Raw genomic sequence first — 57,671 nt, 5'->3', positions numbered from 1 at the left:
GATGTTTATACACCAAGCATAATCGGTGTCGTAGATGCTCAAAGATTTTCACAAAAAAATACTTATAGTACATCGACAAACCATTTATTAGAAGAACAACTAGCTTATAGCGATACAATTATTCTCAATAAAACAGATTTAGTTGATGAAACGACACGTCATGATATTGAACTACAATTAAAAAAATTGAACCCGGATGCTTTAATGATTGTTACGACTTATAGTCAATTTGATTATAAGCAATTAAGATTTCCTACAAAAAATCAAACTTCTCAGATAAATGAGTATGCACATAAACACCATCATCATGGCATACAATCAATGAAATATACATTTAAATCACCAATTGATCGTCAATTATTTTATCAATTTATTATGCGATTACCAGATAATGTCCTACGTTTGAAAGGCTTTGTGACATTTAGAGATATGCCTGAAGCAATTTATGAATTTCAATATGCAATGGGACTGCCTGATTATGGCATTATTAATAAAGACCTGCCATTAACGATTGTGCTTATCGGTGAAGGATTAGATGTGAATCGCTTGCATAATCAATTAGATATGATTCAATTTACTTAACCTAATAAGTGTTGATACATTTTTGAAATAATGGTACAAAACAAACTGGGAATTAAGTTTGTCACAGATATGACACAGGACATTGACATGTTATGTTTTATAATGAAAATAGGAGGGTTCATGCATGAATAATGAAGATAAACGTACGAAACAAATTCGTTTTGAATTTAAGTGTATTACAATACCTTATATGGTTTTTGCAGTTATCGTGCTACTACTTAATATTTTTTATTCAAATATTAAAGTTACAATGACTTTGTTTGGTCTCTTTTTTGCATATAATTTAGGTATTTTATTTATAGCGTTTATTAATCGATATAAACGTACGTTAATTTTAACTTTAATCTTAACAATTTTAAGTGCAGCTATATTCTTTATATTGTTGTATGTTTTTGGACTTAATCGTGAAATTTTCGGTTAATCAATAAAATGAATAATGATTGGTAATGGCTTTGTAATAGTAGCAGTTCGTTACTATTGCAAAGTTTTTTATTTTGAAGAAGTATAAAAATTTAAAAAAGTGAAAATTTTGTGTAAAATTATAAGCTATCCAATTCAGTAAACGCTTTCTTGTTATACTAAAAGTGTATAACAAAGGGGAGTGGATTCTATGCAAAAAGAAGCTGAATTAAATAATAAGCATTCTAAAAAGAAAGAAAAAAGTTATAAGCCATTATGGATTATTATTAGCTTTGTCGTTTTATTTGCTATTTTAATTTTACCAACACCAGCTGGTTTACCAATTATGGCTAAAGGTGCTTTAGCCATCTTAGCATTCGCAGTTATTATGTGGGTTACTGAAGCAGTCACTTATCCTGTATCAGCTACTATGATATTGGGTTTAATTATATTAATCTGTGGTTTTAGTCCAGTACAAAAATTATCGGAAAGCTTGGGTAACCCAAAGGCAGGCGATAAAGTTTTATCTGGTGCAGACTTATTAGGCACAGGTAACGCTTTAACACATGCTTTCAGTGGATTTTCAACTTCGGCTGTAGCCCTTGTTGCTGCTGCATTGTTTTTAGCTGCAGCAATGCAAGAAACGAATTTACATAAACGTTTAGCGTTATTAGTGTTGTCAATTGCAGGTAACAAGACGCGTAACATTGTGATTGGTGCAATTTTAGTGTCAATTGTACTTGCGTTCTTTGTGCCTTCAGCAACGGCTAGAGCAGGTGCTGTTGTACCTATATTATTAGGTATGATTGCAGCATTTAAAGTATCTAAAGAAAGCAAACTTGCCTCTCTCTTAATTATCACAGCAGTACAAGCCGTTTCAATTTGGAATATAGGTATTAAAACTGCCGCTGCACAAAATATTGTAGCGACTAATTTTATCAATCAAAAATTTGGGCAAGATGTGTCTTGGGGTGAGTGGTTTTTATATGCTGCTCCTTGGTCAATACTCATGTCTGTCGCATTATTCTTTATTATGATGAAAGTCATGCCACCTGAACGTAAATCCATAGAAGGTGGGAAAGAATTAATTAAAGCCGAATTAGATAAACTTGGGTCAGTAACAGCAAGAGAATGGCGTCTTATTGTTATATCTGTCCTATTGCTTATTTTTTGGTCTACAGAAAAAGTGCTACATCCAATTGATTCAGCATCAATTACTTTAATCGCATTGGCAATAATGTTAACACCAAAAATTGGTGTAATTACATGGAAAGAAGTTGAAAAGACGATACCATGGGGAACAATTATTGTCTTTGGTGTAGGTATTTCGCTTGGTAATGTGCTATTAAAAACGGGTGCAGCACAATGGTTAAGTGATCAAACATTTGGATTAATGGGGCTTCAACATATGCCACTTATTGCTACGATTGCATTGATTACGTTATTTAATATATTGATTCATCTAGGATTTGCAAGTGCAACTAGCTTATCATCTGCCTTAATACCAGTCTTTATTTCACTAACAGCTACGTTACATTTAGGTGATCAATCTATTGGTTTTATCTTAATTCAACAATTTGTGATTAGTTTTGGTTTCTTACTTCCAGTGAGTGCACCTCAGAACATGCTTGCTTATGGTACAGGTACTTTTACAGTTAAAGATTTCTTAAAGACAGGTATACCTTTAACTATCATTGCTTATATTTTGGTCATTATTTTCAGCCTTACGTATTGGAAATGGCTTGGTTTAGTTTAAGATGATTGATTTCATTAGGATGTGCATTCACTAACCGTACTATTAATTTTTTCGAAAATGGGTAAAAAGTAAGAAGATTAAATACGGGAGTGAAACGATGAATATAGGTGTTATTCTCAATAGAGTGTTTCGAATAAATCATAATCCACTTTTTGAATATATCAATCAACAACGAGATGATATTGAACAATGTTTTCTAATTGTTCCTCAGGAAATATTTGATGAGGAAGGTACTGAAAAGAAAAAGAATTTTTATTATGGCGTATTACAATCATTTTTAAAAGAATTAAAAAAATACGATATTGAACCATTTTTAATAGAATACAGTGAACTAGGTGACTTCTGTTCAAATAATGATATAAACGAAATTGTCGTTGCTGGCGATATTATGAGTTATCATTTGGAAACGTATGATATTCGGCATTTAAAAAAAGCTTTTGAAAAATACGATATTAATGTTACGACTATAAGAGCAAATCATTATTTTAAACCAAGTGCCACAATGAATAAGCAAGGTGAACCCTACAAAGTCTTTACGAGTTTTTATAAAGCACACCGTTCTAGTTTAAGACAACATGATGGGTATCATTATAAATTGAAAGCGTTAGCTGAGATTTGTGTGAAGTCACAACAACAATTAAAAAAGGATTATGCCAAATATGGTCTGTCAGAACAGCAGGCCGTAACTTCATGGAACACGTTTTTAGACCAGGATATCCAACAATATGAGGAAAATCGCGAATATTTACCTGAAGTATTAACGAGTCAATTAAGCATTGTTTTAGCATACGGTTTGATTGATATTAAACAAATTATGACGCAATTATTAAATAGTTACGATGAAGATGAAAATAATACGGAACAATTTATTAGAGAGCTCATGTTTCGCGAATTTTATTATGTACTTATGACACAATATCCAAACACAGCTCATGAAGCTTTCAATGATAAATACAAATCAATAAAATGGCGTTATGATAATGATGATTTTAAACATTGGAGTGAAGGCGCAACTGGATATCCTCTAGTTGATGCCGCAATGGCCGAGTTAAATCAAACTGGGTTTATGCATAATAGAATGCGCATGGTTGTATCACAGTTTTTAACAAAGGATTTATTTATCGATTGGACTTGGGGTGAAGATTACTTTAGAAGAAAATTGATTGATTTTGATTCAGCTTCTAACGTACATGGTTGGCAATGGTCTGCCTCAACTGGGACAGATGCGGTTCCATATTTTAGAATGTTTAACCCAATAAGACAAAGTGAGCGTTTTGATAAAGATGCATTATATATCAAGAAATTTATTCCTCAATTTGATCATGTTCCGGCCAAATTGATTCACAATCCACTTAAAAATCAAGATAAACTTAAACAAGAAGGTATCACATTGGATGAGGATTATCCTAAACCAATAGTTGACCATAAAAGTGCTAGAGATTTTGTTATGACGACATTTAAAAATATTTAATAAAAACACCCTATTACATCGAAGTTGGGACAGGATTCAATACGAATTCGTCGACCAAGATTCGTCAATAGGGTGTTTATTTATAAATTATTTCAATACGAAAATACATAGATATACGGCTACGTATTCTAAGAATGTAATTAAGTACATGTATTTCAATCGAAGTTTAACATTTAATGGTACTCCCCAATTAGGATAGTGACGTTCATAATAAAATACTTGTACAAGAAATAAGCCTATCCCTAAAGGAAGAAACATAAGTAATATACTATGATTCATACTAAATCCTATCTTATGAAAGAAATGACCAATGACGAGTTGCAAAGCGATGATAACAATCAGTAAAAGTAAAATATTAAATATCATTTTGCGAGTCTAACTCCTTTCACAAAGATAAGAATAACCGTTTGAAGTAATACCATTAATAGAATAAAAGTAATGGTTTGCGTATTTAGAGATGAGACCACTTGATGAACGATGGTGAAACGCTTGGTAATTAAATGAACGGTATGAAATCTTAAAAAGCGGCCCATGTAGATGCCTAAGCCGTTTAACAACATTAATAGGATAATTAATGCACGGTTAAGCCACATTTTAGATGTAAAGTGCATTAAATTAATGAAAATAAGAACCATACAGTAAATCGCTAAAAATACACCTAATAATAAATAAGTGAAGTATAACCATTCGGTTAAATTAAGTTCTACATAAAAGTCAAATGTAAATTGATTTAAATGGATTAAATCCGTAAGCATATAAAATGTATTAGGTACGAGTAATACGAATATTAATCCGAATATAATAAACAGAGGCCATTCAAATTTTTTGTGAGGTTTAAATAATCGTAAGAGCAAACATAATTCAAAAGGGATATAAGCTAGAAATAAATTTAAACTCATAAAATTAAAAACGCGTGTTTCAAATAAAGAGATTGTGAATAGAATAATAAAATATACTCTTGCAATATAACGTGCAGTCATGTCATACACTACTTTCTTCAATAAATAATCATTTTTTAGTTAGTTAAGTTTTAATGATAAAGGTTCATTACATGGTACGCAAATAATTAAACCGATAGATTAAGTCACATACTGGAATAAAGTTTTATAAGTTAAAAGGAATATAATATAGATAGAGCTTAGAACAATCTTACTTGGTAGTTGAATAGAGTCCATTAATGAGTAAAGTGTTCTGTGAAACGTTGAGCCTGAGACATAAATAATATAATAATGTTATTTTGCAAATTCGCAGTAGCAGACTGAACTGAGAAGGCGTTTAAATTAAGCATTTCTCAGTTCTAGTCATGGGGCCCCAGCAAAGAGAATTTCACAAAGAAATTCTACAAGCTAAGCAGGTTGGGGTTCGGGGCCCTCAACACAAAAAATCACGAAAGTGATTCTACAAGCTAAGCAGGTTGGGGTTCGGGGCCCTCAACACAAAAAATCACGAAAGTGATTCTACAAGCTAAGCAGGTTGGGGTTCGGGGCCCTCAACACAAAAAATCACGAAAGTGATTTTACAAGCTAAGCAGGTTGGGGTTCGGGGCCCTCAACACAAAAAATCACGAAAGTGATTTTACAAGCTAAGCAGGTTGGGGGTTACGACGAATTTAAAAAGAATTCTGTCCCACTCCCGAGAAGTGTTTTAAAAAAGCTATGAACTAGAAATATATTAATAAACTGCCAACAATGTTGAAAACGTTGTCGACAGTTTCAATGTATATGAGATTAGGGTCTTAATAAATTAAGTCCAGTTTCATCATCGTGTGTACGGTTAATGTCTAAGTTTGTCATCGTTATCACTATTTCTGCTGTTGCAGAAACAACCGCTTTAGTTAAATGACCACTTAAAGTTTGAAAATCACGTGTTCCAAATGTTCCGTGTAAATGCGCAAATGGCACGTCATCAATATGAGAAATATTGCCTAATAGGCTGGTTAATTCTAGCGGTTCATAAATTTCACGTGCCTCATATTTTTGAGTGTCTAAATTATAAAAGTTGAGGGTTACCTTATCACATGCACCTATACCACTAATAGAACCGAATTTCATATTTTGCTCAACAGCGAATTGAGTAAGTACTTCTACAATATCCTCGCCTTTGTCTAAAACTAAAAGAAAGGTATGTTCGTCTTTTTGAAATTTCATAAATTTCACCTCAAATTGTTTTGTTAATTTCATTATACTAAGGAATAAGTTTAATTGCTTAGAATTTAAAATTCACTATTGTAATATAGAAGAGGAATAGTATACAATGTCACAATATTATGCAATTTTCAACTTTATAAAGTAGGTTTTTATGTATTAGTGAACTATTATAAAACATCTTTATTTTGAAAATATTTCGCATTTAAAATTTATTAAATTTTTGAAAAGAGGTGGCAACATGAGAAAACAATTATTCACATTATACTTTAATATCTTTTTAATTTTTGTTGGAATCGGTCTGGTGATTCCGGTACTGCCTGTGTATTTAAAAGATTTAGGATTAAAAGGTAGTGATTTAGGCGTATTAGTAGCGGTTTTTGCCTTATCTCAAATGATTATTTCACCGTTTGGTGGGACCTTAGCAGACAAATTAGGTAAAAAATTAATCATCTGCATCGGCTTAGTCTTATTTGCTATTTCTGAATTTTTATTCGCTGTAGGCCATCAATTTTCAATACTTATCGTTTCAAGAATTTTAGGTGGTTTCAGTGCAGGTATGGTTATGCCAGGTGTAACGGGAATGATTGCAGACATTTCGCCCGCTAAAGACAAAGCGAAGAATTTCGGCTATATGTCAGCTATTATTAATTCAGGGTTTATACTCGGCCCAGGCATTGGAGGATTTCTTGCGGAGTTCTCACATCGCGTTCCATTCTATTTTGCAGGAACATTAGGTGTGCTAGCATTTATTATGTCTTTAATATTAATTCATAACCCACGTAAGGAAACAACGGAAGGCTTCCATTCGCTTGAACCAGAAGTATTGACTAAAATTAATTGGAAAATCTTTATAACACCAATCATCTTAACACTAGTGTTAGCATTTGGGTTATCAGCATTTGAAACACTCTTTTCACTTTATACTTCTGAGAAAGCGAATTACACACCACGTGATATTTCAATTGCGATTGTTGGTGGTGGTGTAGCGGGTGCCGTATTCCAAGTATTCTTCTTTGATAAATTTATGAAATATATGACCGAATTAACATTTATTATATGGTCTTTACTATATTCAGCAATTGTTCTAGGCCTATTAATTTTGTCACATAGTTATTGGACAATTATGCTTATTAGTTTTATTGTTTTTATCGGTTTTGATCTTATTCGACCAGCACTTACGAATTATTATTCGAATATAGCAGGTAATCGTCAAGGTTTTGCCGGAGGATTAAACTCCACCTTTACTAGTATGGGTAACTTTGTCGGACCGCTAGTAGCTGGGGCTTTATTTGACGTGAATGTAGAATTTCCATTGTATATGGCTATTGTTGTGATGCTATTTGGTATTTTAATTATTTTTGTTGAAAAGGCACTGCAAATCAACCGACGTCGCAAGCGTTCTACAAAATAGAATAAAAATTAATGTTAAGCAATAGTAAAAATAAAATTATTAAGATAATTAAATAACATATTAAGGTAAGGCTACGAAATTTTTATGGAAAAAACGATTTCGTAAACTTACTTTTTTTACATTTAAGTTGTCACTATGTAACAATATAAAGACGTTCAGTAATATAACTGTTACAAAGATTACAATTATTTTAAATTGTAGTCTACCTAATTATTTTTACTCTATTTGTATGTTAAGATAAATAAAAATTTAGAGAGAAATGTGGGTAAGGAGATGAACTTTAAAAACATACTTTTAGGTATGGTAGCTGTAATTTTATCTATTTGTTTAGCATTTTTATTATTTATTGCAACTAATCAAAATGCATTAGCCAAAGTACACCAAACGATTTCTACATTTTCAAAAATGAACAATGTATCATCAATTGAAAAAACGTTAAATATTACTATAAATAATACAGCTAAAGCCTCTGAAAAAGACGCAAGTGAACGTAAAGCAGAAGTTCGATACAATAAAGTTGATATCAATAAAAATAGTCAAACTAAATCACAATATTCATCAGAAGAATGTAAAATCATCGCACAGAATTATGCCGAAAGCAAATACGGTAAAAGAACAAATATCAATCCAACAAATGAAACAAATCAAAATATAACTTATATGATTGAACCGAATAGCGGTTATCATAACAATGAAATTTCCGTTGATAAAACAGGTAAAATTGAAACAATGGTAAATAGCGGAAAATGATTGCGCCTTTTCTTATAATAGAGAAGAGCGCTTTTTTTAGTGATAAATGATTTAAGTTATTGAATGAGGTGAACGACAATGAAACATAAAAAAACTAACGCAATGCGTATGTTAGATAGAGCTAAAATCAAATATGAAGTGAATACTTATGAAGTTGGCGATGAACATATGGATGGTGAAACAGTTGCTAAAATGGTCGGCGCCAATGTAAACGATGTATACAAGACATTAGTGTTAGAGAATAGTAATCATGAGCACTTTGTTTTTGTCATTCCAGTAAGTGCGTCGCTTGATATGAAAGCTGCTGCACATGTAGTTCATGAAAAGAAACTTCAACTTATGCCTTTAGATTATTTGAAACAAGTTACTGGTTACGTTCGTGGTGGATGTTCACCAGTTGGAATGAAACACTTGTTTACAACTACGATTGACCAAACTGCTTTATCAAGAGATAAGATTATCGTTAGTGGCGGGCAACGTGGTATGCAAATTGTCTTGCAATTAGATGATTTGCTTACAATTACAAAAGGTCAAACAGCAGATATTATTCAAAAATAACAATTTATTGACAGATATTACATTAATCGTGACAGTGCGTGTAATATCTGTTAATTTTTAGATGAAATGAATGTTTTTGATTGTTTTTGACAATTTGTGATTGAAAAATGTAAGCGTACACATTATAATGTGAATTGAAGTGGGGTGGTCAAAATGATTTCTGAAAAAAGGCATGATTTGATACTTCAGGAATTAAAAAGCAAAGATTTTTTAACACTCCAAGAATTAATAGAGCGAACAGGTTGTAGCGCTTCAACAATTAGAAGAGATTTATCAAAATTGCAACAACTAGGTCGACTTCAACGTGTTCACGGAGGGGCAACTTTAAACAGTAACAGAAATAATGAACCTATTTTATCTGATAAATTATCTCAAAATTTGAAAGAAAAAAGGAAAATCGGTCAAATAGCAGCAAGATTAATTCAAGATAATGATTGTATTTTTATGGATGCTGGATCATCAACATTTGAAATGATTCCATACATAAAAGCACAAAATATCGTTGTTGTAACTAATGGACTAACGCATGTTGAGAAATTACTAAACCAAGGCATTAAGACATTGATGATTGGTGGACAAGTAAAGGAAACAACATTCGCTACTGTCGGAGCAAGTGCACTTGAAACATTAAGCCGCTATTGTTTTGATAAGGCCTTTTTAGGAATGAACGGTCTAGATTTAAAATATGGATTAACCACTCCAGATGAAAAGGAAGCTTTAATCAAAGAAAAAGCAATGCAACAGGCTAATCAATCGTATGTGTTACTTGATCATTCAAAATTAAATGAAGTTTACTTCGCACATGTACCGATCAATGGTCATCAAGTAGAAATGATTGTGACCGAGAAAGTAATGGCGCATAAACGTTTTAATCAATATAAAGAGAAATATCAATTTCTAGGAGGTTAGTCATGATTTATACAGTGACTTTCAATCCATCAATCGATTACATCATGTTTACTGATGGATTTGAATTAAAAGGGTTAAATAGAGCTACATCAACATATAAATTTGCAGGTGGTAAAGGCATCAATGTATCACGTGTCTTAAAAACATTAGGTGTACAATCGACTGCGCTAGGGTTTGCGGGTGGATTCCCAGGTGATTTTATAGCTAATGCTTTAGAACAAAGCGACATAAAAACAAATTTCATCAAAGTAGATGAAGATACTAGAATTAACGTCAAACTTAAATCAGGTGAGGAAACGGAAATTAATGCGCCAGGACCAAGCGTGACAGCAGCACAGTTCCAAGCATTATTAAATCAACTTAGAGAGACAACAAATAGCGATACAGTGATTGTTGCAGGTAGCGTTCCTAAAAGCATTCCGAGTGATGCATATGCACAAATTGCACAAATCACGCAACAAACAGGTGCTAAATTAGTTGTCGATGCAGAAAAAGATTTAGTTAATACCGTATTAGAGTACCAACCATTATTTATCAAACCTAATAAAGATGAGTTAGAAGAAATGTTTAATATGACGGTTCAAAGCGATCAAGATGTAGTTAAATATGGTCGTGAAATTTTAAAAGATGGTGCGCAGTCCGTCATCATCTCTTTAGGTGGCGACGGTGCGATATACATTGATAGCGAACGTAGTATTAAAGCTCAAAACCCTAAAGGGCAAGTCGTTAATACGGTCGGTTCAGGAGACAGTACTGTTGCCGGTATGGTAGCAGGTCTTGAATCTGGCTTATCACTTGAAGATGCATTCCAACAAGCTGTTGCTTCTGGGACAGCAACGGCCTTTACTGAAGATTTAGCAACGCTTGAAGATATAGAAAAAATCAAATCGCAAGTTACTATTACAGTACTTGATGGGGAGTGAAATAAATGAGAATCACAGAATTACTAACAAAAGATACAATTGCTATGGATTTATCAGCTTCTGACAAAAATGGTGTAATTGATGAATTAGTGAATCAATTAGACAAAGCGGGTAAATTAAGTGACATAGCACAATTTAAAGAAGCGATTCATAATCGTGAATCACAAAGTACAACAGGTATTGGAGAAGGAATTGCAATTCCACACGCAAAAGTAGCAGCAGTAAAATCTCCAGCCATTGCCTTCGGTAAATCTAAAGAAGGTGTTGATTACCAAAGTTTAGATGGTCAGCCTGCACATTTATTCTTTATGATTGCTGCTCCAGAAGGTGGCGCACAAACACACTTAGATGCGCTAGCTAAATTATCTGGTATCTTAATGGATGATAAAGTGAGAGAAAGCTTATTACATGCAAACTCTCCTGAAGAAGTACTTCAAATTATTGATAATGCAGATGATGAAGCAACTAAAGAAGAAGAAAAAGAAGCACAAGAACAAGAAGCAGCTGCCGCTGGTGCAACAAGTGGTTCTACAAGCACAACAGACGCTAATGAACCTTATGTATTAGCAGTAACAGCATGTCCTACAGGTATTGCACATACTTATATGGCTCGCGATGCTTTGAAAAAACAAGCTGACAAAATGGGCATTAAAATGAAAGTTGAAACGAATGGTTCAGGTGGTATTAAAAATCATTTAACACAACAAGATATTGAACGTGCAACAGGTATTATTGTAGCTGCTGATGTCCATGTTGAAACAGATCGTTTCGATGGTAAAAACGTCGTTGAAGTGCCAGTTGCTGATGGTATCAAACGACCAGAAGAACTTATTAATACAGCACTTGATACAAGTCGTAAACCATTTGTAGCACGTGGTGGAAATACTAAATCTAAAGATAGTGAAAGTAATGAAAAACAAAGCTTTGGTAAAGCATTCTACAAACACTTAATGAATGGTGTATCTAATATGTTACCACTTGTAATTGCTGGTGGTATCTTAATGGCTATCGTATTCTTATTCGGTGCTAACTCATTTGATCCTAAGAGTTCTGAGCACAATGCCTTTGCAGAACAATTATGGAATATTGGTAATAAGAGTGCCTTTGCTTTAATTATTCCAATCTTATCAGGTTTCATTGCTCGTAGTATTGCAGATAAACCAGGTTTCGCAGCTGGTTTAGTAGGCGGTATGTTAGCCATTTCTGGTGGTTCAGGATTTATCGGTGGTATTATTGCCGGTTTCTTAGCAGGTTATTTAACACAAGGTATTAAATACATTACGCGTGGGTTACCACAAGCAGTTGAAGGTTTAAAACCAACTTTAATCTATCCATTATTAAGTGTCACAATCACTGGTTTATTAATGATTTACGCATTTAATCCGCCAGCAGCATGGTTAAATAACTTATTATTAAATGGATTAAATAGTTTATCAGGTTCAAACATTGTATTACTTGGTTTAGTTATCGGTGCAATGATGGCTATCGATATGGGTGGTCCATTTAACAAAGCAGCTTATGTATTCGCTACTGCAGCCTTAACAGAAGGTAACGCGGCACCAATAACTGCAGCAATGGTCGGTGGTATGATTCCGCCATTAGCAATTGCGACAGCAATGTTAATATTTAAACGTAAATTCACTAAAGAACAACGTGGCTCAATCGTACCAAACTATGTAATGGGATTATCATTCATCACTGAAGGTGCTATTCCATTCGCGGCAGCCGATCCACTTCGTGTGATTCCATCAATGATGGTAGGTTCAGGTGTTGGTGGTGCCATTGCATTAGCATTAGGTTCAAGAATTAATGCGCCTCATGGTGGTATCATTGTAATTGCAGCGACTGACTTTAGTCATATCTTACAAACATTAATTGCATTAATTGTCGGTACATTAATCTCTGCAGTGATGTACGGTTTATTAAAACCGAAAGTAACCAAAAATGAAATTGAAGCTTCTCAAGCTATGGATGAATAACTTCTTGTTTAATAGCGTGAGATAAAAAATAATAATATGAGGCTACTTAGCAAATTCACAGTAGCTGACTGACTTGAGAAGGTGCTTATATTGAGTTTTTCTCAACGTTAGTCACCTATATGGGAGTTGGACATTGAATTCAAAATGAATTCTGTTCGACTCCTTTTTTATTTAATATTTAAATCTACTATTAATATATGAGAAAAACGGGTAGAAAGATGAAGTATATAGTTTAATATACTTTGATGATGTGACTTGACTATCAAACTATCTTAGTATTAAATGATAAGTTGTAACTTTTTAGTTAAAAGGGTTACATTCGACTATTTATAAATTAAATATGATAAAATAAAAGTAATACATTTTTTCGGGGGTGTCGCAATGGGAAGGTCTTAACATGTACGCATACTGTTAATATGCATTACGAAATCATTTCGTGTTACTCATTTGGGACACATAATATTTGGAGGTGAATCCCTAGAAATAGGGAATTAATTGGAAACAGTGACCATAATAAATTTAGTTGTATTTTTTCTTTTAATCGCTTTAACTACAGTCTTTGTAGGTTCAGAATTTGCATTGGTAAAAGTTCGTTCGACGCGTATTGAACAACTAGCAGAAGAAGGAAACCGTAGTGCAAAAATAGTTAAGAAAATGATTTCTAGTCTTGATTACTATTTATCAGCTTGTCAACTTGGTATCACGGTTACATCTTTAGGATTAGGTTGGTTAGGTGAACCGACATTTGAAAAACTAATGCATCCGTTGTTTGATTTATTGCACCTACCTGATGCTTTAACGACTACAATATCGTTTGTCATTTCTTTCATCGTTGTGACGTATTTACATGTGGTATTAGGTGAATTAGCACCTAAATCAATTGCGATTCAACACACTGAGAAGTTGGCATTAACATATGCTAGACCATTATATTACTTCGGTAATGTAATGAAACCGTTAATTTGGTTAATGAACGGATCAGCTCGTGTGATTATTAGAACATTAGGTGTGGACCCTGATGCACAAACAGATGCGATGTCTGAAGAAGAAATTAAAATCATCATTAACAATAGTTATAATGGTGGGGAAATTAACCAAACAGAATTAAATTATATGCAAAATATCTTCTCATTTGATGAAAGACATGCGAAAGATATCATGGTACCTCGTACACAAATGGTAACGTTAAACGAGCCTTTCAACGTTGATGAATTACTTGAAACGATTAAAGAACATCAATTTACACGTTACCCAATTACTGAAGATGGTGATAAAGACCATATTAAAGGCTTTATTAACGTAAAAGAATTCTTAACAGAATATGCTTCAGGTAAACCAATCAAAATTGATAACTATATTCACGAGTTGCCAATGATTTCAGAAACAACACGTATTAGTGATGCCTTAGTTAGAATGCAACGCGAACACGTACATATCAGTTTGATTATTGATGAATACGGTGGTACAGCAGGTATTTTAACTATGGAAGATATACTTGAAGAAATCGTTGGTGAAATTCGTGATGAGTTTGATGATGATGAAGTAAACGACATCGTCAAATTAGGTGACGACACATATCAAATTAATGGTCGTGTGTTATTAGACGATTTAAACGAGCAATTCGGTATAGAATTTGAAGATTCAGAAGACATTGATACAATTGGTGGCTGGTTACAAGCCCACAACACTAATTTACAAGTTGAGGATCATATCGATACCCAATATGATCGTTGGATTGTATCTGAAATGGATAATCATCAATTGATTTGGGTTGTACTTAAATATCAATTTATTGATAGTAGACCAACATTTGGTGAAGATGAAGATGAAGAAGAAAACCATAAAGATAATAAAAAAGAACATAAAGATGAATCACATGAATAATTAATCAAGTCTATGATTATATTAAATTTTTATGTGGTCAGTACAAATTTTAAGTAGTTGATAGATCTAAGAAATCCTTTATATCAAGTTTTTTAGTGCTATTCATCTTTCTAGGGAGTGGGATAACGGATTCAAAATGAATTCGATTCCACTCCCTTTATTTGTCTCAAACGTTACAATTGAGTTATCCTAAAGTATATTAACGTGACAAATTAATCGTAATGTCAGGAGAAGATATAATGGTAAATGATACACAAATTTTAAATAATGGTTATCCAATGCCTCGAATTGGGTTAGGCGTTTATAAAGTAACAGAAGAAGAAATGGAAATCGCCGTACAAGAAGCTTTAAAAGCTGGGTACCGTGCATTTGATACAGCTTATTTCTATGGTAATGAAAAAGAACTTGGCGAAGCGTTACGAAATAGTAACGTTGCACGTGAAGATTTATTCATCACTTCAAAACTATGGAATGATTTCCAAGGATATGACAGTACTTTAGAGTATTTTAATAAATCTCTCGAAAACTTAGGTACGGATTATTTAGATTTATTTTTAATTCATTGGCCATGTGAAGAAGATAATTTGTACATCGAATCCTATAAAGCTTTAGAAAAGTTATATGACGAAGGTAAAGTGAAAGCAATTGGGGTATGTAATTTTAAAGAACATCATCTCGAAAAATTAATGGCTGAAACACATATTGTGCCTCAAGTGAATCAAATCGAAGTACATCCTTATTTTAATCAACAAGAAGTGCAAGAATATTGTGATAAACATGATATTGTTGTAACAGCTTGGATGCCATTAATGAGAAATAGAGGATTGCTAGAGGATCCAGTCATTACAAACTTAGCTGAACAATACGACAAGACACCTGCGCAAATTGTGTTACGTTGGCACATCGCACATAACCGTATTATTATTCCTAAATCAAAGACACCGTCACGCATTCGTGAAAATTACAATATATTTGATTTTAATTTAGAGCTTACTGAAATCGCAGAAATAGATAGCTTGAATCGTAATGCAAGACAAGGCAAAGACCCAGATGAAGTTAGTATCGGTGATTTAAAATAGAAACAACTCAATTTGGAAAAATTTAAAGTAAATTAATATAGAATTAATGTATAATTTTTATGTATTTTTTATTAAGTCTTTGTTAATTACATGGTTATTAGTAGAATATTTATTAATTTTATTGATAAAATAATATTAAGAATGAAGAAAAGGATGTAATTTAATGAAAATCAGAGTCATTGTGCCTTGTTTTAACGAAGGTGAAGTCGTAACGAAAACTTACGACAAATTGACTGAAATTTTGATGGAAGATAGTGTAGTAAAAAATTACGACTATGATCTTTTATTTATTGATGATGGTAGTAAAGATAACACGATTGATCATATTCAATATTTAGCAACAGTCGATAAGCACGTTAAATATATTTCTTTCAGTCGAAATTTCGGGAAAGAATCAGCAATGATTGCTGGTTTTCAACATAGTGTCAAATGTGATGCTGTGGTGATGATTGATGGAGACTTACAACATCCCCCAGAATTTATTCCGCGAATGATAGAAGATTATCAACGTGGCTATGATCAAGTCATTGCTAAACGTAACCGTACTGGAGAAAATGTTGCACGTAAAACGATGACAAAACTATATTACAAAATCATTAATAGCTTTGTAGAAGATATTGAATTTGTTGATGACGTTGGAGATTTTAGACTGCTAAGTCAGCGCGCTGTGCAAGCAATGGCTTCATTGAAAGAGTATAATCGTTTCTCAAAAGGTTTATTTGAATGGATTGGCTATAATACTAAAGTCTTTACCTATGAAAATGTAGAACGTGAAGCGGGACAATCTAAATGGACATTTACAAAGTTATTAAATTATGGCATTGATGGTTTGATTTCATTTAATAATAAACCGTTACGTGCAATGATTTATCTCGGAATGTTAATTTTCAGTTTAAGTATAGTTTATATTCTTTATTTATTAATAGGTATTATGGTAAATGGAATTAATAATCCTGGCTACTTTACTACGATAGCAGCAGTTTTACTACTAGGCGGTATACAATTAATGTCTATCGGTATTGTCGGAGAATATATAGGACGTATTTATTATGAAGTTAAACAGCGACCTAAATATATTGTTCAAGCTTCAAATCTTAAAGAACCAAATCAGGATCTTAGATTAGTTGAAAAAGAAAAAGAGAAAGAGAAAGTATATTAAACCATAAACAAACGCTTGAAGAACGAATGATGATTCTTCAAGCGTTTATTTATGTTGTTCGATTTGTGATGTATGATTCGTTTTTAATTGCCATACAATATATATAGTGAATAAGGCGTAAATAATTAAAAAGATGTACCATACGGGTGTTAATAATGTTAATAAAATAATAGAAATAATAATAATAATATGTCCAATAATGATTGGGTATTTAATTTTTTTAATGAATTTAAAACTTTCTAATTCGCTTTTAGTGAAGGTACCTAAGAATATAATGCTAGCACCGATGATGAAGATAGCAGGTGCAAGATAAGGCACTGACATATAAATGGATTGTTCACTAGACGCATAAGTAATAAATAAAGAACAACTAATGATAATCGCAAATATAAGCGCAATTGATTTATACTCAGAAATAATAAAAGTATATTTTTGACGATTTAAGTAATATTGTAGTCCTAACCAACATACAAAAAATGCCACTGAACATAACGAGATAAAATTAAATTTGTCAATAATAATAATATTTATCAAAGCATTAATCGTAATTGCTATTAAAAAAGAAGTGAATTTTAGTTGTTTGAAACGACGTCTATATAAGTCAAAACCGAATATGCCAAGCACTACGGCAATATTAATTAATACATATATGATCATGCTGTACTCCTATCACACTTAGTTCATTAGAATATTATAGCAATTAAACTAAACTTAATCATTTCAAAACACTCAGTAAATATTTTTCTAATATAATATTTTAGTTAAACACCCTTTTTGTTACTCCATAATAGGGTATGCAATTGTGGTAAAACATATACGTGATTCATATCACTGCTTTGCATAACAGTATCTACTAATGATTCATATCGTGCTAAAAGCTTTTCAGTGTGATTAGCTACAGTATCATCTAAATATGGATTTCCTACTTGTAAGTAGAATGGAATATTAGGATAACGATGATGAATCATTTTAGCAAAATCATAATCTTCATCATTAAAAATCACTACTTTTAAATTTAATGTTTCTGGAACACATTGTTCTATGACACTATCCAGAATATCTAAATTAGGCTTCATATTAGAGCTAGGTGGTTTAGGACTGATAGTTAAGTCATTAATTTGGGTCATCCATGGTTGGAATTTACTACCTTGAGTTTCTAAAGCGGTGTAGATATTCTTTTTTTCAAATAAATCAACTAAATCCTGTATACCTTTAATAAGTGCTGGATTACCACCTGAAATTGTTACATGATCGAATTGATTTCCGCCAACTTCACGTAATTGATTGTAAATTTCTTCGGCTGTCATAAGTCGGATGTCTTCTTTTGCGCTGCCATCCCATGTGAAAGCAGAGTCACACCAACTACAACGATAATCACAACCTGCTGTACGAACAAACATGGTTTTGCGTCCAATGACACGACCCTCACCTTGAATGGTAGGACCGAAGATTTCGAGTACTGGAATTTTAGCTACCATTTATTTGAACTCCTTAGGACGATAAACGACATAGCTAGTGGGAGTTTCTCGTAAATAGACTTGCACGCATTGTGGGTGATTATCATATGTTTGTAAATGTGATTGAACGATATCGTAAATCGTTTGTGCTACAACTTCAGTTGATGGACTTTTACCTTGGAATTGTGCTAAATCATTTAGTAGATAATGATCAAATTGGTCATGGATTAGTTTTTTTAATTCACTAAAATTAATTAAAAAACCATTATGGTCAAGTTTATCTCCAGCAATTGTTAAATTGACAAAGTAAGTATGACCATGTGTTCTCATACATTTACCAGCATCTTCACTTGGAATATAATGAGCAGCTGAAAAATTAAAGTCCTTATTCAGTTCAAAAAGATATGGGTGATTCACGCTTGGATAAATTTGTTGAAACATACTAATGCACTCCTTTAGTTTCAAGGTATTGTTGAAGTCCACGTTGTCTTAATTTACAAGATGGGCATTCTCCACAACCATCACCGATGACGCCGTTATAACACGTTAAAGTATTGTGACGGATGTAGTCTAAGACACCTAGTTCATCGCTTAATTCCCAAGTTTGAGCCTTATCTAACCACATTAGTGGTGTATGAATAACGAAGTCTTTATCCATTGAAAGGCTAAGTGTAACGTTCATAGATTTAATAAAACTATCACGACAATCAGGATAGCCAGAAAAGTCAGTTTCACACACACCTGTAATAATATGTTTAGCATTTAATTGATAAGCAAGTGCACCTGCAAATGATAAAAACAATAAATTACGAGCTGGAACAAATGTATTAGGGATACCATCCTCTCCGGTTTCAATTTCCATATCATGTTGTGTTAAAGCATTAGGTGTTAATTGAGATAATAAAGACATATCTAATACATGATGTTTTAAACCTTGGTCTTTCGCAATTTGTGTTGCCACTTCTATTTCTGTATCGTGACGTTGTCCGTAATTAAATGTTACTAATTCTACGTCTTTGAAATGCTTTTTAGCATAAAACAAACACGTCGTACTATCTTGACCTCCGCTAAACACAACGAGTGCTTTTTCGTTATTGAGAGCGCTATTTGTCATTGTTATTCTCCTTTTGAAAAAGATTATTAATAAAACATGCCGATGAATGACCTAATTGTTAAAGAAATAAAAAAAAGAGTCTATCTCTATAAAAAAGATAGACTTAGAAATATTGTAAGCAGTTAATAACGATATAAACTGGTAGAATTTAATATAAATATTTCAATTGGAGTCTAGTTTTTTATAGAGGGTTTCAGCTAGGAACCTCTTTCGAATTTTTTTGTACGCTAGTTAGATTAATATAATCAATTCATAAAATCAAGTTATATTTTCTAAATATATGAGAGTAAACCCTTACATTTTTCAAAAGATAGTAATTATAATATGGTAAGAGAAGATGTTATTTAACTAAGAGTTGGAGAGACTTAAATGATACTAGTCATAGATAATAAAGATTCATTTACATATAATTTAATAGACTATTTAAAAACTGAAACCACTAAAATAGTTAAAGTTATCGATGTAGCGCACGTATCGTTAGCAGAATTAAAGCAATTAGAGATTGAAGCTATTGTTATTTCACCCGGACCCGGCAAACCTAGTGATTACCCGGTTTTAACTGAAGTTATGGATTATTATCAATCCGATGTACCTATTTTAGGTGTGTGTTTAGGATTTCAATTCATTTTTGAATATTATGGAGGGAAAATTATTCATGGTCTAAAACCAGTTCATGGTCATACAACTCCTCTAACACATAATGATCAAGGTATTTTCAAAGGTATACCACAGTCTTTTAACGTGATGCGTTATCACTCATTAATCGCTGATAAAACACATGTACCTTCAGTATTAAAGGTTACAGCATATAATGATGAAGCTATTATCATGGCGGTTGAACATAAAGCCTATTCTGTATACGGTGTTCAATATCATCCCGAGTCTATTTTAAGTGAATATGGTCATGAACAGTTGCGACTTTTTTTAGAGAAAGTAGGTGTTACGAATGAATATAGCCTTTAATTACCGTTACTATACAGCGCCTGATAAGTATGAGATAAAAGAAATGAAATTTACGAAGTATATTTCTAAAAAAGTTGCATTCTCGTTTAAAGAAGTTGGAAGTGTAATTGGTTTTGCGGAAAATGAGCAATGCAATGGGCGGTATGTTGCGCTTTATTTAACATATGAAGCGGCAAGTTATTTTAATCCAGATATGGCTACTTATCCATTAAGTGATGATAGTGTTATTGCAGTTGCTTATAGCTTTGACTCAAATATGGTTAATACGATTTCCAGAAATAATACATATCAATATGTTCCTAAACATCATTTTCAATTTGTAGAAAGTGATGAACAAATGCAATATAAAATTAAACAGGTGCAAAATGCTATAACAGAGGGTGAAACATACCAAGTTAATTATACAACACGTCTGGTAAGTGACATACACTATCCAATTGTTACATTGTATCATTACTTAACACAAACGAATAATGGTGGTTATACGACATTATTAGATACTGATGAAGTGCAAATCGCTTCTATATCCCCGGAATTATTCTTTCAAAAAGGTGAATTTGATGGAAAGCACAATGTTATTGTGAGTAAACCCATGAAAGGAACAATGCCTCGAAGTATAGATAAGGACGAAGACTTAAACAATTACCATACATTGCAGTCTTCACTTAAAGATCGTGCTGAAAATGTCATGATTGTTGATTTACTGCGCAATGATATTGCGAGAATTTCACAACCAGGTACAGTTAAAGTTTATAAACCTTTCTTTATTGAAACGTATAAAACTGTTTATCAAATGACAAGTATGGTGACTGGACAACTTGAAGCACATACCTCTCTCAATAAAATTTTGACGGCGTTATTTCCATGTGGTTCTATTACGGGGGCACCCAAATTAAATACAATGTCTTATATTAAGCAACTTGAAGTTGGACCACGCTATGTTTATTGTGGAACAATTGGTTTGTTATGTCCGGATGATAAGATGATATTTAATATTCCTATTCGTACCCTAGAATATCGAGATGATCAAGTGCATTATGGAGTAGGTGCTGGCATAACTATCGATTCTGATCCTTCAAATGAAGTACAAGAATTTCGTGATAAAACAAAAATTCTGGAGTTGTTGTAGATGAGGTTATTTGAAACAATGCGGTTGGAAAATGGCACAATACCTAGATTTCAATATCATACGCATCGTATAGAACAATCAAGTGCACGTTTAGGCTTTGCCTTTTCAAAAGAAAAATGGGAACAATTTGTTAATCATATTCGACATCAACATGAGCAAGGTATTTATCGTTTAAAAGTGGAGATTGATCAATTTGGTCATTTAGAATATATGATTAAATCATTACCGACTAAGACCAGTTTTACTGCAAAACTACAAGTTATGGAATCAGGTTGTGATGAACGATATATTATTAACAAGACATCTGAACGACAACACTTGGAACATAATCATCAAACAGATTTAGTATTGTTATATAGTAATGATGGGAAAATTCTAGAATTTGATATAGGTAATGTAATGATTGAAGAACGTGGTGTCTATTACACTCCGAGCTATCATAACGATTTCTTATTAGGATGTATGCGTCAAAGTTTACTAGATCAACAGAAATTAGAAATTAAAGATTATGATGTAAATGAATTGGTTGGAAAATTGAAGAAAAATCAAATCAACGTCTATTTATTAAATAGTTTACGAGAGGTTGCCGAGGTATCGATTTATCTATAAAATAATATATGGAAAACAAGATAGCACACACGTGCGTATAGAAGCGTTGTATTGAATAAACGGAGTGAGTTATGGCGATACTGTGGGTTTTAATTATTGTAATATTAAATGTAATAGGTAAGTATTTAGCAGACCGAAATTTAAATCAAGACGCTGTAATTAAAGCGCGTATCGTGGCGACGATTACTGTGTTAATTCAATGTATATTAGTATATTTTTTAATTAAATCAATTATTCCATACGTGGTTGAATTTCTAAATATATTTTATCATCATTAAATAATATAACTATGAGGTGGAGTTATGAAGATTTATAGTCAAGGAGACCAAGCGATTGTAATAGCTGTTGAAAAGGATGTATCTAAAGATGTAACAACAGATTTAATCGCTGTTCGTGCACATTTACTAAAAAAAGAATTGCCATTCATTACTGAAATAGTGCCTACGGAATCAGACATGATGATTTGTTACGATGCTAGAGACATGATTAAACATCATCATATCACTTCACCTTTTCAATATATGAAAGCTTTAATTCATAGCATACAAGAAGAACTACAAGGGTCAGATATGCTTAAGGATGATAGTACATCTTATGAAATACCTATCGTATATGGTGATGAGTTTGGCCCCGATTTACAACACCTTTTAGATTATTACAAACTAGATAAAGAAGCATTTATAGAATTACATAGTAATCATGCATACTTTGTATCGATGATGGGTTATGCACCAGGATTCCCTTATTTAACAGGTATGAATGAGCAATTATATGTTAATCATACAAGTGATAAAAAGAAATTAGTCACTGCAGGTTCTGTTATTATCGAGGGGAAGAAGTGTGGCATTGTTACTACAGATACATATAATGATTGGTTAGTTATAGGCTATACTCCTACAAGATTATTTTCCCCTGAGAAGGAGAACTTTAACTTGTTGAAGCTAGGAGACAATGTGATTTTTAAGCCGCATCAACGCCAAGATATTGAACTAGGAGATTATAAACCATGTCAATCATAATTGAAAAAGCAGGGCTATTTAGTAGCTTTCAAGACTTTGGACGCCACGGCTACGAGTATGCAGGCGTTATTCCATGTGGTGCATTAGATACCTTAGGACATGAAATTGCCAATCGACTTGTGGCAAATGATAAAAACGAAGCCACGCTTGAAATGACACATATTATGGCAAAAATTCGTTTTACTGAACCTACTTTGATTGCTTTAACAGGGCATAGTTTCGAAGCATATACTCAAACTATGCAAATTAAACCATATAAATTGTACTTGGTTGATAAAGGTGACGTCTTATCTTTTAAAGAAATGAATAAAACTTCTAGAGTCTACCTAGCTGTTGGAGGGGGATTTGAACTAGATGAATGGCTTGGTTCAACTTCAACAGACTTAAAGGTTAAGATTGGTGGCTTTCACGGTCGCAAGTTAGAAGACGGTGATGTAATTGAAATGAAGCGCAACTATACAGATCGACATCATAAATTATTTGACAACCTTGCAGAAAAACATACGACTGATTGGGGCATAGATGGCTACGCATTGTCATTTAATTACATTTCTGATGTATTTCATGTCATTGCTAATAAAGGGACGGAGGATTTCGATAAAGAAACGCAGTCTCATTTTATTAGAGGAGATTACAAAGTAACTAATAAATCCAATCGAGTAGGTATGTTGTTAGATGGTGAAAAAATCAAGGCTTACTATGAAGATATGCCAGCGCATCAATCTGTTAAAAGAGGTACGATTCAAGTAAAACGTGATGGTACACCAATCATATTATTAAATGATCATTACACTATAGGCAGTTATCCTCAGATTGGTACCATTGCAAGCTATCATTTAACTAAATTAGCTCAAAAACCTCAAGGCTCACGCTTGAAGTTTCAGTTTATTGATATCGAAACTGCCGAAGAAAACGTAGTCAAATTTAGTAATTGGATGAATCAACTATTCCATGCGATTGAATTTAGAATGCAGTTAGAGATGTTAAAATAATTAAAGAGACCTATTATGGTTTAGAAGATAAAAAGTATAATATTACAACTTGTCAGACTATAGTCTGATTAATTATAAGACTTAAATCGCTATAATATATAAATCAGTTTATAAATCAAAGTTACTTATAATGAAAAACAATTTAGTTATTCACTATGCAAGATGCTTTTTCTTGATAAATGAGTAAAAATACTATATATTTATATATTGAACTATGGAGCATTATTACAATAACATTACAAAGTTCAGTAATTCTTAACAAATGATTAATAATCATAAAGAATAGCATCCAACCTAATATACATAGAGAAGTTCTCGAATGTTCTGATAATTGGGAGCATGTACGATTCGAGAGCGAAAGGCATCATGTGTTTGTATGCGTGACATATTCTCAATAATTTAAATAAAATTAGTATAAATGAAATTAGTTAGTACTTGCATAACGGCCATATTTGAGTGAGTGTTTAAGTCTTAAAGAGTCTTTAACATTTCTTCAAAGTTGAATAACTATAAACGGAGGAAACATACATGAGTTTACACAAAAAGAAAATAAGTCTTTTTGCGTTTTTCTTATTAACTGTATTTACAGTCACACTAAAGACGTATTTTTCATACTATGTTGATTTTTCTTTGGGTGTTAAAGGACTAGTTCAAAACTTAATACTGCTGATGAATCCATATAGTTTAATTGCACTTGTTTTAAGCGTGTTCTTATTCTTTAAAGGTAAAAAAGCCTATTGGTTCATCTTTATTGGAGGATTTATACTTACATTTTTGCTTTACGCAAACGTAGTGTATTTTAGATTCTTCTCAGACTTTTTGACATTTAGTACTTTAAATCAAGCAGGAAACGTTGAATCTATGGGTGGTGCTGTCGGGGCATCATTCAAATGGTATGACTTTGTTTACTTTATAGATACAATTGTTTATCTATTTATCTTAATTTTTAAAGGTAGTTGGTTAGATAAACGTGTATTCAGTAAGAAATTTGTACCTGTAGTCATGGCGGCTGCCGTAGCTTTATTCTTCTTAAACTTAGCGTTTGCTGAAACAGATCGTCCTGAATTGTTAACACGTACGTTTGACCATAAATATTTAGTTAAATATTTAGGTCCATATAACTTCACAGTTTATGATGGCGTTAAAACGATTCAAAACAATCAACAAAAAGCATTGGCTTCTGAAGATGATTTAACGAAAGTATTGAATTATACAAAACAAAAAAATACAAAACCAAATCCAGAATATTATGGTGTAGCTAAGAAGAAAAACATCATTAAAATTCATTTGGAAAGCTTCCAAACTTTCTTAATTAATAAAAAAGTAAATGGTAAAGAAGTTACACCGTTCTTAAACAAATTATCTACTGGTAATGATGATTTCAGATATTATCCAAACTTCTTCCATCAAACTGGACAAGGTAAAACATCTGACGCCGAATTTACAATGGATAACAGTCTTTATGGATTACCACAAGGGTCTGCTTACTCATTAAAAGGCGATAACACTTATCAATCATTACCTGCTATTTTAGACCAAAAAGAAGGTTATACATCTAATGTAATGCACGGTGACTATAAAACGTTCTGGAATCGTGACCAAATCTATAAACACTTTGGTATTGATAAATTCTATGATGCAACATACTATGATATGTCTGACGATAATATTGTTAACTTAGGTTTAAAAGATAAACCATTCTTTAAAGCATCTGCGGATTATCAAGCTAAAATGAAACAACCGTTTTACTCACACTTAATTACATTGACAAACCATTATCCATTTACATTGGATTCTAAAGATGCAGATATTGATAAACCAAATACTGGTGATTCAACTGTTGATGGTTACATTCAAACTGCACATTATTTAGACCAAGCTTTAGAAGAATATATTACTGATCTTAAGAAGAAAGGTCTATATGATAATTCAGTAATTATGATTTATGGTGACCATTATGGTATTTCTGAGAACCATAATAATGCAATGGAAAAATTATTAGGTGAAAAAATCACACCAGCGAAATTTACTGACTTAAACCGTACTGGTTTCTGGCTAAAAATTCCTGGTAAAAAAGGTACAGTAGATAAAACATATGCTGGTCAAATGGATGTAATGCCTACAATCTTACATTTAGTTGGTATTGATTCTAAGAATTACTTAATGTTTGGTACAGACATGTTATCTAAAGATCACAATGATGTGATTCCATTCAGAAATGGTGACTTTATTACGAAAGATTATAAATATGTAAATGGTAAAGCGTATTCTAATAAAACAAATGAATTATTAGAAACACAACCAAAAGATTTAGAGAAAAATAAGAAGCAGGTTGAAAAAGATTTAGAAATGAGTGACAACGTCTTAAACGGTGACTTATTCAGATTCTATAAAAATCCTGATTTCAAAAAAGTAAATCCATCTAAATATGACTATAAAACGGGACCAAAAGGTAACCAAAAATAGTCATAAAAAAGTCTAGGACATCAAGTCCCCGGACAAATGAAAAAGACAATTTCTATTGAAATATATAGGAATTGTCTTTTTTTATAGTTATGTTGATTACATTCAACAAATTGAGTAAATGTTCATCTAAGAATTTCTTTACAACCCAGCCCCCCCTAGGCAAGCATCTCAACTTTAGTAAAATGAAAATCCATTTAAGAACTACTTTAGAAGCTGTCGCCTAACAAGGGCCCCAACACAGAGGAACTGAGTTAATCAGTTTCTACAAGTAAAGTAAGTTGGGCAAGCGTGACAACAATACGAAGTATTGTAAATAAAGAAGCCAGTAAATGAATTTTTAAAAACTCATGTACTGGCTATTTTGTTAGGAATTATGTCCTAGGCTCTACTATTTCTCTGGAAATAATATCCCAGACTGATTTTGCTTTCAAATCAATATAAATAAAAAAATATTAACCGAGCGCAACATCTAAAATCATCATTATCGTAAATCCAAGCATTAAGCTTAATGTTGCTAAATCTGTATTATTTCCTGATTGAGAATCTGGAATGAGTTCTTCCACTACAACAAATATCATCGCTCCAGCTGCGAAAGCTAAAGCATATGGTAAGACAGGTGTAATAAATAAAATTAAAGCAGCACCTATCGTTGCAAATATAGGTTCTACAATCGCAGATGCTTGACCATAATTAAACGATTTCCAACGAGACGCGCCCGCAGCTCTAATTGGCATAGACAAAGCGGCACCTTCAGGAATGTTTTGTATACCTATTCCGATTGCTAAACCTAGCGCCCCAAGAAAAGTAGCTTGGTTATTACCAGTAGCAATGCCTCCAAATGCAACACCAATTGACAGACCTTCAGGAATATTGTGTAAAGTGATTGCTAATACAAGTAGCGTATTTTTACTTAGAGATGTTTTCACACCTTCACGATATTGACTTTTATCACCAATTTTTTGATGAATATGTGGGATAACTGAGTCCAAACCACGTATAAATACACCACCGAAGATAAAGCCAATTGCGGCAGGTAACCATGCAGGTAAAGCACCATCTTTGCCATATTCTATAGAAGGTTGTAATAAAGACCAAAAACTAGCAGCAATCATGATGCCGGCCGCAAATCCTTGCATGGAGGTTAAAATCCTTTCATTTACCGATTTAAAAACAAATACAGATGCAGCACCTAAAGCGGTCAATAACCATGTGATGATACCAGCAATAAGTGCTTGCAAGTATGGCGGTAAATTCTCGAAAAAGTCTATCATAACTCTTGTCTCCTTGTATCATTTAGCCCTAAAAAGGTGTATAATATATAGAACTGATTTAAGCTTATCAAAATAATTTTTAAATTTCGATATTTCGATATGAAAAGGAAGTAGAAGCATGGAAGCGTATAAAATTGAACATTTAAATAAATCTTATGCAGATAAAGTCATTTTTGATGATTTAAATCTATCTATTTCTGAACATGAAAAGATTGGACTAGTCGGTATCAATGGTACTGGAAAAAGTACATTACTGAAGGTTATTGGAAATCTTGATGATGACTACACTGCTGATATTACGCATCCGAATCAATATCGTATTCGATACTCTTCTCAAAAACATGACTTAGATGGAGATATGACGGTTTTCCAAGCAGTTTTAAGTTCTGATACTTCAACACTTCGTATTATTAAATCTTATGAAGAAGCTGTGAATGCTTATACGCTTCAACAAGACGATGCACATTTTCAAAAAATGATGGAAACACAAGAAGCAATGGATCGTCATGATGCTTGGGATTATAATGCTGAGATTAAGACGATTCTTTCCAAACTAGGAATTAATGATACAACTAAAAAAATAAGTGAGCTTTCGGGAGGACAACAAAAACGTGTTGTTTTAGCTAAGACATTAATTGAACAACCTGACTTGTTATTATTAGATGAGCCTACGAACCATCTTGATTTCGAGTCTATTAATTGGCTTATTAATTACGTTAAACAATACCCTCATACTGTATTATTTGTTACCCATGATCGTTACTTTTTAAATGAAATAGCAAGTCGAATTATTGAATTAGATCGAGGGAAATTGAAATCTTATCCAGGTAATTACGAAGATTATATTGCTATGAGAGCAGAAAACGAAATGATTGAGTTAAAGCAGCATGAGAAACAAAAAGCACTATACAAACAAGAACTCGCTTGGATGAGAGCGGGTGTTAAAGCTAGAACAACCAAACAACAAGCACGTATTAATCGTTTTAATGATTTAGAAACAAATGTTCATGCGCATCAAACGCAGGATAAAGGCCAACTCAATCTAGCGTATTCAAGATTAGGTAAACAAGTCTTTGAATTAGATCACCTGTCAAAACAAATCAATGGTAAAACTTTATTTGAAGATATAACTGAAATTATTCAAAGTGGACAACGTATTGGTATTGTGGGACCTAATGGTGCTGGGAAAACGACGTTACTAAACATTTTAAGTGGTGAGGATACTAACTATACTGGCACACTTAAAATTGGCCAAACGGTTAAGGTAGCTTATTTTAAACAAACTGAAGAAACGCTTGATAGAGACATTCGTATGATTGATTATCTTCGTGAAGAAAGTGAAGTAGCCAAGGAAAAGGATGGTACATCTATTTCAGTTACGCAATTGTTAGAACGTTTCTTATTTCCAAGTTCTACTCATGGTAAAAAGATTTATAAACTATCCGGAGGAGAACAAAAACGCCTATACTTACTGAGATTGTTAGTACATCAACCAAATGTATTATTATTAGATGAGCCTACAAACGATTTGGATACTGAAACTTTAACTATTTTGGAAGATTATATTAGTACATTTGGTGGTTCAGTCATTACTGTAAGTCATGATAGATATTTCTTGAATAAAGTGGCTCAAGCATATTGGTATATCCATGATGGGAAAATGGAACGCATTGTCGGTACGTTTGAAGATTATGAAGCATATAAAAAAGAACAAGAGAAACAACACGCACTTGAAAAACAAGCACTACAATCTAAACCTAAAACGAATACACGTAAAAAGTCAGGGTTATCTTATAAAGAGAAACGTGAGTATGACATGTTAATGGAACGCATTGAAACATCTGAAGCACGTTTAGAGCAAATAGATGAAGAAATGATTGAAGCAAGTGCAGATTATGCAAAAATTAAAGAATTAAACGCAGAAAAAGAACAATTGGAACAGACATACGAAGAAGACATCACGAGATGGAGTGAACTAGAAGAATTAAAAGAGCAATAAGGGGATTGTGAGTATGGAAGCAACATTGTCGCATTATTTTGGTTATGACAAATTCAGACCTGGACAGAAAGAAATTATAACTAAGATAATGGATCATCATAATGTATTAGGTGTATTACCAACAGGTGGCGGTAAATCAATTTGTTATCAAGTGCCTGGTTTGATGCTAGGTGGTACAACGATTGTCATTAGTCCTTTAATTTCTTTGATGAAAGACCAAGTAGATCAATTGAAAGCGATGGGGATTAAAGCAGCATATTTGAATAGCAGTTTGACTAAGAAACAACAAAAGACGATTGAGAATGATTTAATGACTGGTGATATTCAATTTTTATACGTAGCGCCAGAACGTTTTGATAATCACTACTTCTTAAGTTTACTAAGTCGAATCGATATCCATCTTATTGCGTTTGACGAGGCACATTGTATTTCTAAGTGGGGGCATGATTTTAGACCGAGTTATCAAAGTGTTATCAAAAAGGTATTTACTTTACCTCAAAACTTTACTATTGTTGCACTCACAGCTACAGCTACTACGGAAGTACAACAAGACATTATGGACAAGCTTAACATTGATAGACATGATGAAGTGAAAACAAGTACCAAACGTCGTAATCTTATCTTCAAAGTGAACCCGACGTATCAACGTCAGAAATTTGTCGTTGATTATATACAAAAACATAAAGACCAAGCAGGTATTGTATATTGTTCAACACGTAAACAAGTTGAAGAATTACAGGAAGCGCTAGAGACTATTCGCGTTACGACAGCAATTTATCATGCTGGGCTATCGAATAAGGAACGTGAGGAAGCTCAAAATGATTTCGTTTATGATCGCGTAAAGGTTGTTATCGCCACGAACGCATTTGGTATGGGTATTGATAAATCAAATGTGCGTTATGTCATTCATTATAATATGCCAGGTGATTTGGAATCTTATTATCAAGAAGCAGGACGTGCAGGACGTGATGGGCTTGAAAGTGAGTGTATCTTGCTTTTTAGTGAACGTGATAAAGGATTACATGAATATTTTATTACAGTATCGCAAGCAGATGATGATTATAAAGATAAAATGGGCGAAAAGCTAACTAAGATGCTGCAATACACCAAGACGAAAAAGTGTCTTGAAGCGACGATTGTTCATTATTTTGAACCTAATGAGAAATTAGAAGAGTGTGGCCAATGTAGTAGTTGCATTCAACAAAATAAAACATATGATATGACGCAAGAAGCCAAAATGATTATTAGTTGTATTGCACGTATGCGTCAACAAGAAAATTATAGTGTAGTTATTCAAGTATTACGTGGAGAAACTAGTGACTATATTAAATATAATCATTATGACCAATTACCAACACATGGACTGATGAAAGGGTACACAACATCAGAGTTAAGTCACTTGATAGATGAACTACGTTTTAAAGGCTTTTTAAATGAATATGATGAAATTTTGATCTGCGATGAGAGCGTCAAAAAGTTATTGAATAATAACAAGAAAGTATTCACTACACCATTCAAACAAAAAACGAAAGAGAAAGTACATATTAATACTGTTGAAGGTGTCGATAGAGTATTATTTAGTGAACTAGTTGAAGTACGTCGTAAATTAAGTGAAAAACTAGAAATTGCACCGGTTAGTATTTTTTCAGATTATACACTTGAAGAATTCGCAAAACGCAAGCCAGAATCTAAGCAAGAAATGATTTCAATTGATGGTGTCGGTAGTTACAAGTTAAAACATTATTGTCCGAAGTTCTTAGAACGCATTCAATCATATAAAACAAGTATATAAATATGCTAAGGGTAAGGTTATACGATTCAATATCGTACGCCTTACCCTTATTTTTATAATTAATACAAATTTAACTATAAAAATAAAACCAATTAAATATGAATTTAGTATTAAACATGTTTTAATAGGGAATATGATATGCAAAACGTTTGAATAGACGGTATAAATGAAGGTGACTAAATGATTGAATTCAAAAACGTGACAAAGCGGTACGACGAAAATATAGCTGTAGATGATGTGAGTTTTAAAATTAATGAAGGCGAATTTTTTGTTCTTATAGGACCATCGGGTTGTGGTAAAACAACTACATTAAAGATGATAAATAGATTAATTCCTTTAAGTGAGGGTTACATATATTTCAAAGACAAACCTATTAGTGATTATCCTGTGTATGAAATGCGATGGGATATTGGCTATGTCTTACAACAAATCGCATTGTTTCCACATATGACAATTAAAGAGAACATTGCACAAGTGCCACAGATGAAGAAATGGAAAGATAAAGATATTGATCAACGTGTTGATGAATTATTGGCAATGGTTGGTTTAGAACCAGAGAAGTATCGTGATCGTAAACCGGATGAACTTTCAGGGGGCCAACGTCAAAGAGTGGGTGTGGTTCGTGCGTTAGCTGTTGATCCACCGGTTATATTAATGGATGAACCGTTTAGTGCATTGGATCCGATTAGTCGTGAGAAGTTGCAAGATGGTTTATTAGATTTGCAAACCAAAATTAAAAAGACCATTATTTTTGTTACACATGATATTCAAGAAGCTATGAAATTAGGTGATCGTATTTGTTTATTGAATAATGGACATGTTGAGCAAATAGCTACGCCTCAAGAATTTCGAGATCATCCCAACAATGCGTTTGTTGAAGAATTTATGGGTAGTCATTTAGATCAAGATAAAGAAGATTTACAACTAAAAAATTTAAACATTACAACACCTTTAACAGAGCGTGATACGCAACATAACTATCCTGTAGTGAGTAGCAGTGTTAAATTACGTGAGGTTTATGCTTTATTAGCGCAACATGAAGCTGTTCTCGTAGAAGATGATACAACCTCAACAACGTCGCTATTAAAACGTGAAGATATCTTCAACTATTTATCTAATCATAGCGATAAGGAGGTTAAAGCATGAATGAACTATTAACGACTTTAAATGACCGTAAAGGTGAATTGCTTAGAACGATTTTAGAACATATTCAAATTTCGTTTATAGCATTACTTATCGCTATTTTAATTGCCGTGCCATTAGGTATTGCCTTAACTAAGACAAAGCGATTATCTGAAATTGTAATGAATATTGCTGCGATTCTTCAAACCATTCCATCACTTGCATTACTAGGTTTAATGATTCCTATCTTTGGTATTGGTAGAGTGCCAGCAATTATTGCTTTAGTTGTCTATGCTTTGTTACCAATTTTAAGAAATACATACACAGGCATACAAGAAGTAGACCCATCATTAATTGAAGCGGCTAAAGGTATTGGGATGAAGCCTATCCGTCGCCTTACTAAAGTTGAATTGCCTATAGCAATGCCAGTTATTATGGCTGGGATTCGAACTGCGATGGTACTCATTATTGGTACAGCAACGCTTGCGGCATTAATTGGTGCTGGTGGTTTAGGGGATCTCATTTTATTAGGTATAGACCGAAATAACACTTCACTTATATTAATTGGTGCGATTCCTGCTGCATTACTTGCGATTCTTTTTGATTTGATTTTGCGTTATATGGAGAAATTATCGTATAAGAAGTTATTAATTAGCATTGGTGTTATTATACTGATTATCTTGCTAGTTATTATTGTCCCACTTTTCGGGAAAAAAGGAGACAACATTACGCTTGCGGGTAAATTAGGTTCAGAACCGTCAATTATCACTAATATGTATAAAATACTAATCGAAGATGAAACAAATGATACGGTAGATGTTAAAGATGGCATGGGTAAAACGTCATTCCTCTTTAATGCTTTAAAATCAGATGACATCGATGGTTATCTTGAATTTACAGGTACTGTATTAGGAGAGTTGACGAAAGAAGACTTGAAATCTAAAAAAGAAGGTGCAGTATATAATCAAGCTAAGCACAGTCTTGAGAAGAAATATGATATGACGATGCTTAAACCTATGAAATACAATAATACGTATGCTTTAGCAGTGAAGAAAGACTTCGCTAAGAAGAATAATATTAAAACAATTGGGGACCTACAAAAAGTAGAGGATAAGCTTAAACCTGGATTCACGATGGAATTTAATGACCGCCCTGATGGCTATAAAGCAGTTGCTAAAGCTTATGGTTTAAAAATATCTAATATTAAACAAATGGAACCTAAACTTCGCTATACAGCAGTTGAAAAGGGAGACATCAACTTAATTGATGCATATTCAACAGATGCCGAATTAAAACAATATAATATGGTTGTATTAAAAGACGATAAACATGTCTTCCCTCCATATCAAGGTGCACCGATGTTTAAAGAAAAATTCTTGAAAGACCATCCTGAAATTAAAAAACCTCTTAATAAACTAGCTGGTAAAATTTCGGATGAAGAGATGCAAGAAATGAATTATAAAGTCACTGTTAAGAACCAAGATCCATATAAAGTAGCTAAACAATATCTTGAAAAAGAAGGTTTAGTAAAATAGTGATCGAGTTTAACGGTTAATAGAGTATGCACCCCAAAAGGTAGACGAAAATTCTAACTTTTTGGGGTGTATTTTTATGAGTAATCATTATAAAGTTGTAATCTAAAATATTTTTATTTACACTAGATTTTAAATACATTAGAAATATATGTATTGATTAAGGGGTGGGAAAATGAATACAAAACATTATTCAAGGCAAGAAATTGTTGATAGTGTACCTCAAAAAGGATTTTTTGGGCATCCTAAAGGGTTAAGTACGCTATTCTTTACTGAATTCTGGGAACGATTTAGTTATTATGGCATGAAAGCCATCTTAGCTTACTATCTCTATTATTCAGTTAGTAAGGGTGGCTTTGGTTTGCCACAAGGTACAGCATTACAAATTGTATCGCTATATGGTGCACTTATTTATATGTCTGGAACGGTTGGTGGATGGATCGCTGATAGAATCATAGGCACAAGGCATGCGCTATTCTATGGTGGTATATTAATTATGTTTGGTCATATTTTATTAACTATACCGGGTAATTTAACGGTGGTAATGATTGCTTTATTACTTTTAATTATTGGTACAGGGTTGCTGAAACCAAACATTTCCACAACAGTTGGTGAGTTATATCACCATAATGATAAAAGACTGGATGGGGCATTTACGATTTTCTACATGGGTATTAACCTGGGGAGTTTCTTATCACCGTTTGCAACGGGATATTTACAAACACGTTTAGGCTTTCACTTTGGCTTCGCAATAGCTGCAATTGGGATGTTTATCGGTTTAGTAACGTATTTAATTACGAACAAGAAAAGTTTAGGTCTAGCAGGTGTTAGTGTACCGAATCCACTGCGTAAAGAAGAAATAAAAAAATTATCAATGATTACTGGTATTTCAATTATAGTATTCGCAATTGTCTTACTTATCTTACAATTAGTGGGATCGTTAAGTTTATCAAGTTTTAGTCTCATTGTGACATTGATAGGTGTTGTATTGCCAATAGGTATCTTTATATATATGCTATCTAGTCATAAAACGCGAAAAGAAGAACGTTCAAGAATCTATAGTTACATACCATTATTTATTACGTCAGTAGCTTTTTGGATGATTCAAGAGCAAGGGTCTACGATATTAGCTAATTTTGCTGATCAAAAAACAGAATTAAGCTTAGCTAAATTGACAAAAGGCGTCATTGACTTTCATATTCCAGCGGCATGGTTTCAATCTGTCAATCCAGTGTTCATCATTATTTTAGCGCCTATTTTTGCGAGTGTATGGACAAAATTAGGTAAACGTAATCCAAGCACAGTATATAAATTTGCAGGCGGTGCCATTTTTGCAGGGTTATCGTATTTAATTATGGTCATTCCATTAAGTACGCATTCTCAATTAATTCATCCAATTTGGTTAGTACTTAGTTTCTTATTAATCGCAATAGGAGAGTTATTTATTTCTCCAGTAGGTTTATCAGTAACTTCTAAGTTAGCGCCAGCCAAATTTTCAGCACAAATGATGGCATTATGGATGCTTAGTAATGCCACAGCGCAAAGTATCAATAGCCAAATCGTTGTATTATTTAAAATTATTAGCGAGAAAGAGTTCTTCTTATATTCAGGACTATTCACTTTAGTTATTGGTATCATTCTGATTGCTATTTCGCCTATAGTTAAAAAAGCAATGAATGGTGTACTTTAGTAAATTAATATGTTCAACTAAGTGTATTTTCACAATAGGAGAGTAAGTAGTATATAATTTAAGTAAGTGTTTTATTTTTTAGAAAAAAGGAGCGGTTGTACATGAAACAACAATTAAATCAATTAGCAGCTTATCAACCTGGTTTGTCACCACAAGCACTTAAAGAGAAACATGGTATTGAAGGTGAATTACACAAACTTGCTTCGAATGAAAATTTATATGGACCTTCACCAAAAGCTAAAGAAGCTGTTCAAACACATGTAGACGAGTTATTTTATTATCCCGAGACTGGCTCACCATCATTACGCAAAGCAATTAGCAAGCATTTGAATGTGGATCCATCTAGAATTTTATTTGGTGCAGGATTAGATGAGGTTATCTTAATGATCTCAAGAGCTGTGTTAACTCCTGGAGATAAGATTGTAACAAGTGAAGGAACATTTGGTCAGTACTATCACAATGCAATTGTAGAATCTGCTGAAGTCGTTCAAGTACCATTAAAAGATGGTGGATTTGATTTAGATGAAATAATTAAAGAAGTAGACGAAGATACAGCATTAGTGTGGTTATGTAATCCGAATAACCCAACCGGAACATATTTCAACCATGACGAACTAGAACACTTTTTAGAACAAGTGCCTAGTCATGTACCTGTATTAATTGATGAAGCATACTTCGAGTTCGTCACTGCAGATGATTACCCAGATACATTGAAATTACAAGAACGCTTCGATAATGCATTCTTGTTGAGAACATTTTCTAAAGCATATGGTTTAGCAGGGTTGCGAGTAGGTTATGTGGTTGCTACGAATGAAGCCATTGAAAAGTGGAACATCATCCGACCACCATTTAATGTCACACGTATTTCAGAGTATGCAGCCATTGCAGCTTTAGAAGATCAAGATTATTTACATGAAATTACATCAAAAAATGCTAAAGAACGCGAAAAGTTCTATAGTATACCGCAAAGTAAGCATTTTTTACCTAGTCAAACGAACTTTGTATTTGTTGTGACTAATAAAGCACAAAAATTATATGAGGCGTTACTAAATGTGGGGTGTATCACACGTCCATTTCCAACTGGTGTCCGTATTACCATCGGCTTCCCGGAACAAAACGATAAAATGATTGAAGTATTAAAAGATTTTGATTATTAGTTTGTCTTATAAATAGTAAAAGGATTAATGATATGTAGGTATAGTAATTATGTACAAGATGTCATCTAATTGAGTAAATGGAAACGGCCAAGAGTTTGGGACAAATTTTTATTAAAAGGCTACAATGCAAATTTGTAGTAGCAGATTGGGTTGAGAAGGTGCTTTAATCAAGCTTTTCTCAGTTCTAGCCATCCTTGAGGGCGAAGCTCCAACAAAAAAGAATATCTACAAGCAAAGCAAGTTGGGAGTGGGACTATGAATTCAGAAGAATTCGGTTCCATTCCCGATTTTTTTGATGTCAATGAATTAATGTGGTTTATCATTATTTATTAACGCTTTAATATTGAATAGTAATTGTTTTCTTTTCATATCCTTATGAGATACACTGTAATTATTTTAAAGGGGAGGTTTATTGATGAATATTATACATGTTAGAAATGCCACATTAATAGTTGAATACGCTGATAAACGATTTTTAATTGATCCCATGTTAGGTGAAAAGGGGTCGTTTCCACCTTTTCCAAATGCACCTAGAGATGATCAAAATAATCCATTAGTTGAATTACCAATGTCGACTGATGAAATTATATCAAATGTGGACGCTGTATTTTTAACACATCTTCATTTAGATCACTTTGATGAAGCGGCGCAACAATTATTACCGAAAGACATTCAGATTTATACACAAAACGATGAAGATGTAGAAGAAGTAAAAAAAGCTGGCTTTAAAAATGTGATAGCTTTAGAAAAAGTAAATGAACTACAGGGTGTGACTGTGTATAAAACACCAGCACAGCATGGTCGTGGTGAAATTCTTGAAATCGCTGGTAACGTTTGTGGATTTGTATTTAAAGCTGATGATGAACCAACTTTATATATTGCAGGAGATACAGTATGGTATAGCGAGGTAGAAGATACTATTAACGAATATAAACCTGAAGTCATTGTGGTAAATGCTGGTGACAACCAATTTAATCAAGGTGGCTCATTAGTCATGGACGCTGAAGATGTGTATAACGTTGCCAAAGTGGCGCCTAATGCAACCATTATTGCTACACATATGGAAGCAGTCAATCATTGGATGTTATCAAGAGAAGCGTTACATGAATTTGCACAACAACATCAATTCGATACGCAACTACGTATTCCTAATGATGGTGATCAATATCAATTTTAAAATTTAACTATTGTTAACTTTTTATAGACATTATTTAATTATGAAGCCGTGTCATCATCGCTTGATTAATGAATTCTGTTCGATAATGAAAAATTTTGCTATACTTTAACGGTATATAGGTGATGATTAAGGGAGAGATAGTATGTCTAGAAAATCTATAGCAATTGATATGGACGAGGTATTGGCCGATACATTAGGTGCAATTATTGAAGCGGTTAACGTTAAAACAGAGTTAGGCATTACAGTAGAATCATTAAATGGTCAAAAGCTTAAACATGTGATTCCTGAACATGATGGTTTAGTGCGTGATATTTTAAGAGCGCCAGGCTTTTTTAGAAATTTAACTGTTATGCCACATGCGCAAGAAGTAGTTGAGAAATTAACTGAACACTATGACGTTTACATTGCAACTGCAGCTATGGATGTGCCAACGTCATTTCATGATAAATATGAATGGTTACGTGAATTCTTCCCATTCTTAGACCCACAGCATTTTGTATTTTGTGGTCGTAAAAATATAGTAAAAACAGATTATTTAATAGATGACAATCCACGTCAGTTACAAATATTTGAAGGTGAATCTATTATTTTCACAGCTTCCCATAATATTAATGAAGACCGTTTTAGACGCGTTAATGGATGGAAAGATGTTGAAGCTTTCTTCTTAGGAGAGTAAGTAAAAAATAAGCGATTAAGATAACGTTACGATATGTGTCGTAGCATTTATCTTAATCGCTTTTTAATGTTACATCATAACTATTGCGTGCCGTTTTCAGGGAAAGTAAGAATTTGAAGTGCTTTCGGTAAGACTTCAATTTTAATAGGCGTTTCTAAACTAATTTCGCCATCTACATCGACTTTCATGGCTGGGTCAGTAGTTAGAGTAATATGAGATCCAGCAATATGGTCAATACCATTTGTTATCTCATTCCAATCCATACTATCGCGTTTCTTAAATATATCATTAAGAATGGTAAAACTTTGTTTATCGAAAATAAAACTATTTACCTTCCCGTCTTGAGGTGATAAATCCATAAGTGGAATTCTACTGCCCCCAATGTTTGGACCATTAGCAACTACAAGCATAGAGGTATTGCCATTAAGTTCTTTATCATCAACAGTTAACGTAAAATCAAAATCTTCAGGATTCATTAACGTTTTAACAGTGGAACCGACATAGCTTAATTTACCGAAGATATCTTTACGACCTTCTTGTACATTTTCTGCATTTTGAACTATAAGCCCCAAACCAACGAAGTTAAGGACATAAGTGTCATTCACTTTCATAACATCATATGATTCGAGATGAGAAGATTTAAGTTGTTCACTCGCTTTACCAAAGTTAGGATTTAAGTTTAATGTTTTAGTGAAATCATTAAAGGTACCTCCAGGAATAATTCCAATTGGTATATTTAAGCTATTTGCCATAACACCATTTACTAATTCATTAACTGTACCATCGCCACCCAGAATAAAGACGATATCAACATCACTACTATATTCTTGCTTTTTGATTTTTTCACAATATTTTATAATGTCGCCTTCATTTTCACTCAATTGAATTGATAGGTGTTTACACATAGTAGTAAGTGATTTAGTTACTTCTCCCAAACCTTCGTATATATCTTTAAGCCCACTATGTTCATGGTAAAAAAGAACACCATGATTAAATTTTTGACCCATACTAATGCCTACTTTCATTATTTAATCTGATTTAACATTTATTTACCCGAAATGCTATTTGATTAATGACAATTTTAGTAATCGAGTATTTAAATACTTATCATGACACTTTTTAAGTTAATATACAAAGAAAAGAGGCGATAATACTCCTGTTGAATATTGTGACTTCATTTTACAGATAAGTACTAGAATAAGAGTCCGGGACATAAAGTTCTTGGATAAGTGAATAAAAGACAATTTCTATTGAAATAATATAGAAATTGTCTTTTTTATAAATTTTTTGATTATTTTCAGCTCGTTGAGCTACTACTTTTCTTATATTAAGTGCCATTAATACAAAACCAAGTTCTCTTTTGACTTTATTGAGTCCTCGGACAGACATCCGAGTGAAACCCAAAATAGCCTTCATAAATCCAAAAACAGGTTCCACATCAATTTTTCTTTGACTGTAGATATTTTTTGTTTTTGGTTCTGAAAGCTTTTTGTTAATTTGGGATTTAAAATATTCCCAGTTATAATTCTTCATTATTTTTTTGTTTGTTTTTGAATTGAAGTTCATACATTGATTTTTCAGAGGACATTCTGAACAATCGTCACATTCATATAATTTGAAGTCTCGCTTGTAACCATACTTATCATGACGATAGGCATATCTTTTAAAACCTAGCCGTTTATTATTCGGACAAATGAATTCGTCATTAATTTCGTCATAGTCCCAATTTTGAGTATTAAAGATGTCACTTTTATATTTTTTAGTTTTATCTTTTATAAACATTCCATATGTTATGAGTGGCGTTCGATTAAAGTCATCTATAATTGCCATATAATTTGATTCACTACCATAACCTGCATCAGCTACAATATATTCAGGTAAATGACCGTAGGTCTCTTGAATTGAATTTAAAAATGGAATCATCGTTCTAGTATCCGTTGGATTTTGATACACATTATAAGATAAAACAAATTGGGAATTTGTCGCTATTTGTAAATTATACCCTGGCTTAAGTTGTCCATTTTTCATGTGATCTTCTTTCATTCTCATAAATGTCGCATCATGATCTGTCTTAGAATAACTATTTCTATCCTTTAAAATAGATTTTTGAAATTCGTATCGATACTTTCGCTCAGAATAATCATTGATTTGCTTTTTGTATTTTTTGATTTTAGTTCTTTTGAGACGTATTTGTTTTCTTGTTTTAGTACATTTTTCATTGTTGATATGTTGGTTTAAATCTTCGATTTCTTTATCTAAATGACTACCAATCAAATCTATTTCTTCTTTTGTTAATTCATTATCATGATCTTCTTTGATTTCCGGTATGATTTTATTGGTTACCAATTCATGGTAGAGGGCTTTAGAATCCTCATTCATCTTTGATTCATGGTTTTGAATACTCTTTTTCCATACAAATGTATATCGATTGGAATTTGCTTCAATTTTTGTACCATCAATAAAAATAGCTTTATCATCTATAAGATTTTGTTTTATACACTGACTGTAAAATTGAATAAATAAAGATTCTAATAAAGCATCTACTTTTGGATTTACTCTAAATCGATTAATTGTTTTATAAGAAGGTTTTTGATTTTGTGATAGCCACATCATTCGGATGCTATCATTAAGCATTTTTTCTATTTTACGACCTGAGAATACAGATTGTGTGTAGGCATATAGAATCACTTTTAACATCATTTTAGGATGGTACGAAGTTGCACCACGGTGATGTCTGAATTCGTCGAATTCATTGTCAGGAATTGTTTCAACAATATCATTTACATGTCGTGAAATATCATTTGTGGGGATAAGAACTGAAGTTTCCATTGGTAGAGTAAGTTGAGTCATGTTATAATTTTTATACATAAGGCACCTCGTTAATTTAGTTTAGTGATGTTTATTAAATTATACGAAAGTGCTTTATTTTTTTAAAGTATTACAATGTAAAATTACATATAAATACAAAGTATTTTGGCGAGACTCTTGAGGGAACAGGACAAGCTGAAGACTACAGGCTGAAGCTGTCCCCTAAGAAAGCGAGCCAACAATACGGAGTATTGTAAATAAAGAAGCCAGTAAATGAATTTGTTAAAACTCATTTACTGGCTATTTCTCTAGGAATTATGTCCCAGACTCTTATTAATGGTTTGAATATTTAATTTACTTCTTAGAATCAGTAAAAAGGTAATTAGTGAATACCTTTCATCGCTTTAGAAATTTTAGGAGTGAAAGCTAAAATAATAATTGTTACTACGATAGCGACACTTCCTAAGAAGATGAAATAGTTTGTTTGACCTAATGGTTTAATTAATTTAACTAATGTCCCATTTAGTGCTTGTGCAGATGCATTTGTTAGTAACCAAATACTCATCATTTGAGCGTTAAATGCTTTAGGTGCTAATTTAACTGCTGCACTATTACCAGTAGGTGATAAACATAATTCACCGATTACACATACGACGTAAGAAAGGATAACCCAGTTAACTGAGAAATGAGCATCTCCATAACTCATGCCAATAAGTCCCATTAAGATGTAAGAAGCACCTGCTAATAATGTACCAATACCAAATTTAACTGGTAGACTTGGTTGTTTTTTACCCATTTTCAACCAAATAGCAGATACAACTGGTGCGAATAATAAAATGAATAATGGGTTAATTGATTGGAACCAAGCTTCACCAAAAGCAGTCTTCCAACCGAATAAATTCATTTGCATATCAGAACGTTCTAAGCCATAGATATTTAAAACGTTTGAACCTTGTTCTTGAATTGCCCAGAATAACATACCAAGGATGAATAAGGGGATAAACGCTTTAACACGTGAACGTTCTACATCAGTAACGTCTTTACTGCGAATCATAGTCGTGAAATAGATGATTGGTAAAGCGATACCGAGTACTAAAACAGTATTACTAATAAGATCGAATGATAAAGTATTTGTGAAATATGTAGCTACTAATACAATCGCGATGATTGCTACAATGATACCGACGATTAAGCCATATTTTCTTTTTTCGTCTGCTGATAATGGGTTAGTTGGTTTCATACCCACATTGCCTAAATTTTTCTTATTAAAAATCATATACCACACTAAACCTAAAGCCATACCAATCGCAGCAATTAAGAAACCGCCATGATAATTTTTGATATCTAGGAAGTGTTGCAAGATGATAGGTGAAATTAAGGCACCTAAGTTAACTGACATATAGAAGATTACGAACCCAGCATCCATACGTGTGTCATTCTCAGGGTATAAACGTCCAACGATATTTGAAATATTTGGTTTCATTAAACCAGAACCTATGATGATAAAGAACATTGATGCAAATAAGCCAAACATTGCGAACGGTAAACTTAAACAAATATGTCCGATAATAATCAGTACTGCACCTATTAATGTGGCGCCACGTGTACCAAAGAGTCTATCTGCAACCCAAGCGCCAGGAATAGAAGACATGTAAATCAATGCCCCATATACTGACATAATTGACATTGCCGTTGTTTGGTCAATGCCTAAGCCACCGTTTTTAATTTGGTCGTACATGTAGAAGATAAGCATGGCACGCATGCCGTAGTAACTAAATCTCTCCCAAAATTCTACAAAGAAAAGTACGCCTAAACCATTAGGGTGCCCGAAGAATCCTCTCTGGGGTATTGTTTGAACAGCTTGTTCATGGGAATTATTTGTTGCCATAAGTATCCCAACCTTTCTTTTCCTAAAGACTGAAAAATAAATATGTATATTTTAGTGAAAATACAAAAGGAATAAGTAATTTCTTAAAAATAGAAATTTTTAGAATTTTCAGTCAATTAATTGATATTTTTAAATTAATGAGAATAAGTTTAACAAATTCGTATTATCTTACTCTTATGTAATTTTAAATGATATTAATAAAATACGCTTTAATTCTTTAATAGGCAATAGTGAATTTAGATAAAATGTTACTAAAATCAAAAAATTCCACTAAATATTGTAGTGATTTAGTGGAATAGTTGCATTTATACTTATCTATTATCGATTTTTTCTGGATACATATCATGATTCATTAATCGATGTTCAGCCATTTTCTCATATTTAGAATTTGGACGGCCATAGTTTGTATACGGATCGATAGAAATTCCACCACGTGGTGTGAATTTACCCCAAACTTCAATATAGTGAGGATCCATTAAATCAATTAAGTCATTCATAATAATATTCATACAGTCTTCATGGAAGTCACCATGATTTCTAAAACTAAACAAATATAATTTTAGTGATTTAGATTCGACCATTTTAATATTAGGAATGTATGAAATGTAGATGGTTGCAAAGTCAGGCTGTCCTGTAATTGGGCAAAGTGATGTGAATTCCGGACAGTTGAATTTAACAAAATAATCTCTACCTTGGTGCTTATTATCAAATGTTTCTAATACCTCTGGCGTATAATCGAATTCATATTTATTGTTTTGATTACCTAAAAGGGTAATATCTTTTAATTCTTCTTTTTGTCTACCTTTTGTCAATATTATCACTCCTTAATTTTTAGATTGTTGTTTAGGCAAACTGTTTTGTCTACGAGCCTTTTCAAACATGTAGTAACTTGCACCAATGATAATGACGTAACCGATAACTGCATAAAAATCTGGTGTTTCACCAAATAAGATAAAGCCGAATAGGGCAGTAAAGATAATAGATGCATACGTAAAGATTGAAATATCTTTCGCAGCCGCAAAGCTATAAGCAAGTGTAATGCCAATTTGTCCTACAGCAGCAGAAAGACCTGCGCCTAATAGGTAAACCATTTGTATTGTAGTCATAGGTTCAAATGTTGCAATAGAAAATGGAATTAAAACAATAACTGAGAATAATGAGAAATAAAATACAATCGTATAGGGTGCTTCCCTTGTACTCAAAGCACGTACACAAGTATATGCAGAAGCAGCAAAGATTCCTGAGAATAAGCCAGCTAATGATGTAATCATTGTTGAAGAGAATTCAGGTTTAACAATGAATAGCATACCGAAAATAGCAACAATCATAGCGATAATTTGATATTTACGCACTTTTTCATGTAGAAAGATTAAGCTTAGCAAAATTGTCCAAAACGGATTTAATTTCATTAATGTGTCCGCATCGCTTAATACCATATGATCTATTGCATATATATTTAATAACACACCAATAAGACCTAATGTAGAACGAGAAATTAATAGTGGTTGACTACTTAGTTTCCCGAACATAGGCTGTTTATATTTAAATATGAAAAACAATGGAATAAACATTGCAACAAAATTTCTAGCTAATGATTTTTGAAAAACTGGTAAATCACCTGCGAGTCTAAAGAACACAGACATAAAGCTAAAACCAACGGCAGAGATTAAGATTGCAATGATTCCCTTCACTTTTGGATTCAAGGTTAATCGCCTCATTTTCAAAAAATTACCTTATATATAGTAGCATAATTCAATAGTGCTTGCATAAGTACTTGCAATGAAAGACAAGATGTATTATTATTTTAATACGAACAAATGTTCCCCATATTAAACAATGAACTCAAGTTTTATAATAAATATTCGTGTTTCATTCGTGTTTTCAAAGTAAAAAATTAATAATTTTAGAATAATTGTATAAAATCTATTAGTTTAGCAAATAATTGTGCAGCATGAACGCTGATAATTCAATAATCCAATTTCATCGAGAAAAAGCAAGTAAAATAACTCGTAAAAATAAAATAAAATTTTAAAGTGAATTTAAGTTCGTTATGACGCACTTTTAAACGTTTTCCCGAACTATTGTCACTAAATAGTGACTTTTAATTATTAAAGCAATTCTGTATAATGAAACACAGAATATAGTATTGGTTTTATAAACGAAACACAACATGTTGTGTTTTTAGAAAATAAATGTGTTATATGAATAATTCATTTTAAAAGAAATTTCACACTTAATATTGTAGAAATTTCACGAAATCAATGCTATTAATACGAACGAGTTAATTAGAACAATGTTATTGATATTTTAGTTTGAACACTATATGTAGTGGTTAAACTATCAAAGTCACTATTTATAGCTAATTAATTAAAACTTGTAAACATCTTAATAAAATGTTGCGCAAATATATCGTATTAATTTTTAACAAGTTTTCTTATATCAATTAAGAGAGCTTCTTTTTAATTATTAGATTGACGAAAGAAGGCGTTCCAATGAAGGTAGTTTATTTCTCTTTTTCTGGTAATGTTCGAAGATTTATCAAACGAAGTGAACTAACTGATGTAATGGAAATTACGAAAGAAAATTGTAAAGATTTACTTAATGAACCATATATATTAGTTACTGGGACGATTGGATTTGGTGAGGTGCCTCAAGAAGTACAATCATTTTTAGAAGTTAATCACCACAATTTACGTGCAGTAGCAGCAAGCGGTAACCGTAATTGGGGTCAAAACTTCGCTAAAGCAGGAAAAACAATTTCTGAATCATACCAAGTACCGCTATTGATGAAATTTGAAGTACAAGGTTCTAATAAAGACGTTATAGAATTTAAAAATAAGGTGGGGCATTTCAATGAAAATTATGGACGAGAAAAAATACAATCATATTGAGCTGAATAATGAAGTTACGAAACGTAAAGATAATGGTTTCTTTAACTTAGAAAAGGATCAAGAAGCATTAAACGTCTATTTAGAAGAAATCCATGATAAAACAATTTACTTTGACAGCGAAATTGAACGTTTACACTATCTAGTTGACAATAATTTTTATTTTAATGTCTTCGATAAATATAGTGAGGAAGATTTAGTCGAAATTACAGAATTTGCTAAATCTATTAATTTTGAATTTGCGAGCTATATGTCTGCGAGTAAGTTCTATAAAGATTATGCATTAAAAACAAACGATAAAACGCAATATCTTGAAGATTACAATCAACATGTTGCAATAGTTGCGCTCTACTTAGCTGATGGAGATAAACAACAAGCTAAACAATTTATTTTAGCTATGGTTGAACAACGTTATCAGCCAGCAACACCTACATTTTTAAATGCAGGTCGAGCTCGTCGTGGCGAACTTGTATCATGCTTCTTATTAGAAGTTGATGATAGTTTAAATTCAATTAATTTTATCGATTCAACTGCTAAACAACTAAGTAAAATTGGTGGCGGTGTCGCGATTAATTTATCTAAATTACGTGCTCGTGGCGAGGCAATCAAAGGTATTAAAGGTGTAGCTAAAGGCGTGTTGCCTGTTGCTAAAGCATTAGAGGGCGGATTTAGTTATGCTGATCAGTTAGGTCAACGTCCAGGAGCAGGGGCTGTATATTTAAATATCTTCCACTATGATGTAGAAGAATTCTTAGATACTAAAAAGGTAAATGCTGATGAAGATTTACGTTTGTCTACAATTTCAACTGGACTTATCGTCCCTTCAAAATTCTTCGATTTAGCTAAAGAAGGTAAAGATTTTTATATGTTTGCACCACATACTGTTAAACAAGAGTATGGTGTAACATTAGATGATATTGATTTAGAGCAATATTATGATGATATGGTTGCTAATCCAAATATTGTGAAAAAGAAAAAAGATGCAAGAGAAATGTTAAATATGATTGCTCAAACGCAATTACAATCAGGTTATCCATATTTAATGTTTAAAGATAATGCTAATAAAGTGCATGCGAATTCAAATATTGGTCAAATCAAAATGAGTAATTTATGTACAGAAATCTTCCAATTACAAGAAACTTCAGTAATTAATGACTATGGGATTGAAGATGAAATTAAACGTGATATTTCTTGTAACCTAGGTTCATTAAATATTGTAAATGTAATGGAAACTGGTAAGTTCAGAGATTCAGTGCACACAGGTATGGATGCACTGACAGTAGTGAGTGACGAAGCGAATATTCAAAACGCACCTGGTGTAAGAAAAGCGAATAGTGAATTACACTCTGTTGGATTAGGTGTTATGAACCTACACGGTTACTTAGCTAAAAATAAAATTGGTTATGAGTCAGAAGAAGCGAAAGATTTCGCAAATATCTTCTTTATGATGATGAATTATTACTCAATTGAACGTTCAATGGAGATTGCGAAAGAACGTGGCGAAGTATATCAAGACTTTGACCAATCAGATTATGCTAGTGGTAAATATTTTGAGTTCTATACATCTCAAGACTTTGAACCAAAATTTGAAAAAGTAAAACGCTTATTTGATCATATTGATATTCCAACTGCTAGTGATTGGAAAGCTTTACAAGAACAAGTTCAACAACATGGTTTATACCATGCTTATAGACTTGCAATTGCACCAACGCAAAGTATTTCATATGTGCAAAATGCAACAAGCTCAGTAATGCCAATTGTTGATCAAATTGAACGTCGTACGTATGGTAATGCTGAAACATTCTATCCAATGCCATTTTTATCTCCAGAAACAATGTGGTATTATAAATCAGCATTTAATACTGACCAAATGAAATTAATCGATTTAATTGCCACAATCCAAACTCATGTGGACCAAGGTATTTCAACAATTTTATATGTAAATTCTGAAATTTCAACTCGTGAGTTATCAAGATTATATGTTTATGCACATCATAAAGGACTTAAATCTTTATACTATACACGTAATAAATTGTTAAGTGTAGAAGAATGTACAAGCTGTGCAATTTAATTTTCAAGACTTATATTGATAAGAAATGATAGAGGGGAAAAGGGAGAATCCAATTTCAATAGTTGGTACCCCCTTGCCCCTTTAAATAATGTAATTTAAGGTTTTTTAGGATAAAAGGAGGATTTTTTAAATGAAGGCCGTCAATTGGAATACCCAAGAAGATATGACAAATATGTTTTGGCGTCAAAATATCTCTCAAATGTGGGTAGAAACAGAATTTAAAGTATCAAAAGATATAGCAAGTTGGAAGACACTAACAGATGACGAGAAGAATACTTTCAAACGTGCACTAGCAGGTTTAACAGGTTTGGATACGCATCAAGCAGATGATGGTATGCCATTAATCATGCTACATACTACTGATTTACGTAAAAAAGCTGTATATTCATTTATGGCTATGATGGAGCAAATTCATGCTAAGAGCTATTCACATATCTTTACAACATTACTTCCATCTAGTGAAACAAATTATTTATTAGACACTTGGGTAATTGAAGAACCTCATTTAAAATACAAATCTGATAAAATTATTGAAAACTATCATAAATTATGGGGGAAAGAAGCCTCTATATTTGATCAATATATTGCAAGAGTTTCAAGTGTATTCTTAGAAACATTCTTATTCTATTCTGGCTTTTATTATCCTCTATATCTTGCTGGTCAAGGTAAGATGACAACTTCTGGAGAAATCATCAGAAAGATTCTATTAGATGAGTCTATACATGGCGTATTTACTGGTTTAGATGCCCAAAGTTTACGTAATGAACTTTCTGAGAATGAAAAGCAAAAAGCAGACAAAGAAATGTACAAGCTACTTGAAGAATTATATAGCAACGAAGTCTCATACACACATATGTTATACGATGATATTGGTTTAAGTGAGGATGTATTGAATTACGTTCAATATAACGGCAATAAAGCATTATCTAATTTAGGCTTTGAACCTTACTTTGAAGAAAAAGAATTTAATCCAATTATTGAAAATGCCTTAGACACTTCTACGAAAAATCATGACTTCTTCTCCGTTAAAGGTGATGGATATACATTGGCATTAAATGTAGAAGCATTACAAGATGAAGATTTTATCTTTGATAATTAAATAACGAGTAATCATTAATAAACATTAGGGTCGCTAGATTGAGTGTTGAAATTTTCAATACTTTATCTAGCGACTTTTTTTTGCATGAGTTTAAGTTAAATAAATAATAGTAAAAGTATGTATCATTTTATATAAATTTTTAATAATATGTTAAAACGCTATTGAAATTACCTGATGTTATATTTAAAATTAGTATTAACGACAATGATAATCATTATCGTTAAGTCTGATTAATAACTTAATATTTTACATAAGTTAAGGGGAATTACTAATGAAGATTTTATTTAAAGGTTATGTTTTCTTTATTTTGTTAGTGATTTTAACTATAACCTCTTTATTTGTTGGAGTGAGCGAACTGTCTCTAACAGATATTTTCCACTTAAGTGAAGAACAAAAGAATATTTTGTTCTCAAGCCGTATTCCCAGAACAGTTAGTATCCTTCTTTCAGGAAGTTCACTTGCTTTAGCAGGATTAATCATGCAACAAATAATGCAAAATAAATTTGTAAGTCCAACTACAGCTGGAACGATGGAATGGGCAAAGCTAGGTATTTTATTATCACTTGTCTTTTTCCCAAAAGGGCATATTTTAATTAAATTGCTTTTCGCAGTTGCACTAAGTTTAGCTGGGACTTTTCTTTTTGTTAAGTTAATCAATTTAATTCGCGTTAAGGAAGTTATCTTTGTGCCATTACTAGGTATTATGATTGGCGGTATTGTATCTAGTTTTACTACGTTTATTGCACTTAGAACGAATGCATTGCAAAGTATTGGTAACTGGATGAATGGTAACTTTGCAATCATTACGAGCGGACGTTACGAAGTATTGTATCTTGTTATACCTTTGCTTATTGTTGCGTTTATCTTTGCAAATCATTTTACGATTGCAGGTATGGGAAAAGACTTCAGTCATAATTTAGGTGTGAGTTATGAAAAAATTATTAACATTGCATTGTTTATTACCGCTGCACTTACAGCACTCGTTGTTGTTACGGTTGGTACGTTACCGTTTTTAGGTCTTATAGTTCCGAATATCATTTCTATCTATAGAGGTGATCATCTAAAAAACACACTGCCACATACATTGATGTTAGGTGCCATTTTTGTCTTGTTTGCTGACATTGTCGGTAGACTCATTGTTTATCCATTTGAAATTAATATAGGATTAACTATCGGCGTTTTTGGTACAATCATCTTTCTCATCTTACTAATGAAAGGTAGAAGAAGTTATGCCAATTAGTTTAAACAAGAAAATCATAATGCTTATTGTTGCAACGATTTTTATGGCTATTTTCTATCTATTAGTAGGTTTAGATTTTGAAATATTTCAATATCAATTCGAAAGTAGATTACGAAAATTAATATTAATTTTAATCGTCGGTGGCGCTATTGGAACATCAGTAGTTGTCTTTCAAGCGATAACCACTAATAGACTTTTAACACCTTCAATTATGGGACTAGATTCTGTCTATTTATTTGTCAAAGTATTGCCCGTATTTTTAGTGGGTACACAAGCAGCAATAGTTACCAATGTCTATTTAAACTTCTTAATTACATTAATCACAATGGTTCTATTTTCGTTGTTACTATTTGAAGGCATATTTAAACTAGGACATTTCTCCGTGTATTTCATATTACTTGTAGGTGTCGTTTTAGGGACATTCTTCCGCAGTATCACTAGCTTCATACAACTGATTATGGATCCAGAGTCATTCTTAGCAGTTCAAAGTGCTATGTTTGCTAGTTTTGAAGCATCTAACTCACGATTAGTAGTCGTATCATCTATTCTTTTATTTATTTTAATTATTATTGCCATCGTACTACGCCCGTATCTAGATGTACTTTTACTAGGAAGAGCACAAGCGATAAATCTAGGTGTATCTTATGAAAAAATGACACGACTATTACTTATTCTAGTTGCATTACTTGTATCTATTTCTACAGCTTTAGTTGGTCCTGTAACATTTTTAGGATTATTAACTGTGAATTTAGCGCATGAATTAATGAAAACATATGAACATAAATATATATTACCCGCCACGATTTTAATAAGTTGGATTAGTTTATTTATGGCACAATGGGTTGTTGAAAATGTATTCGAAGCGACAACAGAATTTAGTTTAATCATTGATTTGGTAGGTGGTAGTTACTTCATTTATCTACTCATCAAAAGGAGAAGTGCAAATTGATTGAAATTAAAAACTTAGATAAATCGATACAAAATAAGCCGATATTAAAGAATATTAATGTTGATATTAAAAAGGGAAGACTTACCTCGCTTATTGGACCAAATGGAGCTGGGAAAAGTACATTACTATCAGCAGTGAGTCGTTTATTTGAATACGAAAATGGCACAATCAAAATTGAAGGGAAGTCCGTTTTAGAATACAAAAACGATGATTTAGCTAAAAAATTAAGTATTTTGAAACAAACGAATCATACTGAGATGAATATTACAGTGGAACAATTAGTAAACTTTGGACGTTTCCCATATTCAAAAGGACGCATGAAAAAAGAAGATTATGAAAAAGTTGACTATGCATTAAATTTACTGCAATTACAAGAAATTAAACATAGAAATATAAAAACACTTTCTGGTGGACAAAGACAACGCACATATATTGCGATGACTATTGCTCAAGATACAGATTATATATTACTAGATGAACCTTTAAATAATCTCGATATGAAACACTCTGTACAGATTATGCAAACGTTGCGTCGCCTATGCAAAGAATTAAATAAAACAATTGTCATCGTGTTGCACGATATCAATTTTGCATCATGTTACTCAGACGATATTATCGCATTAAAAAATGGTGAAATAGTCAAAGCTGACATCAGAGATCATGTAATTCAAGCAGATATATTAAGACAATTGTATGAAATGGATGTACATATTGAAGAGATTAGAGGACAACGTATTTGCCTCTATTATGATGAAACAATATTTGATTCGATGGAATAATTAAATCATTTAACCTCAAATTTTTAAGGGGTGATGCGATTCGAAGACATAGATAAGAAAAGTCCAAACGAAACTCAGCATGAAGGTTAAATATTTAAAAGGAGTCATCGGAATGAAAAAAACTGTCTTATTTTTATTATTATCTTTAATATTAGTTTTATCAGCTTGTAGTAATGGATCAAATAACAAAGATTCAGGGTCTAAGAGTGAAAGCAATGACTCAAAAGAAACTGTAAAAATTAAAAATAACTTTGAAGCAAGTGGTAAAGAACGTGACGGAAGTGATGCTAAGAAAGTGAGTAATACTGTAGAAGTACCTAAAAATCCTAAAAATGCCGTTGTATTAGATTATGGTGCATTAGATGTGATGAAAGAATTAGGTGTAGCTGACAAAGTTAAAGGATTACCAAAGGGTGAAAATAACGCTTCTTTACCAGATTTTCTAAAAGAATTCAAAGATGATAAATACATTAATACCGGAAACTTAAAAGAAGTTAATTTTGACAAGGTTGCTGCAGCAAAACCAGAAGTTATCTTTATTTCAGGAAGAGCTGCTAATCAGAAAAACTTAGATGAATTCAAAAAAGCTGCACCTAAGGCTAAAGTTGTGTATGTAGGTGCTGACGAAAAACATCTTGTTAAAGACATGAAGAAGAATACAAATAACTTAGGTAAAATTTACAACAAAGAAGATAAAGCCAAAGATATTAATAAAGATTTAGATGAAAAAATTTCTGAAATGAAAGATAAAACGAAGAAATTTAAGAAATCTGTAATGTATTTATTAGTAAATGAAGGTGAATTATCAACATATGGACCTGGAGGACGCTTCGGTGGTTTAGTATATGATACATTAGGTTTCAAACCAGTAGATAAGAATGTAAGTGATAGTCCTCACGGACAAAACATTAATAATGAATATATTACTAAACAAAATCCAGATGTGATCTTAGCAATGGACCGTGGTTCAGTAGTTGGTGGAGAATCATCTGCAGATAAAGTCTTAAGTAATAGTGTACTTAAAGATGTTAAAGCTGTTAAAAATGACAATGTATACGAATTAGATCCTAAATTATGGTATTTTGCTTCAGGTTCATCAACTACAACAATTAAACAAATCGATGAATTAGAAGAAATTGTGGATAAATAAAATATACAATTTTATATCAAAATGGGCTTGCTATAAAAGCAAGCCTTTTTTATTGCGAAGAAATTAGATTTTAAACAAAAAAGATATTGATAAATATTTAATAGTAAAGTAATATAATTATTGATGATAGTGATAATCATTATCAATTATATAAAAAGGAGTCCTACATCAATGAAAAAGACGATTTTATTTTTATTATTAAGTCTTGTTCTGGTATTAACAGCATGTGGTAAGGGTTCTGAAAGTAAGAATGATGAACCTAAAAATAGCAATAACAAAGATACAGTTAAAATAGAGAATAACTATAAAATGCGTGGCGAGAAAAAAGATGGTAGTGATGCTAAGGTTGTTAAAGAAACAGTGGAAGTACCTAAAAATCCTAAGCGTGCTATAGCCTTTGATTATGGGGCTGTCGATATTTTAAAAGCATTTGGTGTTCAAGACCAAATTAAAGGTTTACCTAAAGGTGAGAAGAATTCTACACTTCCTGATTTCTTGAGTGAATTTAAAGATGACAAATATATCAATACAGGTAATATGATGCAAATTCATTTTGATAAAGTTGCTAAAGCAAAACCTGATATTGTTTATATTTCTAATAGAACAGCAACTCAAAAGAATATTGACGAATTGAAAAAAGCGGTTCCTAACGCTGCTATTCTCTATGTTGGCTCAACTGAAAAAAATTATCTTGATGATATGAGAAGAGTAACAACTAATTTAGGTAAAATTTATGGTAAAGAAGATAAAGCGAAGGCATTAATCGATGAGTTAGACAAAAAGATTGCCGATACAAAAGCTAGAGCTCAAAAATCAGATAAATCCACAATGTATTTATTGGTAAATGAAGGTGAATTATCTACATTTGGCCCTGGAGGTCGTTTCGGTGATTTAGTATTCGACACACTAGGTTTCAAACCTACAGATAAACATGTTAAAGCTAGTCCTCATGGCCAAAATATTAATAATGAGTATATTACTAACAAAGATCCAGATATTATTTTAGCGATGGACAGAGGACAAGTCGTTAGCGGTAAATCAAGTGCTAAGCAAACGTTATCTAATGATGTTATTAAAGATGTTAAAGCAATTAAACAGGGTAATGTATTCGAATTAGATCCAAAATTGTGGTACTTTAGCGCGGGTTCAACAACGACGACACTAAAACAAATCGATGAACTTAATAAAGTTCTAGATAAAGTAGAAAAACAATAATCGTCTTTGTTAATTTTTAAGCGATGTTAAGTATCTAGCACACAAATTAATTTTTAATACTAAATAAGCGCCTAAGTGAACGGTTTTTAGTTCATTTAGGCGCTTGTATTCCTTATATTTCAAAATATAGGTGATAGTGAAATTTACAGCGATTATTAAAGTGTGCCTTACAATTAGGACATAGTTCAGTCATCATATAATCTTGAATGGATAATTCATGTTTACATACACCACACATGATCGCTTTTTCATTAAATTCTTGTTCTGACCATCTTACAATCTTATGAGATTCATGTTCGTTATGGCATTGGTAACAAGGGTAGTATTTATCACAACATTTAAATTTAATCGCCACTACATCTAAAAATGTATGATAATGTGTGCAACGTGTTTCATCATCCACAAGGGAACCATATACTTTAGGCATCGAATAACGCTCCTTATATCACCTTATATTTCAATTAGTCTTCTGGATATTCTCCAATGATACGAACTTCACGATGTAGTTCAACATCAAATTTCTCTTTAACTACTTTTTGTACATGGTGGATTAAATCTTCATAATCTGTAGCCGTACCATTATCTACGTTGACCATAAAGCCAGCATGCTTTTTAGACACTTCGACACCGCCGATACGATGGCCTTGCAAGTTTGAATCTTGAATTAATTTTCCGGCAAAGTGACCAGGTGGACGTTGGAAGACGCTGCCACATGAAGGGTATTCAAGCGGCTGTTTCGTTTCGCGGCGCTCAGTTAAATCATCCATCTTAGCCTGGATATCATCCAAATTACCAGGTGCTAATGTAAACGCAGCTTCAAGTACAACTAAATGTTGTTTTTGGACAATACTATTTCGATAGTCTAATTCAAGTTCTTGCTTAGTAAGTTGAATTAAATCGCCTTGTTCATTGACGCAAAGGGCATAGTCTATACAGTCTTTAATTTCGCCACCGTATGCACCAGCATTCATATAAACCGCACCACCGACTGATCCAGGAATACCGCAGGCAAATTCTAAACCAGTTAAGACATGGTCTCTTGCAGCACGTGAAACATCAATAATAGCTGCACCACTACCAGCAATGATTGCATCATCAGATACATTGATATGCTTTAATGATAATAAACTAATGACAATGCCTCGAATGCCACCTTCACGGATAATAATGTTAGAACCATTTCCTAAATAAGTAACAGGAATGCTATTATCGCGAGCGTATCGTACAATTGCTTGTACTTGTTCATTTTCAGTTGGTGATAAGTAGAAATCCGCGTTACCACCTGTTTCAGTATATGTATAGCGCTTTAAAGGTTCATTAACTTTAATAATATCTTCAGGAACTAAAGATTTTAAATCTTGTAAGATGTCTTCTTGTTTTGACATAAGTACATCCTTTCTTCTCTTCTATTATCTAATCCTTATTATAGCAACTTTACAAATGATTTGCTAAGAACGGGGTCGGTACGTCGCTTGTTTTAGCACATTTATTTAAAGTTTATTAAATAATTCGTCAAAGTATTTTTGTTTTTGATTTTCGTATGGTCTTATATAATTAACATGTTGCAGTATTGTTTTCTTTTTTTCTGAAAATTGAAAAGCAATGTCTGGTTGTGTTGCAAGTGCTTCATCTACAGCTAGATATTGTTTAAAAAGTGGTGTATCCATTTGGATAATATGTAATCGAATCGTTTGTTTTAAATCAATCATGTTATTAAATTTCGCCATCATTACTTTCTTTGTATATGGATGATGAAGTCGATAAAAGCCAACATAATTTAAACGCTTTTCATCTAAGGCTGTAATATCATGTAAGTTATTTACGCCAACTAAAATATCCAATATTGGCTCAGTGTCATAATTAAAATGACGTGTTCCCCCAATGTGTTGTGTAAATTGAACAGGAGAATCTAATAAATTTAATAGTAATGTTTTAGTAGTTTGATATAATTCAACATAATCAGTAGTAGATGAGCCTTGTTCAAAAGGCTGAACTGTTGAGTACATGCGTATCTCCTTCATATTGTAGGTTATTTAGCAAATTCTGAAATACTATAACACAAATCATTTTCAATATAAATAGCTTTAGGTATAATACGTGATGATAGGAGTGCAATTATGAAAAAACTAGCAATTCTTTCAATAATGGTTATCTGTGGACTGTTACTTGCTTCATGTGGCAATCAAAAGAGTGCTGATTTGAAAGACTTTCAGAATCAGTTAAATAAGGTTGAACATAAGAAAAAAGATGTTAAAACAGTTATGGATAAAATTCATTTAAAACAAATAGACCAATTGAGTAAGACAGATACAACAGACAAGAATAAGAGAGAGTTTAAAGCATTGCAGAAAGACATAAATAATCATTTAATACCAGTATTTGATGATTATGAAAAAGAAGCCAAAAAATTAC

53 protein-coding genes (2 of these 53 running past the window's edge) are annotated in these 57,671 nt (G+C 32.5%); 37 read left to right on the top strand and 16 right to left on the bottom strand.

All coding sequences use genetic code 11. From position 1 onward, the window contains the following. The 4 genes from HYI43_10220 to HYI43_10205 all read left to right on the top strand — a co-directional run. Positions 1-582, top strand: partial view of a GTP-binding protein gene (locus HYI43_10220; GenBank protein UDI78911.1) — the 3' portion only. The gene continues 357 nt to the left of window position 1, outside the view; the window shows 582 of its 939 coding nt (coding positions 358-939); its start codon lies beyond the left edge, outside the window; its stop codon occupies positions 580-582. A gap of 124 nt (positions 583-706) precedes the next feature. Further along, positions 707-1,003: a hypothetical protein gene (locus HYI43_10215; protein ID UDI78910.1), complete on the top strand. Its 297-nt coding sequence runs from the start codon at positions 707-709 to the stop codon at positions 1,001-1,003. Positions 1,004-1,192: 189 nt separating this feature from the next. After that, entirely contained in the window at positions 1,193-2,737 is a 1,545-nt protein-coding gene (locus tag HYI43_10210; GenBank protein UDI78909.1) for a DASS family sodium-coupled anion symporter, read from the top strand. 97 nt (positions 2,738-2,834) lie between these two features. Beyond that, positions 2,835-4,208, top strand: a complete 1,374-nt coding sequence (locus tag HYI43_10205) for a deoxyribodipyrimidine photo-lyase (GenBank protein ID UDI78908.1) — start codon at positions 2,835-2,837, stop codon at positions 4,206-4,208. 87 nt (positions 4,209-4,295) lie between these two features. Here the strand turns inward: HYI43_10205 and HYI43_10200 are convergent, their stop codons facing one another. From HYI43_10200 to HYI43_10190, 3 genes are all read right to left on the bottom strand, one after another. Then, positions 4,296-4,574, bottom strand: a complete 279-nt coding sequence (locus HYI43_10200) for a hypothetical protein (GenBank protein UDI78907.1) — start codon at positions 4,572-4,574, stop codon at positions 4,296-4,298. Next, positions 4,571-5,188 carry a DUF1361 domain-containing protein gene (locus tag HYI43_10195; protein ID UDI78906.1) on the bottom strand — a complete coding sequence of 206 codons (618 nt, stop codon included), beginning with the start codon at positions 5,186-5,188 and terminating at the stop codon, positions 4,571-4,573. The genes HYI43_10200 and HYI43_10195 overlap by 4 nt, the downstream gene beginning before the upstream one ends. A gap of 747 nt (positions 5,189-5,935) precedes the next feature. Beyond that, entirely contained in the window at positions 5,936-6,355 is a 420-nt protein-coding gene (locus HYI43_10190) for a DNA-binding protein (protein ID UDI79300.1), read from the bottom strand. Between the two features lie 238 nt (positions 6,356-6,593). Between HYI43_10190 and norA the strand changes: the two genes are divergently transcribed. From norA to HYI43_10145, 9 genes are all read left to right on the top strand, one after another. Next, positions 6,594-7,766, top strand: a complete 1,173-nt coding sequence (gene norA, locus HYI43_10185; GenBank protein ID UDI78905.1) for a multidrug efflux MFS transporter NorA — start codon at positions 6,594-6,596, stop codon at positions 7,764-7,766. Positions 7,767-8,039: 273 nt separating this feature from the next. Next, positions 8,040-8,516 (top strand): hypothetical protein, encoded by a 477-nt coding sequence (locus HYI43_10180; protein UDI78904.1) that lies wholly within the window; start codon positions 8,040-8,042, stop codon positions 8,514-8,516. A gap of 78 nt (positions 8,517-8,594) precedes the next feature. Further along, positions 8,595-9,074 (top strand): Cys-tRNA(Pro) deacylase, encoded by a 480-nt coding sequence (gene ybaK, locus HYI43_10175; GenBank protein ID UDI78903.1) that lies wholly within the window; start codon positions 8,595-8,597, stop codon positions 9,072-9,074. A gap of 153 nt (positions 9,075-9,227) precedes the next feature. Then, complete coding sequence (locus HYI43_10170) at positions 9,228-9,983, top strand: DeoR/GlpR transcriptional regulator (protein ID UDI78902.1); 756 nt, start codon at positions 9,228-9,230, stop codon at positions 9,981-9,983. Positions 9,984-9,985: 2 nt separating this feature from the next. Continuing rightward, on the top strand, positions 9,986-10,906 hold the full coding sequence (gene pfkB, locus HYI43_10165; protein UDI78901.1) for a 1-phosphofructokinase: 921 nt from the start codon (positions 9,986-9,988) through the stop codon (positions 10,904-10,906). A gap of 5 nt (positions 10,907-10,911) precedes the next feature. Further along, positions 10,912-12,885, top strand: a complete 1,974-nt coding sequence (locus tag HYI43_10160; protein ID UDI78900.1) for a PTS sugar transporter subunit IIA — start codon at positions 10,912-10,914, stop codon at positions 12,883-12,885. Positions 12,886-13,380: 495 nt separating this feature from the next. Further along, complete coding sequence (locus HYI43_10155; GenBank protein ID UDI78899.1) at positions 13,381-14,769, top strand: HlyC/CorC family transporter; 1,389 nt, start codon at positions 13,381-13,383, stop codon at positions 14,767-14,769. Between the two features lie 239 nt (positions 14,770-15,008). Then, a complete protein-coding gene (locus HYI43_10150) occupies positions 15,009-15,848 on the top strand; it encodes an aldo/keto reductase (protein UDI78898.1) in 840 nt (279 codons plus the stop codon). Positions 15,849-16,011: 163 nt separating this feature from the next. Further along, complete coding sequence (locus HYI43_10145; GenBank protein UDI78897.1) at positions 16,012-17,007, top strand: glycosyltransferase family 2 protein; 996 nt, start codon at positions 16,012-16,014, stop codon at positions 17,005-17,007. A gap of 45 nt (positions 17,008-17,052) precedes the next feature. Here HYI43_10145 and HYI43_10140 read toward each other — a convergent pair whose 3' ends face one another. From HYI43_10140 to queC, 4 genes are all read right to left on the bottom strand, one after another. Then, entirely contained in the window at positions 17,053-17,664 is a 612-nt protein-coding gene (locus HYI43_10140) for a hypothetical protein (GenBank protein UDI78896.1), read from the bottom strand. 104 nt (positions 17,665-17,768) lie between these two features. Continuing rightward, the gene (gene queE / locus HYI43_10135; protein ID UDI78895.1) at positions 17,769-18,485 is read right to left on the bottom strand and encodes a 7-carboxy-7-deazaguanine synthase QueE; all 717 of its coding nucleotides are present in this window, start codon (positions 18,483-18,485) and stop codon (positions 17,769-17,771) included. Next, positions 18,486-18,905 carry a 6-carboxytetrahydropterin synthase QueD gene (gene queD, locus HYI43_10130; GenBank protein ID UDI78894.1) on the bottom strand — a complete coding sequence of 140 codons (420 nt, stop codon included), beginning with the start codon at positions 18,903-18,905 and terminating at the stop codon, positions 18,486-18,488. Between the two features lies 1 nt (position 18,906). Beyond that, positions 18,907-19,578, bottom strand: a complete 672-nt coding sequence (gene queC, locus HYI43_10125) for a 7-cyano-7-deazaguanine synthase QueC (GenBank protein ID UDI78893.1) — start codon at positions 19,576-19,578, stop codon at positions 18,907-18,909. 369 nt (positions 19,579-19,947) lie between these two features. Here queC and HYI43_10120 point away from each other — a divergent pair, with 369 nt between their 5' ends. The 7 genes from HYI43_10120 (at position 19,948) to ltaS (ending at position 26,756) form a co-directional block, all read left to right on the top strand. Next, positions 19,948-20,541, top strand: coding sequence for an aminodeoxychorismate/anthranilate synthase component II (locus tag HYI43_10120; GenBank protein ID UDI78892.1), 594 nt, complete (start codon positions 19,948-19,950; stop codon positions 20,539-20,541). Then, a complete protein-coding gene (locus HYI43_10115; GenBank protein ID UDI78891.1) occupies positions 20,525-21,670 on the top strand; it encodes an anthranilate synthase component I family protein in 1,146 nt (381 codons plus the stop codon). The genes HYI43_10120 and HYI43_10115 overlap by 17 nt, the downstream gene beginning before the upstream one ends. After that, on the top strand, positions 21,671-22,279 hold the full coding sequence (locus HYI43_10110; GenBank protein ID UDI78890.1) for an aminotransferase class IV: 609 nt from the start codon (positions 21,671-21,673) through the stop codon (positions 22,277-22,279). A gap of 71 nt (positions 22,280-22,350) precedes the next feature. Beyond that, a complete protein-coding gene (locus HYI43_10105; GenBank protein ID UDI78889.1) occupies positions 22,351-22,557 on the top strand; it encodes a hypothetical protein in 207 nt (68 codons plus the stop codon). A 24-nt stretch (positions 22,558-22,581) separates the two neighbouring features. After that, positions 22,582-23,298: an allophanate hydrolase subunit 1 gene (locus HYI43_10100; GenBank protein UDI78888.1), complete on the top strand. Its 717-nt coding sequence runs from the start codon at positions 22,582-22,584 to the stop codon at positions 23,296-23,298. Continuing rightward, positions 23,286-24,290 (top strand): biotin-dependent carboxyltransferase family protein, encoded by a 1,005-nt coding sequence (locus HYI43_10095; protein UDI78887.1) that lies wholly within the window; start codon positions 23,286-23,288, stop codon positions 24,288-24,290. The genes HYI43_10100 and HYI43_10095 overlap by 13 nt, the downstream gene beginning before the upstream one ends. A 528-nt stretch (positions 24,291-24,818) precedes the next feature. Then, a complete protein-coding gene (gene ltaS / locus HYI43_10090) occupies positions 24,819-26,756 on the top strand; it encodes a polyglycerol-phosphate lipoteichoic acid synthase LtaS (GenBank protein UDI78886.1) in 1,938 nt (645 codons plus the stop codon). A 452-nt stretch (positions 26,757-27,208) separates the two neighbouring features. On the opposite strand, the gene HYI43_10085 is transcribed toward ltaS, so the two are convergent. Next, positions 27,209-28,027: a ZIP family metal transporter gene (locus tag HYI43_10085; GenBank protein UDI78885.1), complete on the bottom strand. Its 819-nt coding sequence runs from the start codon at positions 28,025-28,027 to the stop codon at positions 27,209-27,211. A gap of 118 nt (positions 28,028-28,145) precedes the next feature. On the opposite strand from HYI43_10085, the gene HYI43_10080 reads away from it, so the two are divergent. The 8 genes from HYI43_10080 (at position 28,146) to HYI43_10045 (ending at position 39,172) form a co-directional block, all read left to right on the top strand. Then, positions 28,146-30,026, top strand: coding sequence for an ABC-F family ATP-binding cassette domain-containing protein (locus HYI43_10080; protein UDI78884.1), 1,881 nt, complete (start codon positions 28,146-28,148; stop codon positions 30,024-30,026). 13 nt (positions 30,027-30,039) lie between these two features. Continuing rightward, entirely contained in the window at positions 30,040-31,818 is a 1,779-nt protein-coding gene (gene recQ, locus HYI43_10075; GenBank protein UDI78883.1) for a DNA helicase RecQ, read from the top strand. A 180-nt stretch (positions 31,819-31,998) separates the two neighbouring features. Further along, on the top strand, positions 31,999-32,964 hold the full coding sequence (locus tag HYI43_10070) for an ABC transporter ATP-binding protein (GenBank protein ID UDI78882.1): 966 nt from the start codon (positions 31,999-32,001) through the stop codon (positions 32,962-32,964). Beyond that, a complete protein-coding gene (locus HYI43_10065) occupies positions 32,961-34,475 on the top strand; it encodes an ABC transporter permease/substrate-binding protein (protein ID UDI78881.1) in 1,515 nt (504 codons plus the stop codon). The genes HYI43_10070 and HYI43_10065 overlap by 4 nt, the downstream gene beginning before the upstream one ends. Before the next feature lie 172 nt (positions 34,476-34,647). Next, positions 34,648-36,162: a peptide MFS transporter gene (locus HYI43_10060; GenBank protein UDI78880.1), complete on the top strand. Its 1,515-nt coding sequence runs from the start codon at positions 34,648-34,650 to the stop codon at positions 36,160-36,162. 101 nt (positions 36,163-36,263) lie between these two features. Further along, entirely contained in the window at positions 36,264-37,319 is a 1,056-nt protein-coding gene (gene hisC / locus HYI43_10055; GenBank protein ID UDI78879.1) for a histidinol-phosphate transaminase, read from the top strand. 415 nt (positions 37,320-37,734) lie between these two features. After that, positions 37,735-38,496: an MBL fold metallo-hydrolase gene (locus HYI43_10050; protein ID UDI78878.1), complete on the top strand. Its 762-nt coding sequence runs from the start codon at positions 37,735-37,737 to the stop codon at positions 38,494-38,496. A gap of 142 nt (positions 38,497-38,638) precedes the next feature. Continuing rightward, entirely contained in the window at positions 38,639-39,172 is a 534-nt protein-coding gene (locus HYI43_10045; protein UDI78877.1) for a 5'(3')-deoxyribonucleotidase, read from the top strand. Positions 39,173-39,252: 80 nt separating this feature from the next. On the opposite strand, the gene HYI43_10040 is transcribed toward HYI43_10045, so the two are convergent. The 5 genes from HYI43_10040 to HYI43_10020 all read right to left on the bottom strand — a co-directional run bounded on the left by HYI43_10040 (position 39,253) and on the right by HYI43_10020 (position 45,571). Next, positions 39,253-40,179: a diacylglycerol kinase family lipid kinase gene (locus tag HYI43_10040; GenBank protein ID UDI78876.1), complete on the bottom strand. Its 927-nt coding sequence runs from the start codon at positions 40,177-40,179 to the stop codon at positions 39,253-39,255. 172 nt (positions 40,180-40,351) lie between these two features. After that, positions 40,352-42,040, bottom strand: coding sequence for an IS1182 family transposase (locus HYI43_10035; protein UDI78875.1), 1,689 nt, complete (start codon positions 42,038-42,040; stop codon positions 40,352-40,354). Positions 42,041-42,362: 322 nt separating this feature from the next. Then, positions 42,363-43,868 (bottom strand): peptide MFS transporter, encoded by a 1,506-nt coding sequence (locus HYI43_10030; protein UDI78874.1) that lies wholly within the window; start codon positions 43,866-43,868, stop codon positions 42,363-42,365. Between the two features lie 311 nt (positions 43,869-44,179). Next, positions 44,180-44,680 carry an NADPH-dependent 7-cyano-7-deazaguanine reductase QueF gene (gene queF, locus HYI43_10025; protein UDI78873.1) on the bottom strand — a complete coding sequence of 167 codons (501 nt, stop codon included), beginning with the start codon at positions 44,678-44,680 and terminating at the stop codon, positions 44,180-44,182. A gap of 12 nt (positions 44,681-44,692) precedes the next feature. Beyond that, entirely contained in the window at positions 44,693-45,571 is an 879-nt protein-coding gene (locus tag HYI43_10020; protein UDI78872.1) for a DMT family transporter, read from the bottom strand. Between the two features lie 789 nt (positions 45,572-46,360). On the opposite strand from HYI43_10020, the gene nrdI reads away from it, so the two are divergent. The 8 genes from nrdI to HYI43_09980 all read left to right on the top strand — a co-directional run bounded on the left by nrdI (position 46,361) and on the right by HYI43_09980 (position 55,259). Then, the gene (gene nrdI / locus HYI43_10015) at positions 46,361-46,759 is read left to right on the top strand and encodes a class Ib ribonucleoside-diphosphate reductase assembly flavoprotein NrdI (protein ID UDI78871.1); all 399 of its coding nucleotides are present in this window, start codon (positions 46,361-46,363) and stop codon (positions 46,757-46,759) included. Beyond that, positions 46,722-48,827 carry a class 1b ribonucleoside-diphosphate reductase subunit alpha gene (nrdE, locus tag HYI43_10010; protein ID UDI78870.1) on the top strand — a complete coding sequence of 702 codons (2,106 nt, stop codon included), beginning with the start codon at positions 46,722-46,724 and terminating at the stop codon, positions 48,825-48,827. The genes nrdI and nrdE overlap by 38 nt, the downstream gene beginning before the upstream one ends. Before the next feature lie 130 nt (positions 48,828-48,957). Beyond that, positions 48,958-49,926, top strand: coding sequence for a class 1b ribonucleoside-diphosphate reductase subunit beta (gene nrdF / locus HYI43_10005; GenBank protein UDI78869.1), 969 nt, complete (start codon positions 48,958-48,960; stop codon positions 49,924-49,926). 271 nt (positions 49,927-50,197) lie between these two features. Next, entirely contained in the window at positions 50,198-51,166 is a 969-nt protein-coding gene (locus HYI43_10000) for an ABC transporter permease (GenBank protein UDI78868.1), read from the top strand. Beyond that, positions 51,156-52,115, top strand: coding sequence for an iron chelate uptake ABC transporter family permease subunit (locus tag HYI43_09995; protein ID UDI78867.1), 960 nt, complete (start codon positions 51,156-51,158; stop codon positions 52,113-52,115). The genes HYI43_10000 and HYI43_09995 overlap by 11 nt, the downstream gene beginning before the upstream one ends. Beyond that, positions 52,112-52,894, top strand: coding sequence for an ATP-binding cassette domain-containing protein (locus HYI43_09990; GenBank protein UDI78866.1), 783 nt, complete (start codon positions 52,112-52,114; stop codon positions 52,892-52,894). Before HYI43_09995 ends, HYI43_09990 begins: the two co-directional genes overlap by 4 nt. Positions 52,895-53,006: 112 nt before the next feature. Beyond that, positions 53,007-54,044 (top strand): ABC transporter substrate-binding protein, encoded by a 1,038-nt coding sequence (locus HYI43_09985; protein ID UDI78865.1) that lies wholly within the window; start codon positions 53,007-53,009, stop codon positions 54,042-54,044. A gap of 171 nt (positions 54,045-54,215) precedes the next feature. Continuing rightward, on the top strand, positions 54,216-55,259 hold the full coding sequence (locus tag HYI43_09980; GenBank protein ID UDI78864.1) for an ABC transporter substrate-binding protein: 1,044 nt from the start codon (positions 54,216-54,218) through the stop codon (positions 55,257-55,259). A 112-nt stretch (positions 55,260-55,371) separates the two neighbouring features. On the opposite strand, the gene HYI43_09975 is transcribed toward HYI43_09980, so the two are convergent. The 3 genes from HYI43_09975 to HYI43_09965 all read right to left on the bottom strand — a co-directional run bounded on the left by HYI43_09975 (position 55,372) and on the right by HYI43_09965 (position 57,265). After that, entirely contained in the window at positions 55,372-55,686 is a 315-nt protein-coding gene (locus HYI43_09975) for a hypothetical protein (GenBank protein ID UDI78863.1), read from the bottom strand. A 34-nt stretch (positions 55,687-55,720) separates the two neighbouring features. Next, positions 55,721-56,644, bottom strand: a complete 924-nt coding sequence (locus HYI43_09970; GenBank protein UDI78862.1) for a UDP-N-acetylmuramate dehydrogenase — start codon at positions 56,642-56,644, stop codon at positions 55,721-55,723. 105 nt (positions 56,645-56,749) lie between these two features. Then, the gene (locus HYI43_09965; protein ID UDI78861.1) at positions 56,750-57,265 is read right to left on the bottom strand and encodes a GrpB family protein; all 516 of its coding nucleotides are present in this window, start codon (positions 57,263-57,265) and stop codon (positions 56,750-56,752) included. 111 nt (positions 57,266-57,376) lie between these two features. Here HYI43_09965 and HYI43_09960 point away from each other — a divergent pair, with 111 nt between their 5' ends. Further along, positions 57,377-57,671, top strand: the 5' portion of a protein-coding gene (locus HYI43_09960; GenBank protein ID UDI78860.1) for an EMYY motif lipoprotein. It continues 584 nt past the right edge of the window; only the first 295 of its 879 coding nucleotides appear in the window; its start codon is at positions 57,377-57,379; its stop codon lies off the right edge, out of view.

This window comes from Staphylococcus taiwanensis, from assembly GCA_020544305.1.
Lineage (GTDB): Bacteria > Bacillota > Bacilli > Staphylococcales > Staphylococcaceae > Staphylococcus > Staphylococcus taiwanensis.
This window is presented reverse-complemented; position numbering and strand designations above follow the sequence as displayed.

Coding starts and splice junctions, on each gene's coding strand:
- HYI43_10215 (UDI78910.1), top strand. CDS start 707: ATGAATAATGAAGATAAACGTACGAAACAAATTCGTTTTGAATTTAAG.
- HYI43_10210 (UDI78909.1), top strand. CDS start 1,193: ATGCAAAAAGAAGCTGAATTAAATAATAAGCATTCTAAAAAGAAAGAA.
- HYI43_10205 (UDI78908.1), top strand. CDS start 2,835: ATGAATATAGGTGTTATTCTCAATAGAGTGTTTCGAATAAATCATAAT.
- HYI43_10200 (UDI78907.1), bottom strand. CDS start 4,574: ATGATATTTAATATTTTACTTTTACTGATTGTTATCATCGCTTTGCAA.
- HYI43_10195 (UDI78906.1), bottom strand. CDS start 5,188: ATGACTGCACGTTATATTGCAAGAGTATATTTTATTATTCTATTCACA.
- HYI43_10190 (UDI79300.1), bottom strand. CDS start 6,355: ATGAAATTTCAAAAAGACGAACATACCTTTCTTTTAGTTTTAGACAAA.
- norA (UDI78905.1), top strand. CDS start 6,594: ATGAGAAAACAATTATTCACATTATACTTTAATATCTTTTTAATTTTT.
- HYI43_10180 (UDI78904.1), top strand. CDS start 8,040: ATGAACTTTAAAAACATACTTTTAGGTATGGTAGCTGTAATTTTATCT.
- ybaK (UDI78903.1), top strand. CDS start 8,595: ATGAAACATAAAAAAACTAACGCAATGCGTATGTTAGATAGAGCTAAA.
- HYI43_10170 (UDI78902.1), top strand. CDS start 9,228: ATGATTTCTGAAAAAAGGCATGATTTGATACTTCAGGAATTAAAAAGC.
- pfkB (UDI78901.1), top strand. CDS start 9,986: ATGATTTATACAGTGACTTTCAATCCATCAATCGATTACATCATGTTT.
- HYI43_10160 (UDI78900.1), top strand. CDS start 10,912: ATGAGAATCACAGAATTACTAACAAAAGATACAATTGCTATGGATTTA.
- HYI43_10150 (UDI78898.1), top strand. CDS start 15,009: ATGGTAAATGATACACAAATTTTAAATAATGGTTATCCAATGCCTCGA.
- HYI43_10145 (UDI78897.1), top strand. CDS start 16,012: ATGAAAATCAGAGTCATTGTGCCTTGTTTTAACGAAGGTGAAGTCGTA.
- HYI43_10140 (UDI78896.1), bottom strand. CDS start 17,664: ATGATCATATATGTATTAATTAATATTGCCGTAGTGCTTGGCATATTC.
- queE (UDI78895.1), bottom strand. CDS start 18,485: ATGGTAGCTAAAATTCCAGTACTCGAAATCTTCGGTCCTACCATTCAA.
- queD (UDI78894.1), bottom strand. CDS start 18,905: ATGTTTCAACAAATTTATCCAAGCGTGAATCACCCATATCTTTTTGAA.
- queC (UDI78893.1), bottom strand. CDS start 19,578: ATGACAAATAGCGCTCTCAATAACGAAAAAGCACTCGTTGTGTTTAGC.
- HYI43_10120 (UDI78892.1), top strand. CDS start 19,948: ATGATACTAGTCATAGATAATAAAGATTCATTTACATATAATTTAATA.
- HYI43_10115 (UDI78891.1), top strand. CDS start 20,525: ATGAATATAGCCTTTAATTACCGTTACTATACAGCGCCTGATAAGTAT.
- HYI43_10110 (UDI78890.1), top strand. CDS start 21,671: ATGAGGTTATTTGAAACAATGCGGTTGGAAAATGGCACAATACCTAGA.
- HYI43_10105 (UDI78889.1), top strand. CDS start 22,351: ATGGCGATACTGTGGGTTTTAATTATTGTAATATTAAATGTAATAGGT.
- HYI43_10100 (UDI78888.1), top strand. CDS start 22,582: ATGAAGATTTATAGTCAAGGAGACCAAGCGATTGTAATAGCTGTTGAA.
- HYI43_10095 (UDI78887.1), top strand. CDS start 23,286: ATGTCAATCATAATTGAAAAAGCAGGGCTATTTAGTAGCTTTCAAGAC.
- ltaS (UDI78886.1), top strand. CDS start 24,819: ATGAGTTTACACAAAAAGAAAATAAGTCTTTTTGCGTTTTTCTTATTA.
- HYI43_10085 (UDI78885.1), bottom strand. CDS start 28,027: ATGATAGACTTTTTCGAGAATTTACCGCCATACTTGCAAGCACTTATT.
- HYI43_10080 (UDI78884.1), top strand. CDS start 28,146: ATGGAAGCGTATAAAATTGAACATTTAAATAAATCTTATGCAGATAAA.
- recQ (UDI78883.1), top strand. CDS start 30,040: ATGGAAGCAACATTGTCGCATTATTTTGGTTATGACAAATTCAGACCT.
- HYI43_10070 (UDI78882.1), top strand. CDS start 31,999: ATGATTGAATTCAAAAACGTGACAAAGCGGTACGACGAAAATATAGCT.
- HYI43_10065 (UDI78881.1), top strand. CDS start 32,961: ATGAATGAACTATTAACGACTTTAAATGACCGTAAAGGTGAATTGCTT.
- HYI43_10060 (UDI78880.1), top strand. CDS start 34,648: ATGAATACAAAACATTATTCAAGGCAAGAAATTGTTGATAGTGTACCT.
- hisC (UDI78879.1), top strand. CDS start 36,264: ATGAAACAACAATTAAATCAATTAGCAGCTTATCAACCTGGTTTGTCA.
- HYI43_10050 (UDI78878.1), top strand. CDS start 37,735: ATGAATATTATACATGTTAGAAATGCCACATTAATAGTTGAATACGCT.
- HYI43_10045 (UDI78877.1), top strand. CDS start 38,639: ATGTCTAGAAAATCTATAGCAATTGATATGGACGAGGTATTGGCCGAT.
- HYI43_10040 (UDI78876.1), bottom strand. CDS start 40,179: ATGGGTCAAAAATTTAATCATGGTGTTCTTTTTTACCATGAACATAGT.
- HYI43_10035 (UDI78875.1), bottom strand. CDS start 42,040: ATGTATAAAAATTATAACATGACTCAACTTACTCTACCAATGGAAACT.
- HYI43_10030 (UDI78874.1), bottom strand. CDS start 43,868: ATGGCAACAAATAATTCCCATGAACAAGCTGTTCAAACAATACCCCAG.
- nrdI (UDI78871.1), top strand. CDS start 46,361: ATGAAGGTAGTTTATTTCTCTTTTTCTGGTAATGTTCGAAGATTTATC.
- nrdE (UDI78870.1), top strand. CDS start 46,722: ATGAAAATTATGGACGAGAAAAAATACAATCATATTGAGCTGAATAAT.
- nrdF (UDI78869.1), top strand. CDS start 48,958: ATGAAGGCCGTCAATTGGAATACCCAAGAAGATATGACAAATATGTTT.
- HYI43_10000 (UDI78868.1), top strand. CDS start 50,198: ATGAAGATTTTATTTAAAGGTTATGTTTTCTTTATTTTGTTAGTGATT.
- HYI43_09995 (UDI78867.1), top strand. CDS start 51,156: ATGCCAATTAGTTTAAACAAGAAAATCATAATGCTTATTGTTGCAACG.
- HYI43_09985 (UDI78865.1), top strand. CDS start 53,007: ATGAAAAAAACTGTCTTATTTTTATTATTATCTTTAATATTAGTTTTA.
- HYI43_09980 (UDI78864.1), top strand. CDS start 54,216: ATGAAAAAGACGATTTTATTTTTATTATTAAGTCTTGTTCTGGTATTA.
- HYI43_09975 (UDI78863.1), bottom strand. CDS start 55,686: ATGCCTAAAGTATATGGTTCCCTTGTGGATGATGAAACACGTTGCACA.
- HYI43_09970 (UDI78862.1), bottom strand. CDS start 56,644: ATGTCAAAACAAGAAGACATCTTACAAGATTTAAAATCTTTAGTTCCT.
- HYI43_09965 (UDI78861.1), bottom strand. CDS start 57,265: ATGTACTCAACAGTTCAGCCTTTTGAACAAGGCTCATCTACTACTGAT.